General features: G+C 41.9%; 33 protein-coding genes and 1 other RNA gene. 12 read left to right on the top strand and 22 right to left on the bottom strand.

Annotated features, from left to right (window positions below; genetic code table 11):
* Nucleotides 1-217 precede the first annotated feature (217 nt).
* The 8 genes from BVH04_RS21425 to BVH04_RS21390 all read right to left on the bottom strand — a co-directional run bounded on the left by BVH04_RS21425 (nt 218) and on the right by BVH04_RS21390 (nt 11,894).
* Nucleotides 218-550 carry a hypothetical protein gene (locus tag BVH04_RS21425; protein WP_086543503.1) on the bottom strand — a complete coding sequence of 111 codons (333 nt, stop codon included), beginning with the start codon at nt 548-550 and terminating at the stop codon, nt 218-220.
* 10 nt (nt 551-560) lie between these two features.
* A complete protein-coding gene (locus BVH04_RS21420) occupies nt 561-1,376 on the bottom strand; it encodes an SDR family oxidoreductase (protein ID WP_086543502.1) in 816 nt (271 codons plus the stop codon).
* A 205-nt stretch (nt 1,377-1,581) separates the two neighbouring features.
* A complete protein-coding gene (locus BVH04_RS21415) occupies nt 1,582-3,273 on the bottom strand; it encodes a potassium channel family protein (protein ID WP_086543501.1) in 1,692 nt (563 codons plus the stop codon).
* Between the two features lie 696 nt (nt 3,274-3,969).
* The gene (locus BVH04_RS21410; RefSeq protein ID WP_086543500.1) at nt 3,970-4,410 is read right to left on the bottom strand and encodes a response regulator; all 441 of its coding nucleotides are present in this window, start codon (nt 4,408-4,410) and stop codon (nt 3,970-3,972) included.
* A gap of 1 nt (nt 4,411) precedes the next feature.
* Entirely contained in the window at nt 4,412-9,631 is a 5,220-nt protein-coding gene (locus BVH04_RS21405) for a PAS domain S-box protein (protein ID WP_086543499.1), read from the bottom strand.
* Between the two features lie 946 nt (nt 9,632-10,577).
* Complete coding sequence (locus tag BVH04_RS21400) at nt 10,578-11,030, bottom strand: RES family NAD+ phosphorylase (RefSeq protein ID WP_086543498.1); 453 nt, start codon at nt 11,028-11,030, stop codon at nt 10,578-10,580.
* A gap of 3 nt (nt 11,031-11,033) precedes the next feature.
* Entirely contained in the window at nt 11,034-11,480 is a 447-nt protein-coding gene (gene parS / locus BVH04_RS21395; protein WP_086543497.1) for a type II RES/Xre toxin-antitoxin system antitoxin, read from the bottom strand.
* A 180-nt stretch (nt 11,481-11,660) separates the two neighbouring features.
* The gene (locus tag BVH04_RS21390) at nt 11,661-11,894 is read right to left on the bottom strand and encodes a DUF2442 domain-containing protein (protein WP_086543496.1); all 234 of its coding nucleotides are present in this window, start codon (nt 11,892-11,894) and stop codon (nt 11,661-11,663) included.
* 443 nt (nt 11,895-12,337) lie between these two features.
* Here BVH04_RS21390 and BVH04_RS21385 point away from each other — a divergent pair, with 443 nt between their 5' ends.
* The gene (locus BVH04_RS21385; protein WP_086543495.1) at nt 12,338-13,213 is read left to right on the top strand and encodes a carbon-nitrogen hydrolase; all 876 of its coding nucleotides are present in this window, start codon (nt 12,338-12,340) and stop codon (nt 13,211-13,213) included.
* A 6-nt stretch (nt 13,214-13,219) separates the two neighbouring features.
* A complete protein-coding gene (locus tag BVH04_RS21380; RefSeq protein WP_086543494.1) occupies nt 13,220-14,296 on the top strand; it encodes an agmatine deiminase family protein in 1,077 nt (358 codons plus the stop codon).
* A gap of 68 nt (nt 14,297-14,364) precedes the next feature.
* On the opposite strand, the gene BVH04_RS21375 is transcribed toward BVH04_RS21380, so the two are convergent.
* The 9 genes from BVH04_RS21375 to ald all read right to left on the bottom strand — a co-directional run bounded on the left by BVH04_RS21375 (nt 14,365) and on the right by ald (nt 27,180).
* Nucleotides 14,365-14,763 (bottom strand): response regulator, encoded by a 399-nt coding sequence (locus BVH04_RS21375; RefSeq protein WP_086543493.1) that lies wholly within the window; start codon nt 14,761-14,763, stop codon nt 14,365-14,367.
* A 6-nt stretch (nt 14,764-14,769) separates the two neighbouring features.
* A complete protein-coding gene (locus tag BVH04_RS21370; protein WP_086543492.1) occupies nt 14,770-18,198 on the bottom strand; it encodes a chemotaxis protein CheB in 3,429 nt (1,142 codons plus the stop codon).
* A 584-nt stretch (nt 18,199-18,782) separates the two neighbouring features.
* The gene (locus BVH04_RS21365) at nt 18,783-19,472 is read right to left on the bottom strand and encodes an ABC transporter ATP-binding protein (RefSeq protein ID WP_086543491.1); all 690 of its coding nucleotides are present in this window, start codon (nt 19,470-19,472) and stop codon (nt 18,783-18,785) included.
* A complete protein-coding gene (locus BVH04_RS21360) occupies nt 19,469-20,725 on the bottom strand; it encodes an ABC transporter permease (RefSeq protein ID WP_086543490.1) in 1,257 nt (418 codons plus the stop codon). Before BVH04_RS21360 ends, BVH04_RS21365 begins: the two co-directional genes overlap by 4 nt.
* Nucleotides 20,722-21,837 carry an efflux RND transporter periplasmic adaptor subunit gene (locus tag BVH04_RS21355; RefSeq protein WP_240511010.1) on the bottom strand — a complete coding sequence of 372 codons (1,116 nt, stop codon included), beginning with the start codon at nt 21,835-21,837 and terminating at the stop codon, nt 20,722-20,724. Before BVH04_RS21355 ends, BVH04_RS21360 begins: the two co-directional genes overlap by 4 nt.
* Nucleotides 21,838-22,291: 454 nt before the next feature.
* Complete coding sequence (locus BVH04_RS21345; protein ID WP_086543489.1) at nt 22,292-23,533, bottom strand: glutamate-5-semialdehyde dehydrogenase; 1,242 nt, start codon at nt 23,531-23,533, stop codon at nt 22,292-22,294.
* Complete coding sequence (gene proB, locus BVH04_RS21340) at nt 23,526-24,608, bottom strand: glutamate 5-kinase (RefSeq protein WP_086543505.1); 1,083 nt, start codon at nt 24,606-24,608, stop codon at nt 23,526-23,528. Before proB ends, BVH04_RS21345 begins: the two co-directional genes overlap by 8 nt.
* A gap of 168 nt (nt 24,609-24,776) precedes the next feature.
* Nucleotides 24,777-25,649 (bottom strand): geranylgeranylglycerol-phosphate geranylgeranyltransferase, encoded by an 873-nt coding sequence (locus BVH04_RS21335; RefSeq protein ID WP_086543488.1) that lies wholly within the window; start codon nt 25,647-25,649, stop codon nt 24,777-24,779.
* Nucleotides 25,650-26,061: 412 nt separating this feature from the next.
* Nucleotides 26,062-27,180, bottom strand: coding sequence for an alanine dehydrogenase (gene ald / locus BVH04_RS21330; protein WP_086543487.1), 1,119 nt, complete (start codon nt 27,178-27,180; stop codon nt 26,062-26,064).
* Nucleotides 27,181-27,614: 434 nt separating this feature from the next.
* Here ald and BVH04_RS21325 point away from each other — a divergent pair, with 434 nt between their 5' ends.
* The gene (locus BVH04_RS21325) at nt 27,615-30,029 is read left to right on the top strand and encodes an alpha-ketoacid dehydrogenase subunit alpha/beta (RefSeq protein WP_086543486.1); all 2,415 of its coding nucleotides are present in this window, start codon (nt 27,615-27,617) and stop codon (nt 30,027-30,029) included.
* 267 nt (nt 30,030-30,296) lie between these two features.
* On the opposite strand, the gene BVH04_RS21320 is transcribed toward BVH04_RS21325, so the two are convergent.
* Nucleotides 30,297-30,968 carry a hypothetical protein gene (locus BVH04_RS21320; protein WP_086543485.1) on the bottom strand — a complete coding sequence of 224 codons (672 nt, stop codon included), beginning with the start codon at nt 30,966-30,968 and terminating at the stop codon, nt 30,297-30,299.
* A gap of 67 nt (nt 30,969-31,035) precedes the next feature.
* Between BVH04_RS21320 and BVH04_RS21315 the strand changes: the two genes are divergently transcribed.
* Complete coding sequence (locus BVH04_RS21315) at nt 31,036-32,031, top strand: long-chain-fatty-acid--protein ligase (protein WP_086543484.1); 996 nt, start codon at nt 31,036-31,038, stop codon at nt 32,029-32,031.
* 309 nt (nt 32,032-32,340) lie between these two features.
* Here the strand turns inward: BVH04_RS21315 and BVH04_RS21310 are convergent, their stop codons facing one another.
* The gene (locus BVH04_RS21310; RefSeq protein WP_086543483.1) at nt 32,341-33,498 is read right to left on the bottom strand and encodes a sigma-54-dependent transcriptional regulator; all 1,158 of its coding nucleotides are present in this window, start codon (nt 33,496-33,498) and stop codon (nt 32,341-32,343) included.
* A 17-nt stretch (nt 33,499-33,515) separates the two neighbouring features.
* An RNA gene (gene rnpB / locus BVH04_RS21305) (RNase P RNA component class A) lies at nt 33,516-33,938 on the bottom strand.
* Nucleotides 33,939-34,057: 119 nt separating this feature from the next.
* Between rnpB and BVH04_RS21300 the strand changes: the two genes are divergently transcribed.
* Together BVH04_RS21300 and BVH04_RS21295 are read left to right on the top strand one after the other, a co-directional pair.
* A complete protein-coding gene (locus BVH04_RS21300) occupies nt 34,058-34,537 on the top strand; it encodes a DUF4442 domain-containing protein (protein WP_086543504.1) in 480 nt (159 codons plus the stop codon).
* Between the two features lie 39 nt (nt 34,538-34,576).
* Complete coding sequence (locus tag BVH04_RS21295; RefSeq protein WP_086543482.1) at nt 34,577-35,140, top strand: DUF3109 family protein; 564 nt, start codon at nt 34,577-34,579, stop codon at nt 35,138-35,140.
* A 61-nt stretch (nt 35,141-35,201) separates the two neighbouring features.
* Here the strand turns inward: BVH04_RS21295 and BVH04_RS21290 are convergent, their stop codons facing one another.
* Entirely contained in the window at nt 35,202-36,374 is a 1,173-nt protein-coding gene (locus tag BVH04_RS21290) for a PQQ-dependent sugar dehydrogenase (protein ID WP_086543481.1), read from the bottom strand.
* Between the two features lie 535 nt (nt 36,375-36,909).
* A complete protein-coding gene (locus BVH04_RS25880; RefSeq protein ID WP_205635899.1) occupies nt 36,910-37,242 on the bottom strand; it encodes a glycoside hydrolase family protein in 333 nt (110 codons plus the stop codon).
* Nucleotides 37,243-38,255: 1,013 nt separating this feature from the next.
* On the opposite strand from BVH04_RS25880, the gene BVH04_RS21275 reads away from it, so the two are divergent.
* The 6 genes from BVH04_RS21275 (at nt 38,256) to BVH04_RS26710 (ending at nt 48,541) form a co-directional block, all read left to right on the top strand.
* The gene (locus BVH04_RS21275) at nt 38,256-45,842 is read left to right on the top strand and encodes a SpvB/TcaC N-terminal domain-containing protein (RefSeq protein WP_086543479.1); all 7,587 of its coding nucleotides are present in this window, start codon (nt 38,256-38,258) and stop codon (nt 45,840-45,842) included.
* Between the two features lie 451 nt (nt 45,843-46,293).
* Nucleotides 46,294-46,545, top strand: a complete 252-nt coding sequence (locus BVH04_RS21270; protein WP_086543478.1) for a hypothetical protein — start codon at nt 46,294-46,296, stop codon at nt 46,543-46,545.
* An 80-nt stretch (nt 46,546-46,625) separates the two neighbouring features.
* Nucleotides 46,626-47,123 (top strand): YcxB family protein, encoded by a 498-nt coding sequence (locus BVH04_RS21265; RefSeq protein WP_086543477.1) that lies wholly within the window; start codon nt 46,626-46,628, stop codon nt 47,121-47,123.
* Nucleotides 47,124-47,158: 35 nt separating this feature from the next.
* On the top strand, nt 47,159-47,365 hold the full coding sequence (locus tag BVH04_RS21260; RefSeq protein WP_086543476.1) for a hypothetical protein: 207 nt from the start codon (nt 47,159-47,161) through the stop codon (nt 47,363-47,365).
* A gap of 4 nt (nt 47,366-47,369) precedes the next feature.
* Nucleotides 47,370-48,329: a tyrosinase family protein gene (locus BVH04_RS21255; RefSeq protein WP_086543475.1), complete on the top strand. Its 960-nt coding sequence runs from the start codon at nt 47,370-47,372 to the stop codon at nt 48,327-48,329.
* Between the two features lie 38 nt (nt 48,330-48,367).
* Nucleotides 48,368-48,541, top strand: a complete 174-nt coding sequence (locus BVH04_RS26710) for a YcxB family protein (RefSeq protein WP_116116584.1) — start codon at nt 48,368-48,370, stop codon at nt 48,539-48,541.
* Nucleotides 48,542-48,635 lie beyond the last annotated feature (94 nt).

The following is a 48,635-nucleotide window of genomic DNA, read 5'->3' as shown; positions in this document are numbered from 1 at the left end:
CTATTTATATTCATGGCTCTTCTGCCTACTGGCAAAGTAGCGGATACACATATCATATTTTCTCTACAAGCTCTTTCAAATGTGTCAAATAAGTAGCTCCTCTTTTCTCCGCAAAGAAATCTAAGGAAAGTAAGACAGCACATTGAATAAATAGGCCTAACCCAACTCCTTTCCAAAATCCATAGCCCGATAGGGAATACATGAGCCCGATTCCTACCTAGACTAGTGCGATCTCAAAATATCGGTAATAAACGAAATTTTGGACGACGATTTCCATTCTAGGAATTTCTTCCGATTGGATTTTTTCAGGCTCCAGTTTGATCAGATTTTCTACCAAGAGGCTGTCCTTAGGACTTCGGATATAGATCGTCGTGCCGATGACGAGTTGCACGAGCGAAAAAACTATCAGGGGAATGGCGAGACCTTTCCAGAAATTATCCTTCAAGAAAAAGATCAAGTAGATCGAGAGGAGGATAGCAACTATGCCAAAGCCAATGAATAGGAGGCTTTCTGCTTTCTCGGCATTGAAATATTTAACAATGAGATTCATGGTCGGGGAGTTAAAGTCCAAATTGTGATTTAATGCCACCGATGAATGTCGCATCATCAAATTGCTTGCGGTTCGCCATCAGTACTTGAGCATCTTCTCCTGCGGTATAGCGCAGTTGGTTTTTACTATCTGTAGCCGCTTCGAATATCACTTCTGCTACCACACTTGCGGGCGATGCATTTTGAGCCAAGTTTGGCATTGTACTCATTAGCGCACCGACAATCTTTTGGTATTCCGCCATAGTTTCGTCATTGCTAAAGTCAAATGACCTGCCTGCAAATTCGGTTGCAATCATTCCTGGTTCTACTATTTTCACTTGTCCGCCAAATTGCTCGACTTCGAAACTCAAAGATTCTGAAATGCCTTCAACCGCAAATTTTGTCCCGTGATACAAGGCGCCTAAAGGGAAGGTTATTTTACCTCCAATAGAAGAAATATTAATGATGATGCCAGATTTGTTTTGGCGGAAATGAGGAAGAATAGCCTTCGTCACATCCAAAAGTCCAATCACATTGGTATTGAACTGACGTACTATTTTCTCTCTTGAAAATGACTCCAACGTGCCATAAGCTCCGTAACCTGCATTATTGAGTAATACATCAATTTGCCCAAATTTTTGAACTCCTTCATTCACTGCGTTTTGAATGGATTCCAAATCCAAAACATCAAGCTTCGTCACGAGCACGTTTTCCAAGGCGGCTAACTCTGTTTCGTTTTCTGGATTTCGCATGGTAGCGATTACATTCCAATCCTTGGACTGGAATAGTTTCGCAGTTGCTCTTCCTATTCCACTGCTTGCTCCGGTAATTAAAATTGTCTTATTCATTTTTGTTTCATTTAGATTAGAAAACAAAGTTGAGGCTAAACGTAAGTTGGCGGATAAGACAAATTCGGGTTGTTTGTATTCTTTTTACGGATTTCAGAGGAGACTATTTTCCGTCCAGCGTCAAACTGAGACCAGTTGGGGATGATCATTTTTTAAAAAATAGATTCAATACGAAGTTTTCCAATTGTTACCAAGTAATTCTTGACTAGTTTGACCCATAAATCTGGAAGAATTGATTCTCCGCTTCGACGGTACCGATCAATATAATTTCAGCACCTTCCGGCAATATCATAGATGGTTCAGGGTTGATAGTCATCTGTTCACCGGTCCGAATGGCAATAATGGTACAACCCGTTTCTTTTCGGATGGAAGTTTCTTTGATTGTTTTACCGGTAAGTTGTTTGGGGATTTTTACTTTGATCAAATCGAGGCCCTCAGCCACCATGAGGATATCACTTCTTTGCAGCAAATTCAGAATAGTATTGGCTCCCAGAGAAGCATAGGAAATCACAAAATCTGCGCCTGCCCGATGCAAATTTCCCAAGTTCCTTTCCGAAGTTGAGCGGGTGATAATTTGGATATCAGGTCGGATTAATCTGCAGTAAATTGTGAGGTACACATTGACATCATCATCATGGGTAGTGATGATCACAGAAGGCGAATCCATAATACCCGCTTGTTGCAGTATTTCGCGATCTGAAGCATCTCCAACAATCGAATTTTTCACTCCGATGACCCGTGTGGGATCTTTTTCAACGACATTGTATTTAAGGTTACGGGCTGATAATGCCCTGCCGGTAGCCCTACCAACTCTGCCTCCGCCCAAAATTATGACTGGGGCTTTTACCTCACTTTTGACGCCAAATGTCTTGTTGTATATTTCCAACTGGTATCCTGAACCAGCCAATACCAATACAGTACTTTGGGAAATGATTGTTTCCGGTCTTGCGGTTTGGAAGTTTCCCCTTTCCCAGAGTCCAACAACGCTGACCCCCACTTTTTGCCTCAATGCCGTCTCCTTTAAATTCAGCCCAACCAAAGATGATCCGGTGACCAAGACTTCTGCAATCTGTAAATCCCCAAAACGTCCTACCACATGTGCAAAGGCATCTCCTGCATTAGCCCTCCTGGAGAGTATCAGTCCCATTATTTCCCCCAACTGAAGGACGTTATTACTGCCCGCGAGCTTCAAAATATCCACTGCCGCTTCGGTATTTGCTGTGGAAATGATGGTGACATCTTTGCTGATCCCCCTTACCGTAAAAGCAACATTGGTGTTGAGTACATCGGATTCGGTGGTGGCTACCAAGGCTGCTTTTTCAACACGTGCATTCTTATAGGTCTGAGGATCCACCAAATCCCCCAGCATTACATTAATTCCCAATTCCCTTAGACGTTGTCCTTCAGCAAGATCTTTTACCAAAACGATGTATTCGTAGTTAAACCTGTCAAGCTTTTTGATCAGCGCTTCAGTAATAGGGCCATATCTGGTCATAATGACATGATTCTTCATTTCTTTTGGCAGTTCTCTTGGTACACGGGCTTGTTCCTGAGCCTTCATCCAGGGGGAATAAAAGAAATTGATAAAGGTAAATGGGAATAAAACCAACAAAAACAACATTCCCGAAAGCAAAACCACAATTGAAAATAATCTACCCAAATCACTGTGGAATGTGATATCCCCAAACCCAAGGGTGGACATCACTGTAAGGGTCCAATAGAATCCCGTCAACCAGGAAAAGGCCTGCCCCTCTCTGAGCATCAAGAGATGAAAAATCACCGAAAAAACTGTGATCATCCCAAGGAGGACTAATAGGAAATTAACCAATAACCTTAGGTTTTTTCGGTCAGGTTTATTCTGTAAAAAAAGTGTGATCTGTGCCGTAAGAAACTTCATTCCATATTCAGTTTGTATGCTTGGTAGATGCTATCCACGATGAAATTAGCAGAATAATTTAGCCTTTTAGGATTTTAGATCGAATCCTGATATACAGTCAGTTGAAGATTGGTTGATTTTTTACGGCATTATTCTAAATCCCTATCCGGAAGAAGTCGATATTCGGTTGGGACCCATAGCCGAAATTTCACAGCGAAAATGAATTTATGGATGAAATCATTCAGAGTTGAGGAGTTGGGCAAAGTACGCCTAAGCAATGTCCATTCTACATTTAATTTAGCTTTTGATGACTTCGCTTATTAAAAACAGAACTGAGGGTGGAATTTGCTTTTCAACCTTTTATAATAAAGACCGATTTGTAATTGGTTAAGTTTGAATTTCCTCAGATTGATAAAAGGCACCCTTCTTCTATCCAAAAAAAACTCTAAGAAGGGAACTGAATCTTTTCTACTCGCTATCCGTCTTGCTGATCCTTGTTTTTCAAATTACCGCAATGAGAAATTCAGGGGTTGAGGTATAGCTAAAATGCCTCATACCTCAGGTTAAAAAACCTCACTTAATTGAATTACAAATTTTGATGAATAGAAAGGGGTAGATGGGATCTACAGTAGGTCAAATGTAACCTCCGCTTAGAATGGACTAACGATTATTAGCACAGACAACTTTCATGAATCGGCATGAAATTGCCATGTCCTATTAATTTGCTAATGATGTTAGCTGCAACCAAAATTCTTCAATTTTTAAAATGGCTTTTAGAAAGTCATCGATATTGAGCGGTTTTTGCACATAGCTGTTGCAGTGATTTGCATAGGCTTTATCTATATCTTTTTGATTGGAAGAGGTGGTAAGCATAATTACCGGGATTTTTTTGAGGTCGGGATCAGCTTTGATCTGCTGCAAAACTTCATGACCGTTGAATATGGGAATGTTGATATCCAAAAGGATAAGATCTGGCCTTTTTGCATCGACAAATTCTCCTCTCTGAAATAGAAAATCAAGTGCTTCCTTACCGTTTTTTGCAACACTGATTTCGGTTTTCACTTTACTTTCTTCAAATGCATCCAGTGTAAGCATAATATCACCCTCGTTGTCTTCGACCAGAAGAATGTGGGCAAGTTCTATTTTTCGAGAATTCATACTATTTAATTTTAGGAATTGTGAAATAAAATACGGTGCCAACTCCTGATTCTGACTCCAACCAAATCCGTCCACCTAAAAATTCAACATGCCTTTTGGCAACAGAGAGACCTAATCCTGTTCCTGAATATTGGTCCTTATTGTGCAGACGTTGAAAAATAACAAATATTTTATCATAGAATTGAGGGTCCATTCCTATCCCATTGTCCTTGATAGAAAATTCCCATTCTTTTTCATTTTCTACTACGTCAATCTCTACTTTTGGTGGTATATCTGCTTTGCAATACTTGAGTGAATTATCTATCAAGCAATGAAGTATTTGAGTTATGGCTGCCTTATAGGTAAAGAGTATTGGTAGCTCACTAGATTTAATTGAAGCAGATTTTTCTGAGATGAGTTTTCTCCGCAACTGCCCAAATTCAGAAAGTACCTCGTTCAGATCGACTTCTTTTTTTCCTTCTGTTGGTCTGTTTGCTCTGGAATACTCAAGCAGATCAAGGATAATCTGCTTCATACTTTTGGCACCATCTGTTGCAAAGTGAATATACTGGTGACCCTTTTCGTCAAGTAGGTCTCCGTACTTTCGCTTCAATAGATCCATAAAGCTGGCGATCATTCTCAGTGGCTCCTGTAAGTCATGAGAGGCAACAAAAGCGAATTGCTCCAGATCTTCATTAGAGCGCTCAAGTTCAAGTGTGTACTGCTTGAGCAACTCCTCGGTTTTGATTTCCTGCGTAATGTCTGATGAAATACCGATGATACCGGATAATTTATTATTCTCATCAAAAATTGGAGAATTGGAAATCAGGGCGGGAAAATTAGTCCTATCTTTTTTACATACCTTAAATTTTCCCAACCAGGTTTCCCCTTTTTTAAGCGCATCCATGATCTGGATAGCTTGTTCTTTACTGATGTCAGGAACAGTCAGATGCATAATATTTTCTCCAATTGCTTCTTCTTGTTTCCAGCCATAAATATTTTCGGCTGCTTTGTTCCAGTAATTCACAACTCCATCCAGGTTCGTGGCTATTGCCGCCTGCCCTATCATGCTTAATAAGTTTGCTTTGAACCTGTTTGCTTCTTCTGATTTTTTTTGCTCAGTGACGTCAGTCATCGCTCCGACCATTCGGATTGCCTTTCCCTCGCTGTTCCGGATGATTACTCCCCGGTCTATTACATAAAGTGTTTTTCCGTGTTCATTAAATACCCTGTATTCCAGTTCCAATCGGTTACATAGCGGGTTTGAGATTGCTTCATTAATACTAATCTGAATTTTTTCAAAGTCTTCTGGATGAAAATTATCTTTCCAGAAATCATTCTCAGTAAATGATTTTAAAGCTTTTTTTCCAAAAAACCGTTCAATGGCTTTGGAGCGATAATAGGTTTGGTTTACCATATCCCAATCCCAGATGGCATCATTTGTTGCTTCGGTTACTTTTTCGAATCGTTCGTTTGCTTGGTGCAGTTGGATATCAGTTTCTTTTCGAGATGTAACATCTTTAAAGTACACAGATAACCCTTCTTCAGCAGGGTATGCAGATACCTCAAGCCATTTATTCATAGTGGAGGAAAACGATTCAAAGTTGACTGCTTCCCCCGTATTCATTGCTTCATGGTATTGATGGTAAAAGTCGGAATCGATTGAATACGTATTTTCTTCCCAAAGATTTTTGCCTACAATCTGTTCTTTTTTCTTACCCAAAATCAATTCGGCTTCCTTATTCCAATAGGTGACTATCCAATTGCAATCAACCGCAAAGAATGCATCCCCAATACTTTCCAAAATTTTGTTTTTTTCTTCGAAAGCTTTTTGGAGGTTTTCAGCCGCTAACTTTCGTTCATCGATATTTTTAAAATAAACAGAAAGACCTCCTGCTGATGGATATGCGCTTACTTCATACCATTTCCCATCAGCCGGATATAGGTATTCAAATGTTTCGGGAACGAGCGTTTGGGTGATTCTATGATACACTTCATACAACTTGGTGCCAACAGTGGAAGGGAACAACTCCCACTTATTTTTACCAATTGCTTCTTTTTCACTGGTTTGTAATAATCGCTCTGCCTCGCGGTTGAAGTAGGTAAAATTCCAGTCTTTATCCAGGGCATAAAATGCATCAGAAATACTTCCTAATATTTCACTTATTTTAAGTTCTAGTGATTTCGAAGCATGAATATCCTGATAACTACCATAAATTTTGGTACGCTTGTTATTCACAATTTCGCTTTTACCAATGACCCGGCTCCATCGCTCGTGTCCTTTAGCTGTAAGCAGTAATATCTCTTCATCAAACTCAGTACCGTCCTTAATTAAAAGATCCAATGCTTTCTGTATTCGTTCTTTGCTTTCCCCAATATGAAATTCTATGCCGCCAGTCAAGGTAGGATTGTAGCTATCGTCCAATTCCAATATTTCTCTTATCATAGGAGACCAGTACATGCCGTCTCCATCCTGGTTTATCAAATCCATCTCCCAACTTCCTATGCGGGCCAATTTACCAGCTTCACGATTCAACTCCCTTAGTACCTTTTCCTCCGTAACGTTCTTGGCGACCGCATACACTATACCATGTTCCGGCGCTGAAGTCGCGGTCCAGCTCAACCATACTATTTTACCCGCTTTGGTGATGTACCGGTTTTCAAAAAGTGTTTGTCTTCCACCATTATATAGTTGGGTTTGTTGTTCTTTCGTCTGCAACCTATCATCCTCATGTACAAATGATCTGATCGGTCGTGAGCGCATTTCCTCTAAGGAATAACCCAGTAATTCTAAGCCAGCCGGGTTGATCCGTTTTAGGTAACCATCAAAACCTGCTACGCAAATGATATCAGGAGTAAAGTCAAAAATCTGAGCCAATTCGATTTCCAATTTCTTTCGACTTAGCTCAGTGCCGATAGTAGACTCTAATTTTTGCAATAACTCTGAATAAAGCGCCAAGGCCGCTTTTGCTTTTCCGGTCCCCAACAACAGCACACCGATAACCACTTCATTATGTTTGAGGGGCACCCCCATTAGGACTTCAATCCCAGCCTTCTTCGCAGCTTCTTTTCTTTTGAAGAAAAGCCATTCCTTATCACCATTCCCCCAAATCTCTGTCTGCTTATTCTCCCAAACATAGCCAGGCATACCCTCTCCTAGGACTAAAGACTTTGAATTTCTTGATGCCTCATAAAAGTCATTTCCAGCCTTGTTTTTGAAGCAATTTGCTACCCGATTAATTGTATTAGCGTCAATGGCTGGCAACCAAATTTCACCGAAATCAAAATCTCCAAACTTGGTAATATGCTGGCACAGCTTTGTTAGACATGCTGTCAAGTCATGGTCAGTACTTTGATTGAAAATCCCGCTTATTTCATTTATAAGATCTTTTTCAAGTTCCTTGGTTTTTTGGTCGGTCACATCACGTTCTATGGCGATCCAGTGCGTGTACCAGCCTTTTTCATTTGCTACAGGGTTCACCGTAAAGTTTGTCCAGAATTCTTCCCCGGTTTTCTTGTAGTTGATAGTGGTTATTTCGTAAGGTTCCCAATTTCTGAGTGCGCGGCCCAGTTTTGCCAGTTCTTTTTTGTTGGAATTAGGTCCTTGAAGCATTCGGGGTGATTTGCCAATAACTTCATGCGCTTCATATCCCGTCATTTTGGAAAAAGCGGCATTGACATAGATTATCCTGGGGCCCGGTTCGTCAAACGGTTCCGCTTCGGTAATTAAAACGGCGTCATTCGTATTCGTGATGACACTTTCAAGGAGTTTTAGCCTTTGCTCTTCCTCTTTTTGTTTGGTGACATCTTGCACAGTCCCCTCAAATGCAATTGACTTTCCATCCTCATCCTTGACCAATCTTCCCAATTCATGTACCCATCTTATTTGGTGATCAGGTAAAATTATTCTGTGAATTTGATTATGAGGAGTCAAGCCTTGATACGCTAACTCTTGGTCTTTCTCGAAAAGTGGTAAATCAGCAGGATGAATTGTTTTTATAAAACTCTCATAATTCAGTTCAAAACTTTCTTTTTGTCTGCCCCAGATAGTGTATACTTCATCTGTCCAGCTAAGTGTGTTTCTGTCTAATTCAAGACGCCAATAACCAATGTTTGCAATTGCAGAAACTGATTTCAGTTTATGTTTTTCCTCAATTTTCTCTGTGATATCCCTCGAATTGCCTACAATACCTTTCACAGCAGGATTGTCTAACATATTCGTGAATACCGTTTCAAACCATCTCCATTCCTTTTGATGGTTTTGAACACGATAGGGCTCTAGCAGTAACCTGCTTTCTGTGGCTATTTTTTGCAGACTGGCTGAAGTCCGTTCTACATCATCCGGATGGATGAATTCAAGTGCATTTCTTCCGATAAATTCTTCTGGAGCGATCCCTAGAACAGACGTGCTGGTAGGACTAACATATATATAATTGCCTTCTCCATCTAGGATTCCGATCAAGTCAGAACCCTGCTGAACCAAGGCTTTAAATCGTTGCTCGCTTTGTTGAATTATTTCTTCCTCCTCAATTCTTTCTTTGGCATCTCTTGCCACGCAATACATCAGTTTGGAACCACCATCCCACCTGACAGACCATAAATTATAGGCAATGCCCCCATTTTTTTTCTTGTATCGGTTTACAAATGATTTAACCTCCCGACCACTAAGAATTGCAGAAGCTATCTCACTGGTTTTGAGCAGATCTTCTTCCAAAATTAAATCCTGATAAGCTTTTCCTACTAATTCTTCGGGTAAGTATCCCCAATGAACTTCACTAGCAGCACTCACATACACAAAATTGCCTTCGTAATCGATTGTACAAAAGACACCTAAAGAGGAATCGATCATTTGATTGGCTTCAGATTTTTGCTTTACTACGCGTGTAATGTCTCTTGAGAGGCAAGCAACGGCAAAAACTTCGTGATCATCTCCCCTTAAAGGTTCTAAGGTAATTTGACCATATCGTATTTCATTTGTTTCAGGATGAGCGTGATGCTCTTCAATTTCAAAATACTCTCCTTTAAGAGCCCTGCTATAATAGGCTTTCCATTTCTCAATTAATTCCTCACCAAAGCCTTCCACCAAAACAGACTCATTCAGCTTCTTTTCCACCCCTGTCACTTCTTTCATGAGGCTCAGGTACCTTTTATTGGCATAAATCAGTTGGAAATCAAGGTTGACTATCCAAAAAAGGTCTTTGCTTTGATCTAGGAAGGTATTCGTCAGCTGAGTTTGCTCCATGATATAAACTATTTTTTTGAAATCTTTATTAAAACAAAAATCAATGAGAAGCTAATACTAATGATTGATGGGTTATTTATCCAATAATGGCTGATTTATATTATCATACTGCGTAGATGCTGCCTTATGGACGTCAGGTATTTCAAAAGCCCTCCTATCATAATGCCTTGAACGTAAGAGATTAAGATAAAAAAGCTGAATATAGTAAGGTATACTATTCTCCATATTTAGCATTTTATTTTTTAAGTTGTACTTGTTCCTAGCTTGTTTAAAAATACTAGCTAACTAAATGGAGCCAATAGTCACAATTTTTAAAAGCATCTCTTCCTTCTTCATTCATTTCGCCAAAAAATTCCAATACAATTGACACTTATACTTTTGTGAGCCAAGTTCGATTTATTCTTCAATTTTTTTGCTTTGAAAACCTGAGATTCTGGGATTGGTGAGTCAAGAGGTATTGTTGTTTACGAATCAAAAACGAATCTAGTGTGGCAAATAAAACTGTAAGACGAATAGACATTTATTTCTTAAAAAAATCAAGACACCAACTAACTTACCAGCGAGTCTTCATCCAAGCTTTCCCAATGAATTCCTTCTCCACCGCCGATTAGTCTCCAGTTATCAGATCTTCAGTGGATGCCTCTCGCAAACTGGAACACCTTTCGAGGGGAGTGCTTGCCTCTCTGCCATCATCCAAAAAAATGATCATTTCCCTAGCCTTGAAAGAGACATAGAACGCAAGATTGGATTTGAGTTTGGGTAATATCATTATCCACTACTTTGCAAGTAGGCAGAAGAAGCAAGAATATAAATGGCGCTTACTTGATAATTGGGCGTTTCCGTCTTCCGTCTTCGGCCCCAATAAGCAAATAAAATAAGGCTATTGGCATCATACCGGATACCCATATTAGTTGACCTATTCCTAAAAGTAATTATTTCATTTTACTTACCTGATTAGCCTCTTGTCAAAATGAAAGCCTACTTGTTCAATCACTTTGACGGCGTGGTATTCTGGGTGTCGGCAATTCAGAATATAATTCCTTGAACTGTGAATGACACTGCTCGGCACTTTCAGTGCTATAGATTTATTGGAGGCTATCCATTCTTCTGCTATTTCTGCTAAAATCGACGGTGCAGGGTAGTTAGTCCAGTTATCGGGCAAATCTTTTATTTCAATTTCAAAAATTGAATCATCGGGAATGGCTATGGTCAAAAGATCCAAAGCTGGAACTATGGCTGGAGGAGTATGTACGATGAGTTCGAGGAGGGCTATTTCTTTGCTTTCACCTGTGTAGAGCACGGGCGAACCTTTTCTATTCCAGCGACCACCAAACATCGCTGCTCCAGATCCATAAATATCACTGGCATATTTTTTACCGGCAATTCTATAAACCTTCATGAGTTAACTATAAACGCCATGCTCGATTCTGCCTAAAACGTCTCTGACTTTGGATATTCCACCCGGGATTTCAATCAATTCTTGAGGTTCAATATCTCCCAAAGAAGTATTTGGAAGATGAAGCCATTTGAAAAAGTTTTCTTTACTCTCGAAAACCTCGATTCCATATAAGAACAAGTCCGCAGCCTCTAGCAATTGGACTGAACTGTTCCTTTTTAAATCCTGCCTGGATTTCTGTAATCGATAGAGTGTCGGCTCTGATAAGTTGAGCAAAGCCGCTGTGAACTTTTGGGAAAGATCGAAATAGACCTTGAAGTGTACAATTGCATTAGAATTTAAACCTTTGTTTGCAATGGTTATGAAATCGTAAGGGCTGTCAACTCTATCCTTCAAATTCTCTTTGCCCAAAACGGTATTCAATTTTTGATATCTGTCGATCGTCTTTTCCATTTTCGTTCATTTGATAATATTATTTATCATTTGAACGAATATAAAGATTTTAAGTTAGAAACTTGAAATTGAGTAGCTGAAAATCCCCTGAATTATTTGCTCCCTTCCTACAGGTATTCCGAACCCGCCCTTCCAAATTTCCTCAATTTGACATTGTTGAAAGGGGTTTTACCAAAAAAATCAAGACACCAACTCACTTACCAGCAAGTCTTCATCCAAGCTTTCCCAATGAATTCCTTCGCCGCCGCCGATTAGCCTCCAATTATTCAAATCTTCAGTGGATGCCTCTCGCAAACTGGAAAACCATTCGAGTGGAATCGATACTTCTCTGCCATCTTCCAAAAAAATAATCATTTTTTCCATCGTGAAACAGACATCTACAGCAAGATTGGATTTGAGTTTAGGTAATATCATTATCCACTAGTTTGCAAGTAGGCAGAAGAGGCAAGAATATAAATGGCGCTTACTTGATAATTGGGCGTTTCCGTCTTCCGTCTTCGGTCCCAATAAGCAAATAAAATAAGGCTATTGTCATCATTCAAGATACCCATATTAGTTGACCTGTCTTGGCAAATGGTCATTGCTGTAAAAGAAAAACCTAAAGCCGTTACTAGTTAAGGTGGTAGGCATTGCAATGTTCTTGTAGATTTCATTCCCACAACTAAATACAATATATAATCCTAATTTATCCCACCAACCAAAAATCTACCCTATCATCACTGAATCTTTTCCTTCCTCCTTCAGTTATAGCGATCCTTGTCATTCAAATTTACCTCAATGTGAATTTGAGGAACTCCATTTGGGAATGGCAAAAGGCAAAAGTATCTTTGTAAACGATTCATATAAACCGAACTATTTTGGCAAATAAAACTGTAAAAGTGGGCTTAGTCCAGTTGAGTTGCTCTCCGGATGTGGCCGAAAACATGACCAAAACTATCGCCGGTGTGCGTGAAGCTGCGGCTAAAGGCGCCCAAGTGGTAGTACTTCAGGAGCTTTTTCGCTCCCTGTATTTTTGTGATGTGGAAGACTACGAAAACTTCAAACTGGCCGAGGCTATTCCCGGTCCGTCCACAGGTACTCTTGGCGAGCTTGCAAAAGAACTTGGAGTGGTGATCGTTGCGTCACTTTTTGAGAAAAGAGCCGAAGGATTGTATCATAATACGACGGCTGTTTTGGATGCGGATGGCACCTACCTCGGCAAATACCGAAAAATGCATATTCCGGATGATCCTGGATATTTTGAGAAGTTTTACTTCACTCCTGGAGATCTGGGTTATAAAGTTTTCCCAACCAGATTCGGAAATATCGGCGTATTGATCTGCTGGGATCAGTGGTATCCGGAAGCAGCGAGAATTACGGCTTTGAAAGGAGCGGATTTTTTGGTGTATCCTACGGCAATTGGCTGGCATAAGGATCAGGATGGCCTGACTAATGATGAGCAATACGGGGCTTGGCAGACGATTCAGCGTTCACATTCGGTTGCGAATGGGATTCCAGTTGTTTCGGTCAACCGTTGTGGCATCGAAGGGGATATGAAATTCTGGGGAGGATCATTTGTATCCAATCCATTTGGAAGAGTGATCTTCCAAGCTTCTCATGAGGAAGAGCAAATCCATGTCGAAGAACTTGACTTTGCAAAATCTGATCAATACCGTACGCACTGGCCTTTCTTGAGAGATCGTCGTATTGATTCCTATCAGCCGATTACTAAGCGATTTCTGGACGAAGAATAAACATTGATGAAAGATATATTTGAATTTGCAAAATTGGGTGATAAAACGCCGGCTGAATTAGGCTACTATTTTCCGGCTGAATTTGCTCCTCATACGGCTACATGGCTGAGTTGGCCACATAAGGAAGGCTCATGGCCAGGGAAACTTGAGACTATATTTGCACCCTATTCGGAGTTCATCAAATACGTGGCTCTTGGCGAAATCGTCAATATCAACGTGGCTGATGAGGCTATGAAAGCTTTTGCTTTGTTACATTTAGAAGAAGCAGGTGTGAATTTGGCAAATATCCGTTTCCATTTTTTCCCGACTAATGATGCATGGTGTAGAGATCATGGGCCTGCATTTTTGATCAATCCTGATGCGGATGTAAAAAAGGTATTGGTGAAATGGAATTATAATGCTTGGGGAGAAAAATATCCGCCTCATGATCTAGATAATCAAATTCCTATCAAAATCGCCGAGGAATTGGGAATTCCATGTTTCAAGCCTAATATAGTCATGGAAGGAGGTGCTGTGGAGTTTAATGGAAAAGGAACACTACTGACTTCTGAGGCTTGTTTGCTCAATGAAAATAGAAACCCGCACCTTAGACGAGATCAAATCGAAAGATATTTGCAGGATTATTACGGTGTGAATCAGATTCTTTGGGTAGGAGATGGGATCGTTGGAGATGATACCGACGGACACATCGATGATATTACACGATTTGTAAGTGAGGATACAGTGCTTACTGCTGTGGAGGAAAATATAGCAGATGAGAATTATAAACTCCTTCAGGGTAACTTAGACCGTTTGCATAAAATGAGACTAACTGACGGCAAGCAACTCAATGTGGTGGAATTGCCGATGCCGTCACCTGTGATCTGGGATGACCAGCGACTTCCCGCATCCTATGCTAATTTCTACATTGCTAATCATGCGGTGGTAGTTCCTACTTTCCGTGATGACAAGGATCAAAAGGCGTTGGATATTATTTCACATTGCTTTCCAGATAGGAAAGTGGTAGGAGTAGATTCCACTGATATTATTTGGGGCTTGGGGAGTTTTCACTGTCTGAGTCAGCAGGAACCGGCGGTGCAGTAGGAAGTCTTCAGTGGGCAGTGGGCAATATGACTGCCAACTGCCCACTGGGTAATGCCCCATGCCCACTCTTACTGTCCTCCGATTACTTTAAGGATTTGCCCGGGTAGTTTTTTCATATCCGTGGGCTTATTGAGATAGCTTAATGCTCCGAGTTTGTGGAATTCATTGATGCTTTCCTCGGAAAAAGAAGTGGAATACATAATGACAGGAATATGTTTGAGTTTCTTATCGCTTTTTAATTGCTTCAAACATTCGCGTCCATCCATGCGGGGCATGTTTATATCAAGGAAAATAAAATCTGGTAATTGTGTTACTTTTCTTAATTGCTCAAACGCTTCCTGAGGACCATCTGCCTCTATACACTCTACAGAACTAAGCATTTTCGTTAACGCATCTTTGAAGAAGAACCTGTCATCTGCATCATCGTCAATAATCATAAAATTTTTTCTCTCTATTGTCTGTGGCATGGTTCTTTAGTGCGACTGTTTAAAAGGAAGTATCACATGGAACGTTGCACCTTTATTTTCTTTTCCATCTGCAAACGTTACTCCATGGTGATTTTCAGTGATTTTTTTTGTAAGTGCCAGGCCAATGCCTGTGCCGATAAAAGTGTCTCTGTTGTGCAGACGCTGGAATATGGTAAATATTTTTTCTGAATATTTTTGTTCAAAGCCGATACCGTTGTCTGTGAAAATAATTTCAACATAAGATACGGACGGATTAAAGGTGGGATATTTTTTCATTTGTTTTTCAGAAAGTGTGCGCGATGTGATGGTGATCACTGGTGGCACATCTTCCCTTGAAAATTTAAGTGCGTTGCTGATGAGGTTGTAAAAAAGCTGATTCATCTGCAAAGGGATTGCTTCAATGGCAGGGAGTTCATCAAATTTTATTTGGGCTTTCTTTTCGTCAACGAGTAATTCAAAATCGTTTAAAATATTTTTCAGTGTTTCATTCAAATCGGTTTTCACAAATAATTTTTCGTGCTCAAGCAAGCGTGAATAATTGAGCAGGTCTTTAATAAGTATCTTCATGCGGCTGGATGCGCCTTCAATTTTATTGAGATACATTTTTGCTTCTGTGTTCAATTCATCCTTGTAATCGTCCTGTAACCGCATTGAAAAGGTTAAAATTTTTCGCAATGGCTCTTGTAAATCGTGGCTGGCTACGTGGGCAAACTGGTCTAACTGCGTGTTGGTCTGCTTTAGTTCTTCGTTTGATTCTTTCAAAGCAGCAGTTCTTTCTTTTACTTTCTTTTCTAATTCTTCGGCGAACGTTTTTAGTTTTTGTTCTGCCAGTTTTCTTTCGGTAACATCTTCAATAGCTAGCAATATTAATTGCTCTGCCTTTTTTTCGTTTTTAATCTGCTGTGCGTTCATCAGCAAGGTGCGCTCACCCAGTTCAGGAAGGTTAAGAACGATTTCAAAGTTATCTATACGGTCTTTTTGAGAAACAACTTTTACGAGTAACGATCGAAGTTTAAAATCATCAAACTGACGATGCTGAATTTCATAAAACCATTTTTTTTCTGTTTCCTTTTCATCCACATTAAATTTTTTGTAAAAAGCAGCATTGGCTGTTTTTATACAAAGGTCTTTATCAAGAACAATGAGCGGATGGCGAATGGTGCTAACGATGCTGTCGGAATAAATACGGGCTACACTAAGTTGTTCCTGCTTGTCAAACAACTCCTGATTCACGATGATCAGTTCTTCGTTGGTTGACTGCAGTTCCTCTTTGGAGGTTTCTAATTCTTCGTTCAAACTTTGCATCTCCTCATTACTGCTCTGCAATTCTTCGTTGGCACTTTGAAGTTCTTCATTAGCCGCTTCCATGTCTTCGGTGATGGAGCGCATATCTTCACGATTGAGCGCCAGTTCTTTCTCTAATTGCTCGTTTCGCTTTTCCGCTTCGCCTGCTTGTGTTTTTCCTGATGAAGCTGATTTTTCGTCCTTGGCTTTCGGAACTATCATTTTCTCAAAGCGAATTAAATAATGCCGTTCAAATGTATCGGTAAGCGGAATAATCTCTATAGTGACCAAAGTTTGTTTCCCATGCCCATCCTGATCGCTATCGGAATCATTCATGGTAGCGTTTAGTTTTAAAGGAATATTTTCTTTTATAACTGCTACCTGTTCCTTGGTGGCTTTATGAATGGCGTTTCGCAATTCAAACCCCAAACCATCGCGTGCCATACTCAAAAGATTGTGAGTAGGTTTGCCCTGCGGTGACTGAAGAAAAGGAGTGAGATCTCCGTGAATGTGCACGATGTCCATTTGTTCATTCACAACAACACTCGCAGGTGATTTGGCAATCATTATTGCCTCTGCACTTTTTTTGAAATCGGTTTGCGTAGCTTCATGCTTAACCACGGTTTTAACTTTCGTTTTCAATGATTCTTGTTTTTGTTCGGTGGCAATACTCCTGAACTTGCCCGTAACTTGTTTGCGAGAATAAATTTTTTCATTCTTAGCCGCTTGTAAAAACAAATCGGAAGATGCGCCAATGGATTCGGATTTACCGAGGAGTAGAAATCCGTTTTCTTTCAATGCGTAATGAAACGTGGCGAATGCTTTCTGCTGCAAAAAAGTGTCCATGTAGATAAGCACATTGCGGCAACTGATTAAATCCATTTTTGCAAATGGAGGGTCTTTTAAAAAATTATGATGGGCAATCACGCACATATCACGAATGAGTTTGCTCACTTCATATCCGCCATTGTTTTTTGTAAAATAATTTACGAGTTGCGATGCAGAAAGCCCTTCCACATCGGCGTTTGTGTAAACTCCTGCCCGTGCTTTCTTAATTGCTTTCTCGGAAATATCGGAAGCGAAGATCTGAATTTTTGTTCGTTCCCGATAGCTATCGGGATTCGCTCCCAAAAATTCCTGCAGGCAGATGGCAATTGAATATAGTTCTTCGCCTGTGGAGCAACCGGCAATCCATATACGAATCGAATCATCCGGCTTTTTATTTTTCAGGATGGAAGCAAACACTGTTTCAGTTAAGGAGTCAAAAGTTTTCGGATCGCGGAAAAAAGACGTGACAGGAATGAGCATATCCTGAAAAAGCGCTTCCTGCTCATCTTTATCGATACGCAAAAATTTCAAATAGTTGGTGAGATTTTTCTTTTTCACAATCGCAATCCGCCGCGCGATGCGCCTGCGTAAAGTCGGATCCTTATAGTGGGTGAAATCAACGTCGCTATGCTGGCGAAGCAGCGAAAGAATTTGTCTGAAAACATCTCCTTCGTCCTTGCTCGGTGGTTTTTCTTCGGTAAAAACATGACTTGTTTTGTAAGCGCTGTTTATTTGCAAAAGCTGCTCGGGAATTTTTTCAGGCGCTAAAATAAAATCAACCACTCCTGCATTGATGGCACTTTCCGGCATACCAAAATACCCCGCCGATTCCATGTCCTGCGCAATGCTAATGCCTCCATATTCCTTGATAGCTTTCAAGCCTTTTGTTCCATCTTTACCTGTGCCTGATAATATCACACCCACTGCAAACTCTTTATGCACTTCGGCCAGTGTTGTGAAGAAAATATCAATGGAAAGATTCAGAATATTTTTATCGCGAGGGGCGAGTTGTAGCACACCATCGGTTGACGTTAAAATTTTGTTTTCAGGTATAATGTAGATATGGTTGGGTGCAAGATGAATGTCGTCAGTAATTTCATGTACGGGAATGTTTGTGACCCGTTGTAAGATCTCCGGTAACATACTTTCATGCGAAGGGTCAAGATGCTGGACTAAGACATAGGCCATTCCTGAACTTTCGGGTATCGCTGTGAGCAATCTCCTAAATGCATCAAGCCCTCCTGCACTAGCCCCAATACCTACGATGGGAAAGTTCTGCTCCGTGGCAGGCGGTTGGGTCTTATTTTTTTTTAGTGTAGCCATAGATGCCAAGAAAAATTATTGAGGATGAATGTTTTTCATTGCCTTTTCCATTTCTGCAATTATAAGTTGGGGAATTTACTTAATATCTATTGGCTTATTTAGAGATTAGGTTGCGTCAAGTTCGCCGGAGTAAGCAATATTCTTTATGATAGTTGGATGTGGAGTAAATAATCAAAGGAGTATTATTCAGTTACTCATCCTCTTTATTCTGTAATTGAAGGGGCATAAAGGTGTAAAAAAATAACAATCTATTTATCATTATTCCAGATTTTTGAATAACCGCATTTCTGCCAGTAAGACAAAAAGCATTATAACTACTAGCATCATTCTGAATAACGGATCATAAATAGACTGAATTTTAGGCGATTTGATATCCGTTAGCTCACGAAGTCAACTTTATCAAGTAGAGGGAATTGCGGATAATCATATGGCTTCAAATTCTGTCTAACGTAAAATAAACTTCCAAGGAATAGAAAGCGAATTATAAAGGCAATTGATGGGAGCTATCTTTCGATACTTTTAATTTATTGTAAGGTCTTTAACTCACCTAGTTTTATGCTGAAGTAAATGGAGCTGCATACTTTTCACTGTCGGATCACCCGTCCATCTTCCATCTCAATAATTCGATCTGTGCCTTCAGCGAACTCAGGGTCGTGGGTGACGATAAGAATGGTTTGGTGGAATTCTGTGGCCAATTCTTTAAAAATATTAAACACGATATCTGCGTTTTTCTTATCCAAATTTCCGGTAGGTTCATCGCCCATTATCAGAACAGGATCATTGATAAGCGCTCTGGCAATAGCTACGCGTTGTTTTTGTCCGCCGGAAAGCTGATTCGCTTTTTTTAAGGCATGCTCCTGCATATCGAAGATTTTCAGCTTCTCCAAGGCTCGATGCTCCAGTTCCTCTCTGGAAAACTTACCAAGTTTCAGGCCGGGAATCAATACATTTTCCAGAACTGAAAACTCATTCAGCAAGTAGTGAAACTGAAAGACGAAACCGATTTTTTCGTTTCGAAGCCTTGAAAGGTAATTGGACGATTGCCCACTGATTACTTGCTCGTCGATGAGCAGTTCGCCTTGGTAATCGGTATCCATGGTAGATAATATGTAAAGAAGCGTGGATTTGCCACAACCGCTTTTACCCACCACGGATACGAATTCTCCTTTATTGATGGTGAAGCTCACCTTTTTCAATACTTGAGTTTCGATAGGGTTATAGAAAAACTTATCAATGTTTTTCGCTTGCAAAACCGGCAGATTCGTTTTCGTCATTTCCCTCTGATTATATCCACCGGATCGACGCTGCTTGCTTTTCTTGCCGGGAAAAACCCTGCCAGATAAGTAGTCACTAAGCTGAAAATACCTCCAGTAAGGTAGTATTTGATATTGAAGTCGACCGGGTAAGTCTTGACAGTGGGCAAGGCCTCGGTTTCAAAGGGGATTCGCTCAATTCCTAAACAGGCTAGGTAGCCCATTAGAAGGCCGAATGCTCCTCCAATTATCCCGATCGAAAGCGCAATGGTGATGAAAATTCGCTTGACATCTGAACTGTTAAATCCAATGGCTTTTAAGATTGCGATGGTGTCCAGCTTTTCATAGATCATCATATTCAGAATATTATAAATCCCGAAACCAGAGACAACTAGTAGGGTAATTCCCACAGCATAGCTGATCAAAGTTCGGATGCTGGAACCGGTTTCAAATTGGGCATTGACTGTCTGAATATCATCTGCTTCAATCTCAAAAATGTCTCGATATTCTCGCGCAAAGGCAGGAGCCTGATTGAAGTCGTGGAGCTTTACTTGAATATCCGTAAGGTAGGAGGATGGTTCGCCCATCATTTTCTGCACGGTATTGATCGAGGCGAAACTATTTGTATTATCAAATTCCGCCAATCCGGATTGATAATATCCAACTACCTTTAGTTGGGCTTTATTGCCTTTAGCAGTCGTCACCTGAATGACGTCACCGATATCTGCCAGCATCCGATCAGCTGCCCCTTTACCTAAAATTATACTGTTCGTTTGGAGCAAATCGGCTGGATTGCCTACAGTGACGTAATCTTGAAACGCGAATAATTCGGTTTCCTTTTCAGGATCTATTCCATTGACCACACCTGTGAGATCGATGTTTCCGACATTGTAAAATACCTGAGAGGCTATTTTGGCGCTCACTCCTTTGACCCGGGAATCTTGAGTGAGTGTTTCCAAGATGGGGTCGGAATTATAGATCGCCAATCTTGAATTGCTGGGTTTGATAGATCGAATAACATTGATTCCAGTTCCAAATTCATCTGAGATATCTAATGGTTGGTTTGGATTGGGTTTGATCTGATTGTAAAATCTGATATGAGGTGTGCGATTGATTACCAATCCGTCTAAAAGGGTATTTAGTCCATTCATAAATCCCAATAGGGATATAAACATCGTGATACTAAATGTGACCCCAATAGCTGCAACAATGGTTTGTTTGCCGCGGGCAAACATTAAGGCTCTGGCGAGTTCTAAAATCAGCGACCACTTCATGAGCCTGGTTTGATGATTTTGGTGGAGGAAGTTATTCCCTCAAGAATTTGAGCGGATTGATAGTTTCGAATCCCAACTTTAACAGGAATAGTGTCCCCAGCCTCATTTAAGACGAATTGATCATTGATTAGATAAGCTCTTGGGATGATCAGGGTTTTTATCTGTATTTCCAAAATGATATTGGCCTCCAGAGTTAGGTTGGGATAGAGTCGGGGAGGAGCTTTGGTGAACTCGGCCTCAATCGTAAAGCTTTTGGTATCGGAATCCATGATCGGATAGATCTTGGTGACTTTTGCTTCGAAGGTTTCTCCTTTGTAGCTATCCATAGACACGATGATGGGTTGATCTATTTTTATTTTGGAGATATCGTATTCATCGACTTTCAATTCCAAGAGGAATCCTCCAGTACTTCCTAAAACTGCCAAAGGAACCTGCGGAGTGACCATTTCGCCTTTTTCCATGAGCAAAGCGTAAAGCGTCCCTTTGATCTTGCTTTTCAGAACAAATTCGCTCTCCAAGACTCGGCTAATTGCAAGATTTTTAGAAGCATTTTTCTCGTTGAATTCGATCTCTTTTTTGAGGTCTTCATAGCGAAATTCAGCGTTTTCAAAGGCCGTCTTAGAATTCTCGTAAGCCAGCTCTTTTTGCTCTAATTGCACCTCAGTTCCTATATTTTGCTTCCAAAGATGTCTTTGTCGCTCGTACAGCAAAGAATCGTTGCTCATTTTGCTTTTGGCCAGATCGATAGTGAGCTGTAGATCTCTAAGTTTACTTTGGTTGGTTTTTAGGTCTGCGTAATTACGAGCAATTTCCGCGCTTTCTCTGCTCAGTTTTTCCCGTTCGGAATAAACAGCCAAAATTGGAGTCCCGATTTCCACGCTGTCTCCTTCAGATACAAAGATCTCTTGAATTGCTCCGGAAGCGTTTGTGAAAGCTTCGTATTGATCCACGGCCAATATTTGTCCGGAGGCATAGACTGATTCCGTAATTCCGCCTAATTCGGGAAAGATTGCATTTTCATCCTCACTACTACATGAAAAAATCAATAAAAATCCAAACAACATTCCGCCGTAGCCTATGAGAATACGATGAAGTTCTGGTTTATTTTTCATGGTTAAGTTTTCACCAAATTAACCAATTCATTTTATAGGACAATTTTCATAATACGAATATCGAAGTAGATCCCTGCGACTCCCTGCCCAGCGGAAGACGGGCCTGCCTGGGAACTGACGGACGCTTAATGCCACTTCCCAATTTACTGCTTACCACTTACCACTTACAACTACTCACCAATTACAATTACTCGCCACCTACCACTTACTACTCACCACTTACAACTTACTACTCATCACTTACTACTACTCACCACCTACCACCTACCACTCACCACTCACCACTCACTACTCACCACTTACCACTCACCACTTACAACTACTCACCACTTACAACTACTCACCACTTACAACTTACAACCACTCACCACTTACTACTTACTACTTACCACTTACTACTTACCACTTACTTCTCACCAATCACCACTCACCACTCACTACTCACCACTCACTATCATTTCCTCACTTGTCCGTTTCCTCTGACGATCCACTTATAGCTACAAAGTTCTTTCAAAGCCATTGGGCCACGAGCGTGAAGTTTTTGGGTACTGATGCCGATCTCGGCTCCAAGTCCAAACTGAGCACCATCGGTGAAAGCGGTAGAAACATTTGCGTAAACAGCCGCAGCATCCACTTCGAGGAGAAAACGATCGATGATTTCCTGATTTTCTGCTACTATAGCCTCAGAATGCTTGGAGGAATATTCCGCTATATGATCCAGTGCTTCGTCAAGATTGGCGACAGTCTTGATAGCTAATTTCAGTCCGAGGAATTCTGTTCCAAAATGAGACTCATCAGCTGGTGAAATCAAATCATTTGCAGTCAAAACCGCAAAGGCATTTTCATCTGCAAAAACCTGAACCTTGCTTTCTAACAAAGGTTGAATTAAATCATTTAGGACTGCTAAATGCGATTCATGAATCACCAAACAATCCAAGGAGTTACAGACGCTAGGCCGGCGTGTTTTGGCATTGAAGACAATCTCCTTCGCTTTTTCCAAATCCGCACTTTCATCCACATAAGTATGCACTATACCCGCACCAGTTTCTATCACAGGCACTTTTGCATTTTCTCTTACGAAATTGATGAGGCCCTGAGAGCCACGCGGAATAATCACATCCACAAAACCTACTGCTTCCAAAAGTGCTTTGGTTGCAGATCTATCTGCTGGCAAAAGTTGAAATGCTAAAGTTGGCAAATCATTAATTTCCAAGACTTGATGGATCAAACTCATGATGGCTTGATTAGAGTAATCGGCATCTGAACCGCCTTTCAGCACCAAGCCGTTCCCTGATTTTAGCGCCAAGGTGAACACATCAAACGTGACATTTGGCCGAGCTTCGTAGATGATCCCGATCACACCAAGAGGCACGGTGGTTTTCTCCAGAGAAAGACCGTTTTCCAGCATTTTGCTCTCCAGTATATGATGCAAAGGACTTGCTAGCGCACTAACCTGAATGATCTCTCCGGCTATATTTTGGATGCGCTCTTCTGTAAGCAGCAATCTATCATACATGGGATTTTTCTGATCCATACGATCCAGATCCTTTTGGTTTTCTTCCAGCAGAAAGTAGGTGTTTTCCACTGCCAAAATCGCCAGGTTATGCAAGACCTGATTGACTTTCTCATTACTGAGTCCAGTCAGTTTTCTTGCTCCTTTTTTTACTCCTTCAAAAATATGTTGGTACTCAGTCATGATCGAAAATATAGAGGTAATCGTAGTGTATTAATGCTTTTTGGTTCTTTTGGCCAATTCTTTCATTAGCTATTTTGGAGGAATACTCTGCACGTCCCAGTCCGATCTTATGGCCGGACTCGCCACGGATTAGAAGGATGTCACCTTTAGAAAACTCACCTTCCAGTTTGATAATTCCTACTGGTAAGAGACTTCGGATCACCTCGGCAGTCAGGGAGTTTTTCGCTCCTTCATTGATGGTCACTTCCCCGACGTAGTAGTGCTCGCCGTGAGCCAGCCACTTTTTTGCTCCGTGTTTAGGTTTTTGAGGTTCAAACCAGGTACATCGCAAGCTTTTGTCTTCAAATTCACCCAATACATTTTCCCGCTTACCGTTGGCAATGATCACTTGAATGCCCAGATCAGCAGATTTCTTTGCCATAGCATACTTCGTGAGCATGCCACCACGGCCGAAAGATGATTTCGATGCTGAGATATAATTGGATACTTCGGGCATGCTGGAAGATACCTTTTCTATGAGTTCCGAGCTGGGATCAGAGGGATTTCCAGTGAAAATTCCATCTACATTTGTCAACAGCATCATCGTGTCTGCATTGATCATAGCAGCGGTGAGACTTGCGAGTTCGTCATTATCGGTGAACATAAGCTCTGTGATAGTGACCGTGTCATTTTCATTGATGATTGGCAAAATACCCTGTGAAAGCAACGCTTGAACGCAGTTCTTCATATTCAGAAAGTGCTTTCTATCTCGGAAATCCTCCTTCGTTACCAAGATCTGTGCAACTGGCTGACTATGCTTTTCGAAGAAGTTTTGGTATTGATTGATCAGGCGAATTTGTCCGGTGGAAGCCCAGATTTGTTTTTTGAAGACAGGGTTGAGTTTCTCAGGAAGTGGAATGGCTTGTCGCCCAAAAGCTACTGCTCCCGAACTTACTAAGGCGACTTTCTTTCCGAGTGAAATCAACTCTTGGATCTGGGACACAAGCTTTTCCATGCGTTCCAAATCGGGAAGTCCGTTTTCCTGAGTCAGGACATTCGATCCGATCTTGATTACAAGTAATTTGCTGTCTAGCATGATTGAAAAATTTGCCTGAAAATAGAGGAAATGGTGTGGAATTGCTAAGAAAAGTGCCTGAAGTACGAATGAAGCTGGAACTTCATCATTCTTCAATCAGCGTTCTACATTTATTATTAAAAGAATAATGGTGAATATCGAATGCTGAATGTTGAATAATGAAATTTGTTACAGAAAGCTCATGCTCAATGTCCCCACCAGCATCAAGATCTTGGCAAGGGTACTTAATTTAGTGAAGTGGTCTTTGCGGTCAGCCAGATAAATCCGGTGCATGAAATACATGAAAAAGATCCCCATACCTGCAAAATAATAGAAGATTATCGGACGATTCAGTTTGAAGGTTACGATGAATATTGCACAAACAAATACTGCGGCAATCAGAAAAATAACCGCTTTCGTCCTACGAAAACCAAGAACAATCGGGAGTGTGCGACAACCGTGTTTTCTGTCTCCTTGCCGATCTTCTATGTCTTTGATGATTTCGCGAATGAGATTGAGAAAGAAAGCGAAAATGGCATAGGTCAATATTAGGAGTTCTGATTTTTGGAAATAGAAACCGATCAAATAGATGGAAACGCCAGTTAATAGTGCCACGGTGAAATTACCAATAAATGGCTTTCTTTTGAGCTGATTGCTGTACAGCCAGAGTAAAAAAGCTGCGACGAAATTTATTAAAGCGATACTCGGACTCACAAGGATTCCTAGTCCAACTGCAATGAAATTTAGGAATGTGTGCAGAAAAATGACCATACGTCGCTTAATTCCTTTGCCTACCACTACATTCCCCGGGCGATTAACATAGTCGATTTTGACATCGTAATAATCGTTGATCATGTAGCCAGCTGCTGTGATCAACAGAGTAGAAATGACTAGCAAATAGAGTTTATAGTCCTGAAGTACTGGCAAACCTGAATTGTTGGTTCCGACTAAAAAATAAGCTGTCATGAACTGTGCAAATCCCACCATCAGCAGATTGATCGGTCTGCTGATCCGAAAAAGTCCCCGGATCGAAATGATTCTGTCCACAGTCATGGTGTTCATACGTCAAAAATAGATTCAATTCCGTTCACATCTAGGGAAATAGCTAGGTATGTGGAAATTAAAGGGTGTGGGGAATGAATTTGCAAATCTTCTGTTCCGTTTCCTGCCTACCGGTTAAAGTCAGGCTTCAGATCTTTTGGAACTAGAGTGATTATTTTAATAACGAACTTTTTTAGGCTGGAATATTTTATTTGCGGCTTTCAGCCCTGTTAGCTGAATATTAAAGCACTTATTCCTGAACTGCCGCAAACCACTTTGGTGGGCAATTCTGTCGCCGGACAGCCCAGTCTATCGCCGGACAGACTTATCTCCCAAAGGGATGGCTTATCGATCTACTGTATCCATGGAGGTAAAAAATAATCCCTCCAGTTTTCACCAGAGGGATTTTTTCAAGTATCGAAATTGACGGAGATTAGTCAGCCAAGTATTTGATCACTGGAGTGTAATCCATATCAAAAGCTTCAGCCACAGCCTGATAAACAATGTCTCCATGGATAATATTGAGACCTGGTACCAATTCAGGATTGTCCTGAGCAGCTTTTTTCCATCCTTTTTCAGCCAATTGCATGGCATATGGAAGAGTTGCGTTTGTCAGCGCCAAAGTAGAAGTGTAAGGAACTGCACCTGGCATGTTAGCCACGCAGTAATGTACCACTTCATCGATGACGTATGTAGGATCCTGATGAGTAGTTGGCTTACAAGTTTCAATACATCCACCTTGATCTACTGCCACGTCCACCAGTACAGTACCTGGCAGCATTTCTTTTAGCATATCACGAGTGATCAAGTGAGGAGCTTTGGCTCCAGGGATCAATACCGCACCAATAATCAAGTCATGATTTTGAATCAATTTTCTGATGTTAAACTCATTAGACATCATTGTATTCACATTTGCAGGCATTACATCAGCCAAGTAGCGCAAACGTTGTAGATTGAGATCCATGATAGTGACGTCTGCTCCCAGTCCTGCAGCCATCCAAGCAGCTTGAGTTCCTACAACACCCGCTCCTAGAATCAACACTTTCGCAGGAAGAACACCTGGTACGCCTCCGAGGAGAATACCTCTTCCGCCAAGTGGTTTTTCCAAATAATTAGCGCCTTTCTGCACAGCCATTCTTCCGGCTACTTCAGACATAGGGATCAAAAGCGGAAGGCTTCTATCAGCTCTTTCTACGGTTTCGTAAGCAAGACATACAGACTTACTCGCTACCATTGCTTTAGTCAATGGCTCGTAAGAAGCAAAGTGAAAATACGTGAACAACAATTGACCTTCTTTGATCAAGGTATATTCAGCTTCGATAGGTTCTTTCACTTTCATTATCATCTCAGCAATTTCATATACCGCTTCGATAGTAGGGAGAATGGTAGCGCCAGCTTCAGTATATACATCGTCTAAAAAGCCACTTCCATCACCAGCGGTATGCTGGACATAAACTGTATGACCTCTTTTCACCAGTTCTTTAGCACCTGCCGGGGTAAGGGCTACACGGTTTTCGTTATTTTTGATTTCCTTTGGAACACCTATAATCATGACTTCTATATTTGGATATAAATAAATTCGCGCACAAATATAGGAAGCGTATAGCTATCAACTCGCACGATAAAGAATAGTATTTGGTATGCTTTGGAAAAAATCAAGATTTCAAAATTATGTTTCGATTATTGTTTTTAACATTCGAAATATTTTATAAATTTAATTTTTAGCATTGATAATTTTGAGTTGGTTTTTATGCTAAATGCTTAATTTATTACCATTAGATTTTTTGAATCTCGAGCATCCAATATTGGATATTGCCTGATATTCGAAATTTAATTCTGTTTTGATTAAATTATTACAATACTTTCAAAATTTTTGATTGAAAATTAATAATGCTGAAATTTGGATAGAAAATGGATTTGGCTATTTTTGAATGATTCAAAAAATCAGCAAAGTAAAACCCAAATAACTTTAGTAAATTAACTTTTATGTCAGAAGTTCAATCAGTACCTAAAAACCTGAATTCTCCGAACCTTTCTAAAGACGCCGTACTCGAAGATTTTCGAGTTGCGATGATTAGTAGGCATGCTTCATTGGTAGGCCGAAAAGAGGTTTTTATGGGGAAAGCGAAGTTCGGTATTTTTGGAGATGGTAAGGAGATTGCCCAAATAGCAATGGCGAGGGCTTTCCAACTTGGGGATTTTCGTTCAGGCTATTACCGGGATCAGACCTTTATGCTAGCTATCGGTGAATTGACAGTTCAGCAATATTTCTCCCAACTATACGCTTACACCAATGTAGAGGCGGAGCCCGCAAGTGCGGGTCGTCTGATGAATGGTCACTTCGCCACTCGATCTCTCAATGAGGACGGGAGCTGGAAGGACCTGACTAAGAAATTTAATTCAGCTGCGGATATTTCTCCCACAGCTGCTCAAATGCCTAAACTTCTTGGTTTGGCCTATGCTTCAAAGCTTTTTAGAGAAAATAAAGGTTTGAAGGATATGACCAAATTTTCTGTAAATGGAAATGAAGTCGCATGGGGAACAATCGGAAATGCATCTACCTCTGAAGGGATGTTTTTTGAAACTATCAATGCTGCCGGTGTAATGCAGGTTCCTATGGTGATTTCCATTTGGGATGATGGTTACGGTATTTCTGTACCAAATGAGTTTCATACCACAAAAGGCAGTATTTCTGAAGTCTTAGCTGGTTTTGAAAGAACAGATTCACAAAAAGGAATTGAAATAATCCGAGTGAATGGTTGGGATTATGAAGCTTTGTTAAACGCATATGTTGCAGCAGGTGACTTAGCCAGAACATCTCATGTACCAGTGATGATTCACGTGCTAGAGATGACGCAGCCTCAGGGTCATTCTACTTCTGGTTCGCATGAGCGATATAAAGATGCGAAGCGTCTTCAGTGGGAAAAAGACTGGGATTGTATTTCCAAATTCAGAGAATACATCCTCAGTAATAAGATAGCCAATGCAGATGCGTTGGATAAAATAGAAGCTGAAGCCAAAGCCCAGGTAAAGCAGGAGAAAGAGGCTGCTTGGTCTACGTTCTCCAATGAAATCAAAAAAGAGCTGAATGAAGTCGTGGCGCTACTTAAAGCCGCTGCTCAGCACAGCACGAGGAAAGTAATCATCAATCAACTGGCTGAGGAACTCTCAAAGACAATCAATCCAATAAGAAAGGATGTTGTAATAGCGGTGCGAAAAGCATTGCTGACATTAAGATTGGATTCTCCAGCTAGAAAGGCAGATTTGAAAGCCTGGTATGAGAAGCAGACGGATTTGAACTTTGACAGATATAACAGTCATCTCTATAGCGAATCAGAATGGAGCGTATTGAAAGTAGAGGAAGTTCCTGCCAAGTTCAATGAGAAGTCTCCACTTGTAGATGGAAGGGAGATTCTTCAGTCTTATTTTGATCTTACACTAGCGAAAGACCCTCGTTTCTTCACGTTCGGTGAGGATGTAGGTAAAATCGGTGATGTGAATCAAGCTTTTGCTGGCTTGCAAGCCAAGCATGGAGAGCTTAGAGTTTCTGATACGGGAATTAGAGAATGTACCATTATCGGTCAGGGAATCGGAACGGCGCTGAGAGGCTTACGGCCACTGGCAGAGATTCAGTATCTTGATTATTTGCTTTATGGCCTTCAGATGCTTTCAGATGATGTTGCCTGTCTCAACTACCGTACCAAAGGAGGTCAGAAAGCTCCCATGATTGTACGTACGCGTGGACATAGATTAGAAGGCGTTTGGCATTCAGGTTCTCCTATGGGAATGATACTTTCCTCTCTTCGTGGAATGGTAATTTGTGTGCCTAGAGATATGACACAGGCTGCGGGAATGTATAATGCATTATTGAAGTCTGATGAGCCGGCAATTGTCATCGAATGCTTGAATGGCTATAGATTGAAGGAGAAAATGCCTCTGAATCTAGGAGAATATACGGTTGCTCTGGGCAAGACAGAGGTTCTTAGAGAAGGCTCTGAAGTGACCATAGTGACGTATGGTTCGATGTGTAAAATCGTGATGGAAGCGGCTAATGAGCTTGCTGAAATAGGTATTGAAATAGAAGTGCTGGACGTTCAGACCTTACTGCCATTTGATGTTCATGGCACTATTGGAGAATCAATCAAGAAGACCAATCGTGTGATTTTTGCTGATGAAGATGTGCCTGGTGCGGGATCGGCATTTATGTTGCAGCAAGTGATTGAGCGTCAAGAAGTATTTAGATACCTTGATTCTGAGCCTCAGACCATCACTGCCAAAGCTCATAGACCAGCGTATTCTTCGGATGGAGATTACTTCTCTAAGCCAAGCGTAGAAGATGTAGTGGAGAAAGTCTATGCGATGATGAATGAGGTCGATCCAAAAAAATTTCCAGCGATATAAAAAGAATGTTGATTTACTTTCAAAAGAAAAAGCCCTAGTCAAAGGGCTTTTTCTCGTTTTTAGGTCTTCTGGTGAAAAGTATATTCTATTATTTGCAGGGATAGAAGTGAAGCGGGGGTTTATCTAAACTTTTCAAGCCTTATGTCATACATCTTTTTTAGCCACTAACGACACATTGAAAGCACGAAGATTTCAGTTTATATTTTCAACTGTCTGATTACTGAGTACAGATTACTGCAAACTGCCTAATGAAACTGCACTTTCCCATCATGGTCTTGTGATTTGTCTGAGTGTCACTTCAGGACTGGACACTTCATTGCTTCTATTTAAGGCTCTGTCTTGGATGGATACATCTACTCTGATGGTATCGGTCCGGAAAATTGATTCCCAGCCTGACGATAGCATTCCGTAGCTGATATTTCCTTCTACTGCCTGTCCTTCTTCAGTAGTCAAGATTCTAGGAAAACGTCCATTGAATGTAGTAAAGAATGGAGGGTCTTGCCATTTGAACTCAGTGAATTGGCCATTTCTCTTGATAAAGAACTTCACGAAAATATTAAACTGGTTAGGGTTTTGTTTAACCCAAATGGTGTCTTTAACAGTCTGATTATTTACAATTGGATCCACTAGCCAGTCTATTGGATTGTATGACGGTGCTTCAGGAGGTCTTTTGCTGTAGGTAATTAAAGCTCCAGCGGAATTTCGCTGGAAATCTAAATCCTGAAATGGCGGATCATCATCCGTAGCCGATAATCCCAGGTCTCCCTCAGCATCTTGAAAATCAAGTCCTAATATCAAAGAATCTGCTCCAGCAGTGGGCACATATTCTATTGATTCAAAGGTGATTTTAGGGACAGATGGGAAATTATCTGGGGGATTGATACACGCGGTGGCGAGGATCAGCAAAAAGAATATTCCTAAATAGCTTTTTAAACGCATAGGGCGAAAGTAAATTTACCACCAAATTAAACCAATACTTTGGTTGGTTGATGCAAAATATAAAACGATGCAGGATTTTAAAAGTTTTTCAAGTAGGCTAAGTAATTTGAAATCGAAAGATTTTGAGAGTCTCGCGCTACAACTTTTTCAATTCCAATCCCTGGCAAATCCAATTTACAGGCAATACCTGGACGCTCGCAAGGTAAATACGCAATCGGTGAAATCCTTGGATCAAATTCCTTTTTTACCCATTCGCTTTTTTAAAGACCATAAAATTGTATCTGGTAATGCCTCTGACTATGTCGACTTTTTCTCAAGTAGCGGTACTACGGGCATGATCACTAGCCGACATTATATTTGGTCAGAGCAATGGTACTTAAGTCATGCAAAACAGATATTTGAAAGTAATTTTGGAGAGCTGAGTAATTTCCATGTGCTGGCACTTTTGCCCGCATACCTAGAGAGAAAAGGTAGTAGTCTCGTGAGTATGGCAGACCATTTTATTCTTGAAAGTAACTCTGAGCATTCTGGCTTTTACCTGTACAATCAGGATGAACTGCTGGAGAAAATGGAAAAGCTGGCTGATGACAAGCGAACTGTTTTATTGCTGGGAGTCACTTTTGCTTTGTTGGATTTGGCAGAGTCAGGGCAAAATTTCAATTCTCCTTCCAACCTTATAGTCATGGAAACTGGTGGAATGAAGGGTAGGAGAAAAGAGATGATCCGGGAGGAAGTTCATGATATTCTGAAGCCATTTTTCGGCGTTGAAACTATTCATTCTGAATATGGAATGACCGAGCTGATGTCACAGTCTTATTCAATAGGTCAGGGGAAATATACACTACCGAATACTATGCGCGTTATGCTTAGGGATGTAAACGATCCGCTATCCATTTCACCGCGATCCCAAGGTGGAATCAATGTGATTGATCTGGCAAATTTTCATTCCTGTGCATTTATAGAAACTCAGGATTTGGGCAAGGTTGATGAAAATGGAATGCTGGAGGTACTGGGGAGATTTGACAATAGTGAAGTAAGAGGATGTAACCTCTTGGTTCAATAATTGCTATCTAATAATTAATTAAAGATATTTGAGCAGTACAAAAACTAAAACATGAAATAACCATTTAACTTCGGCATATCACCTGAGATTGAAGATTTGAAGTAAAAACTTTCATTTTCCAGTTAAGTCGGATATAGGTTGTTCTATGTGACGATTAAAAAACAAATCTAGACACATGAAAAAATTAGCCACAGCAGCATTATTGATTGGGATATTAGCCTTGGGAGCTTGTGCTTCCAGTAAGCCATGTCCAGCTTACGCAAAGGCTCCTACATCTCAGGACGCAAAAAGCTAAAAAAATACGCTGACTTAATAGTCAGCATATTTTTTTATATCCTCCAGGCTAATTTCAGGTTCGCCTAAAATCACCAGTCTTTCTACCACATTTCGCAGTTCCCGGATATTTCCAGTCCATGGATATTCCTGCAATTTCGCCAGGGCAGCTTTGCTGAAACTTTTCCTTGCATCTCCATTTTCCTGCGAGAGATCATCCAAAAACTTATTAACAAGCAGTGGAATGTCATCTTTTCTTTCTTTTAAGGCTGGCACCTGAATCAGAATCACACTTAATCTGTGATACAAATCCTCACGGAATCTATTCTCTTCAATTTCTTTTTTCAGATCCTTATTTGTCGCTGCCAAGACACGAACATCCACTTTGATATCTTTGTCTGAACCCACACGATTGATCAGGTTTTCCTGAAGCGCCCGAAGTACTTTTGACTGAGCAGAAAGTGACATGTCTCCGATCTCATCCAGAAATAAGGTACCGCCCTGTGCTTGTTCGAACTTTCCTTGACGCTGTTTATGGGCAGAAGTGAATGCTCCTTTTTCGTGTCCAAAAAGCTCACTTTCTATTAGCTCAGAAGGGATTGCTGCACAGTTTACCGCCACAAAAGGCTGAGAGGATCTATTGCTTTTCGCATGTACCCAATGAGCCACCAGTTCTTTACCCGTTCCATTAGGCCCCGTGATTAGAACTCTGGCATCTGTAGGGGCTACCTTTTCAATCGTTTCTTTGACTTGATGAATAGCAGCTGATTCTCCCACCATATCCAGTTTCTTGGAAAGCTTCTTTTTGAGGACTTTGGTTTCAGTTACCAATTCCTTTTTTTCCAAAGCATTCCTAACGGTTAGCAAAAGACGGTTGAGATCCGGAGGTTTTGGGATGAAGTCGAAAGCTCCTTTCTTAGTTGCTTCTACGGCAGTTTCTATGCTCCCGTGTGCTGAGATCATGATGAATTGCGGTGATTTCTCCAGTGCCTTTGCTTTCTCCAGCACTTCAATGCCATCCATTTTAGGCATTTTCACATCGCAGAGCACTAGATCAAAATCATCTTCTTGCAATTTTGCCAGGCCTTCTTCACCATCCTGGGCTTCAGTAACAATGTATTTCTCGTATTCTAAAATTTCGCGTAATGTAGCGCGGATGACTTTTTCGTCATCGATGATCAGTATTTTCGACATAGTTTCAATATAAAATAAAAAAGTGCAAGTCTATAAGCCGGGTTCTGTTTCCTCTTCTATTTTCAGAATTGGTTTCTTGCCATTTATCTAGCCCCGACTTTGCAATCGGGGTCCATCGATCTACCCGTTCCGCATAAAAGCGAGCAACTTTTCTCGGAACTTAATCCGACGCGGAACCTATTTGATCTTTCAACCCATAAGGTTTGCCATGCCCCTGACATCACTGCCAGAGCGGTGGGCTCTTACTCCACCTTTTCACCCTTACCCTTCGACTCCCTTCGGGCTCGCCCTGAGCTTGTTGGAGGGCGGTATATTTTCTGTGGCACTGGCTGTAAACTGACCGTCACCAGTCAGCCTCCTTCCCGTTAGGAAGTATGGCGCTCTATGTTGCCCGGACTTTCCTTCCCAATAGCTATCGGGACGACAAGACGACTTGCACATTGCAAAGTACGGTAAAATCTTGCTATCAGTATAATAAATATGCCTTAGGAAGCAGGCAACAAGAAAGGTGATTTTATAAGTCGTTCTTTTTCTGTGTCTTTTGGCTTATCTTTTTCAAATGGATAAAAAGAATAACAAGAAGTTTAGGCGGCTCATTCGACTGATCAATTGGTATCCGCCGTATTTGTTTTCTGGAATCAAAGTGGTGGACTATTCAGACGATTTTTCCAGCTTCCGCACTCGCCTCAACCTCACTTGGTACAATCGAAACTTGCTAGGTACTGCGTTTGGCGGATCTCTCTATTCCATGTGCGATCCATTTTTTATGTTTATCCTCTTGATTCAGTTGGGCGAGGAATACGTCGTTTGGGACAAGACGGCAAGCATAGAATTTGTAAAACCGGGAAAGGGAACAGTTTATGCAGATTTCAAACTTTCTCCATCCCAAATTTCTGAGATAAAAACGGTTGTTAATCGAGATGGAAAAGGAGTTTTCGAATTTCCCTGCGAGGTGAAAAACGAAGAAGGGATAGTTATTGCCAAGTTGCAGAAAGGAGTATATGTGCGAAGAAAAGAGGTTGCGAAGCCGAATGACTAGCTTTCGATTGCGTAACTTTGCCCATTAACAAAGAAGACCATGATAATAGTTGGGGATACCGTGCTTTCGGATGATATAAAGGAGAATTTTTTCGTATGTGACCTTGAGGCTTGCAAAGGTGCTTGCTGTGTGGAGGGAGACGCCGGTGCTCCTTTAGAAGACGAGGAAACCAAGATCATCGAGGATATCTACCCGATTGTCAAAGATTACATCACTGAGGAAGGTCGTCAGGCTATCGCAAAGCAGGGAACTTGGGTATTTGACAAGGATGGTGACAAGGGAACTCCGACCATCGGCGACAACAGAGAATGTGCCTATGCTTTACATGACGATAGAGGCATTCTGAAATGCGGAATTGAACAGGCTTACCTCGATGGGAAGACCACATGGAAAAAGCCCATCAGCTGTCACATGTATCCGATTCGTGTCACCAAATACGATCAGTTTGACGCACTGAATTATGACCGCTGGCATATCTGTGATCCTGCTTGTCAACTAGGCTCTAGCCTCAAAGTACCCATCTACAAATTCCTAAAAGATGCCCTTACCCGTAAATACGGAGCCGCTTGGTATGAGGAACTGTTGAGAGAGATAGAGGGATAAAAGCCCCGATAGATACCGGGGGAGAGATTTGAGATCAAGACTTTGTCTTGATGACATTTATCTACTCATACCCAAGCTTATAGATTTTACCGTCAAATCCACAGATATACAATTCCTGATTTTGGTCTATTCCGAAAGAGGAGATGGGGAAATCGGCGTTCAGTAATTCTTTGTTAACTGGATTTGCCGGATCATTGCTATCCAAAGTCCAAATTCTTCCAGACACGTAATCTGCATAGATATAAAGTCCTTCCAATTCTTCCAGGCTAGAACCTCGATATACAAAACCTCCTGTGATTGATATATCGCCCTGAGTATGGTCATATTCCCAAATAGGCAATTCCAGCCCTTCCTTATTACAATCAGCGGGTTTGAAGCAGTGAAAGCCTTCCATCGTTTTCCAACCGTAATTCCCACCTTTTTTAATGATGTCTACTTCTTCATACTTGTTTTGACCTACATCACCAGTCCACAACTGACCATTGGCTGAGTCAAAGCTAAATCTCCAAGGATTGCGCAAGCCGTAAGCATAGATTTCTCCTTTGAAGCCTTCGCTGTTATTTGCAAATGGATTGTCAGCAGGGATTGAATAATTGGTTGCCCCATCTTGCTGATCTACGTCTATTCTCAGAATACTTCCCAGAAGGGTTTTTAGGTTTTGCCCATTTCCTTGTGGATCTCCACCGCTTCCTCCATCACCTACAGCTATATATAAGTAGCCATCCGGGCCAAATGAAACTTGTCCTCCATTGTGATTGGAATAGGGTTGATCATATTCTAAGAGCACGAGTTCACTACTTGCGTCTGCCTGAATGGGATTTGATGCGGAAACACTAAAACGTGAAATTACTGTTCGATCGGGATTAGAAGCGGTATAGTTCACATAGAAAAAGCCGTTGTTTTCATAATCAGGGTGGAAGGCAAGTCCCAATAATCCTTCTTCATTTCCAGAATCATCTACTTGACTTTCAATGTTAAGAAAATCACCTTTCTGAGTTGTCGCTGCATCATTTTGAAAAACTGAAATCACACCACGTTGCTCCACCACAAATATTCTATTCGAGTTGTCTCCAGCATGCTGAAAATCCACCGGTCTGGTGAATGATAGCTCAGGAAAAGCTTCTTGAACCGTGATATCACCTGTTGGGATAGGGTCAACTGTTGGGCTTTCTTGTGAACATGCTGAACTATAAGTGAAAACTAGAAATAGGAAGATATTAAGATAGGTTTTCATGGGTAAAAGATTGTGTGGTTTTTGACTAAGCTAGGATAAAAGCTAGCTATGTATTAATTAAAATTGGCTATACGAGCAACTTCTTGTCTTGTATTCACTACGTAAATCATTTGGTTTCGAACGGACTATGTTTTAAATGGACAGGTATTTCTAACTATGTTCGCTACGTATTCTCTGGAGTAAACACGCTCAGATACCACATATTGTACCAATGAATTTAAATTTCACCTTCGTCGGTGCTAGTGATCGGTAGGAATACATATTCTGATACCGGTATTCCTCTTCCGTTCTAGCGTTCACCCATGTAGAGATAGGCATCTTTGTATCCCGGAATCTTAAAAATAAAGCATAGCTGGAAGTTGAAAGTGTTGTTTCCCGCATCACATACAAATGGATTTCCGTGTTTGGTGTAAGGCCCATGATATTTCGGATGTGTAAAAGGTCGCTGGGTTGGGAGTCGAGCCCGAGTACCCGCTGGTTAGCAGGTAAAACTTACCGTTTTTTTTCAATATTCCTGGTCCTTCGCAATGAACTTCTATGTCCTCGTCATTGGTGGTAGTAGAGAGTTAGTCTTCTGATAATTCCACCATTCTGATAATTTATTGATATGATCTGCTGCATAGCCAATGTATGCTTTCTTGGTGTCTGGCTCCAAATACATACCTATGTCAAGAGACTCGTGACCATTGGGTCTGTAGTGATCTCTTACTTTGAACGGGCAGGTAGAACTGTCGCTAATAGCCACGCCTAGTTCAGCTGTCAGATATTTCAAATTGTCATAGTGAAGCCACATGACGTGTTTCATATTCACTTCATCTTGGATGACTTTTGGTCGCTCGACAACTTTTATCTCTCCTTTTTCCAGCACCACACCTTCTTTTTCCAGTTATAAAGATCCTTGGAATAATAGCAGGAAACTCTCCTTGGAGCTCCTCTTTGTTCACCATACCAATAGTAGGTTTCTTCTGATGCTACATAGGTGATATTGCCTCCACGGCTGTCTATATGTGCGCCATAATCTGCCAGCCACTAGCCTCCGGGCTTGAAAGAGGTATATTCACCATGGTTTCTTTGTCACAGTGGCGACAGTATCTTGGATTATAAAGTGTACTAAAGAAATTATATTTTTTGTCGCGTTGGAAGGTGGGAGAGCTTATTTTCTGTCATTTACACAGCTTCTCCAAAACAGGATTACCCCACGCTTAGAAGTTACACACCCTAGACTTAGTGTTTCTGTAGGAGGGGATCACAGCGTAAAAGGATCGAAAATTTTCTAGGAACTCCTTCCATAACCTTTTCGAATTCAGCCGAAAGCTCTGAAAACCAGTCTGTTTGACCTGCAAAGTATTTATTTTCTTTTATTTTGCTGGTATTGTTTCTTATTAATTCAAAAGGTGGTAATTTTTGTAGACCAAGAAGAAAAGGGCAATGATTGATACCCTAAAGTCCAACTGTTTGGGTATTATTTTTAATAGAATAGAGGGAGCTGAAATTGCTCCAAGGAATTCTTTCGGTATGAAAAGCCAGAAGAATAGTTGTTTGAGAGTGAAAGGCTAAGAAAAAATATAGCAAGGGAAGTCTCCAGGAATTTTTCAAACCATACGTAAAAAAGCAGGATTAAAAGTCGGTAACATTTCATTGGCTTGGTTATTCCTCTGCCATACATTTATTGGAACTGAGATTTGGTGAGAGATTTATTAAGGAATTACTAGGCCATTATTCAAGCCAATTCATTGTCTCGTTAACAATTAGGGAATACTCATTTTTCCATAAAATTTAACAACCCATTGCTTCTGTACAATCAAAAAGGCAGCAACTTAACTTCAAAGCCGACACAGTTGCATCACATTTGATTTTGCCCAGCGCTTAAAAGCACAAAGGATGAAAGAGCAATCACAAAACAAATCCTCTACAAACTTCCTCAAAACAGATGGGGGAAAAACCAAATCCAATGCCATTGAGATACCTTCTATTTCTTTGCCTAAAGGCGGTGGAGCAATCAAAGGCATTGATGAAAAATTTCAGGTCAATCCTGTCAATGGCACTTCTTCCTTTTCTATTCCATTAGCTTTTTCACCTAACCGGAATGGGTTTACCCCGTCTTTATCGCTTTCGTACAATTCGGGGGTTGGCAACGGCCTGTTCGGTATTGGCTGGGATTTGGATCTGCCTGCTATCCAACGACGCACAGACAGAAAACTTCCCCTTTATTTTGATGCCAATGATATAAAAAATATTCAAAGAGAAGATAGCTTTATGTTTTCGGGGGTGGAAGAACTGGTGCCATATACGGACCAGAAAAATGGGAAGTGGCCTGTCAGACAGGTAAAATCCGGGGAATTCACCATACGCCATTATCGTCCTCGGATCGAAGGGAGTTTTTCACGTATTGAACGGATCCACCATCAGGATCATGGCTTTTATTGGCGCGTTACCTCCAAAGAAAACATTACCACTTTTTTTGGGTTCAGCAAATCCTGCCGTATTGCCGATCCAAAAGATGAGTCCAGGGTTTTTCAATGGCTTCCCGAATTTTCTTTTGACGACAAAGGCTCCTGGGTCGAATATGAGTACAAAGCCGAAGATTTACTGAACGTTAAAAACGACGTTCACGAGAAAAACCGGTTCAACGGCAATGCCGCTTTTATCAACAAACATTTAAAACGCGTCAGGTACGGCAATCAAACTGCGTATTATATCGATAAATCCCGTCCGTACCAAATCCAACTGCCCGTTGATACTGCCCATTTTTTTGAGGTAGTATTTGACTATGGTGAGCATGATGAGGAAAATCCAACCCCCAATGAGAATGCTTCTTGGCTCGTCCGAAAAGACCCTTTTTCGTCTTATAGAGCTTGTTTTGAAATGCGAACTTACCGGCTGTGCCAGCGTATTTTAGTGTTTCATACTTTCCCGGAGTTAAATGGTGGGCTGCCCACTTTGGTTCGCTCCATGGATTTTGATCATGCCCCTTCCAGCAAAGAACTAACCAAAACGACCCGTCCGACGGAACTGACCTATCTGACGGGCATCACCCAAAAGGGCTATGTCCGGCGCAATGGTAGTTATGCGTCCAAAGCATTGCCCAAGATGGTTTTTGATTACCAATGGCTGCAATGGCATACAGCAGTGAAAGATGTTACAGCACAAAATCTAATCCATGCCCCTGTTGGACTTTCTGACAATTATCAATGGGTGGATTTGTTTAATGAAGGTATCAACGGCATTTTAACCGAACAGGGAAATGGCTGGTTCTACAAATCCAATTTGGGAGGAGACGATAAAGGAAATGTCCGATTTTCTTCTGCAAAACCTGTGATCCCCAAACCTTCCTTCATGGGTCTGTCCACCGGTGTTTTACAACTTCAGGATCTGGAGGCGAACGGGGAAAAACAGGTAGTGGTCAACTCCCCTGGCCTGCAGGGCTATTTTGAACTAACGGACGAAGGGGAATGGCAGCCCTTCAGAGCCTTTTTTAAAACATTGAACCTGGACTTGCGCGATCCCGATGTGCGGATGTTTGATATCAACGGTGATGGGAGACCCGATGTGGTGCTATCCGATGCAGGAGCGTTTTGGTGGTGGGAAAATGCCGGTAAAACAGGCTATGATTCCCCTCAATTGGCCCGAAAACCGTATGATGAGGAACAAGGACCTGCCATTGTCTTTTCCGATCAAGAGCAGCGCATCTTTTTGGCCGATATGTCAGGCGATGGCCTGACCGACATTGTCCGTATTAGCAATAGCGGGGTGTGTTACTGGGCAAATTTGGGTTACGGGCGTTTTAGCGCAAAAGTGACCATGGGCAATGCCCCTGTTTTTGACCGGCCCGATCAATTTAATCCTGTCTATCTCCAACTGGCAGACATAAGTGGTACGGGCGCGACCGATATCATCTACCTGGGTAAAAATAAATTCAAAGCGTATCTGAACTTCAGTGGCAACACGTGGAGCGATGCTACTGAGATAGAACCATTTTTTCCAACTGAGCAACCCAATAAAATTACAGTAACGGATTTACTGGGCAATGGTACCGCCTGTATTGTCTGGTCGTCTGAATTGCCTGCCTATCGGTCTGCTCCGATGCGCTATATAGATCTGATGGGCGGTAAAAAGCCCCATATCATGCGCTGCCACGAAAATGGGTTTGGTAAAAAAACGGAGATCGAATATAAAAGCTCGACCTGGTTTTACCTGCAGGATAAACTGAAAGGAGAGCCATGGATCACAAAACTAGCCTTTCCCGTACATTGCGTATCCAAGACGATTGTGAGTGAAGCGGTAACCAACGTGCGGTTTACAGCGAAATACACCTATCATCATGGCTATTATGATCACGCAGAAAGGGAATTCAGGGGGTTTGGCAGGGTGGAACAAACAGATACCGAATATTTTGATGTTTTTGAAAAAGCAGGCGCAGGTAATACTGTTCCTGCCGAACATCATCAGCCCCCCGTTTTGACCAAAACCTGGTTTCATTCGGGTGCATTTTTGGATAAACAACGCATCTTGACACAGTTTAAAAAAGAATACTGGCAGGAAGCATTTAAGGCAAATGGATTTACTGCTACTGCTGAATTTGAATTGCCCGATGCTGTCCTTTTAGCGGCCGATAGCCTGACTGGCTTTGACCTCAACGAATTGAGCGCAGACGAATGGCGGGAAGCGCTTCGCGCCTGTAAAGGGATGACGTTGCGGCAGGAAGTATTTGGCCTGGATGCCGAAAAACGAACCGCTGATGAAAAGCAAACCAAAGGTTATGCAGTTCATGACCCTGCCCTTTTGTTATTTAAGGCAGCAGCACTACAAACGGAACTGGTACCCTATTCCGTCGCCACCCACAATTGCGAAATTCAACTCCTGCAAGAGCGGGATAAAAACCGCTTTGCGGTGTTTATGGTCAAAGAGAGCGAGGCCATTTCCTATGTCTATGAACGTAATCCGGAGGACCCACGCATTGCGCACACGTTGACCCTCGAGACCGATGAATTGGGCAATGTGCTGGAGGCAGTATCTGTGGTTTATCCAAGATTGAAAGAAGAGGCTATTTTAAAAGCTGTGCCTACCGAAAGCCTCATTATCGGCAACGCCAAAGAAGTTGCCCGGAAAGGACAACAAAAACAATGGGTCACTTTTATCAAAAATGAAGTCACCAACGATATCATCGAGCCGGAAAGCTACTATTTGCGGAAAGGATGGGAGACAAAAACCTATGAACTGACGGGGATAAAACCCAAAAAATCATTTTTCACCATTGCTGATTTTAAGGGAAAGGTCAAAACTTTCCAGGAAATTAAATATCAGCAAAAAGCAACCACAGGCGCACAAAAACGCTTGATTGAACACATCAAGACCAAGTTTTATAATGCTGATGTAAGCGCTCCGTTACCAGATGGAAAACTGGCCATTTACGCTATTCCTTTTGAAGCCTATCAGCTGGCCTATACGCCGGATTTGTTAGCGGATATTTTTACACCTACCGCTTTGGCTGCCCCAATGAATTTAACGGATGCAGATATGCATGCAGGTAAATTTTTAAAGGATGATCAAAACTGGTGGATACAATCGGGCACGATCCACTATCGAAGGGCAGGAGAAAATTTAAGTGATGTCAAAGACCACTTTTTCGCTCCCGTTGCCTATACTGATCCGTTTGATAGCGTCACGGAAGTATTTTATGATCCGCTCCATATTATTATGCAAAAAAGCATAGATGCGCTGGGGAATGAAAGTCAGGTGCTGCGCTTCAATTACCGCACCTTGTCGCCCGATATCATGCGGGATATCAATGACAATATTTCTTCGGTGGTCGTGGATGAACTGGGTCTGGTAAAGGCAGCGGCAGTAGAAGGCAAGGCGACCGGCAATCCTGTGCAAGGCGAGGAAGGCGATCATTTAACGGGCTTCACGGAACAAACGGAAGGTACAGAGGCCCAAAACATCATTGACTTTTTCAACCATGCCCGAATCCCTGCTCCGCAGGTATGCAACTCCACTGTTTTACACCAAATTGCCCGTAAGTTACTCGGCAATGCTTCCGCACGGATGGTCTATGATTTTTCAAAACAGCCAACGGTGGTGGCCAGTATTGTTCGGGAACAGCATGCCAAGCAGAACCCCAATGACAGTCCCTTGCAAATCAGTTTTGAATACAGCGATGGTCTGGGCAAAGTGGCGATGAAAAAGGTACAGGCGGAACCCGGAAAGATTAAAGCGCCTGATGGAACATGGCTGGATTCCGGCGATCAGCTCCGTTGGGTGGGTAATGGGCGCACCGTTTTGAATAATAAGGGCAACCCCATCAGGCAGTATGAACCCTATTTTTCCACCACTCCTGCGTATGAAAATGACCCCGCCTGGGTGGAACAAGGTGTTTCGCCCACCCTTTATTACGACGGGGCAGGTCGCAATGTAAAAACGGAATTCCCGAACGGCACTTTTACCAAAGTAGTATTCGATGCCTGGAAACAGTATAGCCATGATGTGAACGACACCGTCAAAGACAGCGATTGGCATAAGCAGCGCATGGCTTTGGGCAATAGTGATCCGGAAAAGAAGGCAGCACGACAAACAGAAATCCACGACAATACGCCATCATGCCTGCTTCTTGACACTCTGGGCAGGCCGACTTTAGGCATTGATCACAACCGCTGGGAGGATGCACCTGGCAGTATAAAAGAAGTATTTAATTATACCACTTCCGAACTGGATATAGAAGGCAATTCGCTCAGCGTCACAGATGCGCGGGGTAATGTAGTGATGCGATACCGCTATGATATGCTAGGCCATCGGGTGACGCAGACGAGCATGGATGCGGGTAAACGCTGGATGCTGAATAATGCATTGGGTAATCCTGTAAAAGCGTGGGATGAACGTCGGCATTTGTTCTCGTATGAATACGATGCCTTGCACCGATCGACCAAAAACCAGGTCGAGGGCGGTGACGGCCCAACCCCTTTACATCATAGTTATGAATGGATCATCTATGGCGAAAACCAACCCAATGCCAAAGCCAGAAACCTGCGGGGTAAGGGGGCTATTTTATTTGATTCAGCTGGTAAAGTAAGCTCTGAAAAATATGATTTTAAAGGTAACCTACTGGAAAGTACCAGGCAATTGTGCCAGGATTATAAAAACCTGCCTGATTGGACCACGCCAGCATCGGTGGCAATGGAACCGGAGGTTTTTACTTCCAAAAGCGAATATGATGCGCTGAACAGGCCTGTCAAGATGTTTACCCCTCATACTGCGCAGATTCCAGCTTCTGTTATTTTCTCGGAATATAATGAAGCCAACCTGCTGAATGCATTAAGCGCAAAACTCAGAGGTAGTAATAATGATACTCCTTTTGTAAAGAATATTGATTATGATGCCAAAGGGCAGCGTATGGCTATTTTGTATGGAAATAATACAGTAACCCGATATACCTATGATCCGGCCACCTTCCGCATGAATCGTTTGCTGACAACACGGAACGCCGGCGCGGGTATGCTGCAGGATTTGAATTATACCTATGATCCGACTGGTAACATCACCTTTATCAAAGATGATGCACTGCAAAGTATATTCTTCAACAACAACCGTGTCGATCCGGATTGCGCTTATCTCTATGATAGTATTTACCGCCTGATACAAGCGACCGGAAGGGAACACATAGCCGGCAATACGGCTCCCGATGCCTATGATGCGAAGCGCACCAACTTACCGCATAAAGGGGATGGTAACCAGTTGCAGACCTATACACAACGCTACCAGTACGATGCAGCCGGTAATATGCTGCTGATGCAGAATGTAAATAGCTGGAAGCGGACATTTACCTGTAGCCCTACCAATAACCAACTGCTTACTGCCCCGGCAAATAGCGACGCCGGTACGCCATTTACATATACCTATGACCCACATGGCAATATGAGCAAGATGCCGCATCTGCCAGGGATGGACTGGAATTTTAAAGACCAGTTGCAGCATATTGACATCACTGCTTCATTAGAAAATGATGCCGCGGGTGGTGCCTATTATGTGTATGATGCTTCGGGAGAACGCATCCGTAAAGTAGTAGAAAAAAACAATGTAACCGAAGAACGGATTTATTTGGGCGGTTTTGAGATCTTTCGTAAACGTAGGAATGGAACCATTGAATTAGAAAGGGAGACCTTACACATCATGGATGATACCCGCAGGATTGCGCTGATTGACACAAAAATAAAACCGAACCATGCCGCAGAACTGCCCTTGATCCGATATCAATTCAGCAATCATTTAGGCACCGCTTCTTTAGAACTGGATGGAAGTGATCAGGCACAAATCATCAGTTACGAAGAATATTATCCTTATGGCAGCACCAGTTACCATGCCTCTGACCAGGTTCGGGAAGTACCAGCTAAGCGATATCGATATACAGGTAAGGAGCGAGATGAAGAAAGTGGGTTGGAATACCATAGTGCAAGGTATTATTTGCCTTGGCTAGCGAGATGGTCAAGCGCAGACCATACTGGAATAAAAGCTGGATTGAATTTATTCGCTTATGTAAAAAGTAACCCTATCGGGTTAATAGATCTAAAAGGGACCGAAGATAGTCCTGCGAATTCTAAAAAAGAACCTACCATATCAGACTCAATTGGCCTAGGTCTTACAGTAGCTTATCTTATGGCTTCCATGGAAGTAGATAAATTATTAAGATCACCAACTTTAGCCCCCGTAATGACTCTTTATGGCCCAAATGGAATGCTCGACAAGGCAGCGCAAAAGTTAGAAGAAGGAATTGTAGAAGGGAAGTTTGGTAAAGATTATGTTACAAAGGAAGAGCATAAAAAACAGTTAGGGGCAATAGTAGAAGTTGGCGGTTCTTTGTTTCCGGGATTAGGAGAAGTAAAAGTCGGACTGCCTGGGCCAAAATTAGCATTCGCAGAAGCTGGCAGTGGCAGCCTAGCAACCAATGTCGCGGTAGCAGTTCCTGCTATAGTATCTAGGACCCCTGCATTGTTGGTCGTTGCGGCTGCAGCAATCGAATCCAAAGGGGCTAAAATACTTTCAAATAATGAACACGCTGCTCACACTGATAAAACAAAAGCAATTCCAAAAACAATAAGAGCAACCCAAGGCGAGGCAGAAGCATACAAAGAATCCCTTCGACGAGGGGAGATTGGTTTACAGCGTCCTGGTAAAGTATCCGAAGGCGGAGTCGATTACATTACAGCGATCCAGAACCAAAGTACTGGCGAAGTCACAATCTATATTACTGATGTGAAGACGAGTACGATCGGTAAATTTCCTGCACCACAAACAACCAAAATCCCAATTGAATGGGGACGGGAGGTCGAAGCAGCCATTGCTCCCGGGCGCTTAGACTTAGGAAATGCAAATTTAGAGAACCGTGTGCGTGAGGCATTCCGGGATGGTAGAGTAGTCCCGAGGCAAATCAATGTTGACTATTCACCAAAAGGCCAGGGGAGTATCTCGGGCTTCTGACAGAAGACTAATCCGATCTAGATATGAGGCAGGAAGTCTTTATGAAAAGTTGTGATTGAATGAACTTTATATAAAATAACCGGCTATGGTAAAGCAATGAAGTTAAAGTCCTAATTACATTCTTTGTTCCTTTCAAAAGCAGTTAAAACCTTTACCATTATTTACTGAAAGAGCTTTCCTCAGTTTTAATAAAGTCACTCATTCTGGCACATGTGGTAGGTAAGGTTAAATACATCTTGCGTATAACATTAATCAAATTAATTAAAAATAATTTTACATGAAATTTATCATCCCACCACTTGCACAAAATTGAACAGGCAATGAAATTAAGAATCTGCATTACATCTTGTTTTTCCTTGTACAAAAATGAACAATCCTTCGGTAAAAAATTTCTTTAACGATTCCGATTTTCAATAAACAAGAAATATAAATTACAAAAAAACATAAAACTATGAATACCAATCAAACCACAATCGCCCATGGTACACTCGGAGTAGATACCGATACGTATTTCTTGATAACGCCGCAGCAAATGCTTCTCATAGACGCTGCATTCAATATTGAGAATGCCCTTATAGGACAACACGTGAGTGTCATTGGCAAAAAGGGTGTTCCATCCAACGCTCCAGGCATTACCAAACTTCTGGCCGACAGGATCATCGGTCATAAATCTATCGCCATCCGGGCCTTTGACATCTTCTAATCAGGGGCAGGAGGATCGCAGGACGACAACTGGTTCCGAGCCGGAAAGCGAGCTCTTAAAAACATGACCCCTAACCTTCAATGACCGCCAAAATGATAGACCTCCAATTCACCCTCCAATCCCAAGAGCTTATCGCTCTTTTTCGCAGGATGCAATTCCAAGCCACAAGGTGGCGATGGGTCTTCTTAGGAGTCATGATGATCGTGGTAGCCTGGATCTGCTCCCAGATCGTGGGCTGGGGTGGCTTGCTGATGTTTGTCGTCATCTTTTCGATGCTGCTGATTTGGCTGCTCTGGGGTTACCCCAGGTCGGTGCTCCGTACCATAAAAAAAATGCCTTCCTGGGGTAAGCCGGTTCAGTATGTGTTTGATGAAAACGGATTTACCCAACAGACTGTTGTTTCGAAAGCCACTGTACAGTGGCATGCCATCATCCGGGCGGAGGAATTGCCAGACTGGATTCTGCTGCACATTGGTTCCCCGCTGATCTTTTATTCGATCCCAAAGCGTGCCTTCACCGTTGACCAGCAAAAAGCCTTGAAAACCCTATTAACAAACAAAGGATTGTTGAAAGTATAATAAAAGGGTGTTCTGCTTTTATAAGCACTAAATCATTGGCTCAACTGATTACGCCTGAAATGCTTCCTAAGAATGTGTATAAGTCTACTTCTGAGGCCAAGAATAGGGTACTAGAGATTCTCCACGGCAGCATACGCCTGTTGGGATATGGTATAATAAAACAGGATGTGGAGAATACCATCAAACTAATTAGCATAGGTAATAGGAAAAAGAATAGATACCAAGTAAATCCCAAACCATAAAATCATGACAAACTCAAAGAAAGAAAAGAAAGAGGAGCATTCCAAACAGAACCATGGCTCGCATGAAAACAAACCCCATGCACATAGGCCGCATGACCTACCATATTACGATCCAGATTATGAGCACCCGGCCCATTATGACCACGAGCATCCTGACAATCCCCGCTACCCTGATCGCCGCATCTACGGTGATTATGCGTCGAAAAAACCACCGACCTATGTGCCACACCCCTTTGAGAACACTTGTTTCAGGCCGCGTAAAGAAGACTATAAACCGCCAGCTTTCTGTGGTGACGACAACGATGAGCTGTGCATTCGCAAAGATCACCGCATGATGACTACTGACGAGCAGAATCGATTCCTCAATGCGTTCAGCCAGATCAACGCGATGAATGCTCTGGGACCATTGGTGGATATCCACTCCAATGCAATTCATCTGATGCATGGTAACCCGCGCTTTCTGCCTTGGCACAGGATCTACCTGTTACGGATGGAGGAGTTGCTTATGATGGTTGATCCGACAGTGTGCATTCCCTACTGGAAATCGAGCGAGGAACAATCATTCCCGTCATGGCTCATCAGTTTCACGCCCACGGTGACGCTGATGAGCGGACCTCATACGGTCACGCGAAACATCGGAATGTTTGCAATCCTGCCTAACGCAGCAGCTGTGACGGCAGCACTGGCCAATGGAACGTTCAACACGTTCGCCTCTGCGCTTGAAGGGATTCACAATTCCGGACATGTCTGGGTAAGTGGTTCCATGGGAAGTGTCTCCTTTGCGCCCTGCGACCCAGTGTTTTGGATGCACCACTGTGAGATCGATCGCATCTGGGCTGAATGGCAGGCGGCAAATCCCGGCCAGAATCCCGCCCTGGCCGGCTCCACTGCGGTTATGGATCCTTGGGCCGAGACTGAGGTTGACACGCGAGACATTATCGCTTTGGGATATAACTATGTTTGATCCTGTTTTGGTAATGGAATTACCCAATAGATTGTGTTTTGACATCCACTGTAGAATGGCCGGCCATCCTCCAGGCGGAGGAATTGCCCTACTGGTTTCTGCGAAACATTGGTTCCCAGCTAATCTTTTATGCCATACCCAAGCTGGCTTTTACAGACGAGCAACAACTGACCTTGAAAAACATTTTAAAAAATAAAGGATTGCTGATATAATCCAAAAATGCTGCTTTTAATAATTAATGCGAATCAAGGGTCAGAAGAGTGCTTAAATTTTCGATTTAAACCGTTGATTTTGAGTAAATTACGC

This window comes from Algoriphagus antarcticus, from assembly GCF_002150685.1.
In the GTDB taxonomy this organism is placed as follows: domain Bacteria; phylum Bacteroidota; class Bacteroidia; order Cytophagales; family Cyclobacteriaceae; genus Algoriphagus; species Algoriphagus antarcticus.
This window is presented reverse-complemented; position numbering and strand designations above follow the sequence as displayed.

What these genes read in the sequence shown, in the direction of transcription:
- BVH04_RS21425 (WP_086543503.1), bottom strand. Translation starts at nt 550, where the DNA reads ATGAATCTCATTGTTAAATATTTCAATGCCGAGAAAGCAGAAAGCCTC.
- BVH04_RS21420 (WP_086543502.1), bottom strand. Translation starts at nt 1,376, where the DNA reads ATGAATAAGACAATTTTAATTACCGGAGCAAGCAGTGGAATAGGAAGA.
- BVH04_RS21415 (WP_086543501.1), bottom strand. Translation starts at nt 3,273, where the DNA reads ATGAAGTTTCTTACGGCACAGATCACACTTTTTTTACAGAATAAACCT.
- BVH04_RS21410 (WP_086543500.1), bottom strand. Translation starts at nt 4,410, where the DNA reads ATGAATTCTCGAAAAATAGAACTTGCCCACATTCTTCTGGTCGAAGAC.
- BVH04_RS21405 (WP_086543499.1), bottom strand. Translation starts at nt 9,631, where the DNA reads ATGGAGCAAACTCAGCTGACGAATACCTTCCTAGATCAAAGCAAAGAC.
- BVH04_RS21400 (WP_086543498.1), bottom strand. Translation starts at nt 11,030, where the DNA reads ATGAAGGTTTATAGAATTGCCGGTAAAAAATATGCCAGTGATATTTAT.
- parS (WP_086543497.1), bottom strand. Translation starts at nt 11,480, where the DNA reads ATGGAAAAGACGATCGACAGATATCAAAAATTGAATACCGTTTTGGGC.
- BVH04_RS21390 (WP_086543496.1), bottom strand. Translation starts at nt 11,894, where the DNA reads ATGATATTACCTAAACTCAAATCCAATCTTGCTGTAGATGTCTGTTTC.
- BVH04_RS21380 (WP_086543494.1), top strand. Translation starts at nt 13,220, where the DNA reads ATGAAAGATATATTTGAATTTGCAAAATTGGGTGATAAAACGCCGGCT.
- BVH04_RS21375 (WP_086543493.1), bottom strand. Translation starts at nt 14,763, where the DNA reads ATGCCACAGACAATAGAGAGAAAAAATTTTATGATTATTGACGATGAT.
- BVH04_RS21370 (WP_086543492.1), bottom strand. Translation starts at nt 18,198, where the DNA reads ATGGCTACACTAAAAAAAAATAAGACCCAACCGCCTGCCACGGAGCAG.
- BVH04_RS21365 (WP_086543491.1), bottom strand. Translation starts at nt 19,472, where the DNA reads ATGACGAAAACGAATCTGCCGGTTTTGCAAGCGAAAAACATTGATAAG.
- BVH04_RS21360 (WP_086543490.1), bottom strand. Translation starts at nt 20,725, where the DNA reads ATGAAGTGGTCGCTGATTTTAGAACTCGCCAGAGCCTTAATGTTTGCC.
- BVH04_RS21355 (WP_240511010.1), bottom strand. Translation starts at nt 21,837, where the DNA reads ATGAAAAATAAACCAGAACTTCATCGTATTCTCATAGGCTACGGCGGA.
- BVH04_RS21345 (WP_086543489.1), bottom strand. Translation starts at nt 23,533, where the DNA reads ATGACTGAGTACCAACATATTTTTGAAGGAGTAAAAAAAGGAGCAAGA.
- proB (WP_086543505.1), bottom strand. Translation starts at nt 24,608, where the DNA reads ATGCTAGACAGCAAATTACTTGTAATCAAGATCGGATCGAATGTCCTG.
- BVH04_RS21335 (WP_086543488.1), bottom strand. Translation starts at nt 25,649, where the DNA reads ATGAACACCATGACTGTGGACAGAATCATTTCGATCCGGGGACTTTTT.
- ald (WP_086543487.1), bottom strand. Translation starts at nt 27,180, where the DNA reads ATGATTATAGGTGTTCCAAAGGAAATCAAAAATAACGAAAACCGTGTA.
- BVH04_RS21325 (WP_086543486.1), top strand. Translation starts at nt 27,615, where the DNA reads ATGTCAGAAGTTCAATCAGTACCTAAAAACCTGAATTCTCCGAACCTT.
- BVH04_RS21320 (WP_086543485.1), bottom strand. Translation starts at nt 30,968, where the DNA reads ATGCGTTTAAAAAGCTATTTAGGAATATTCTTTTTGCTGATCCTCGCC.
- BVH04_RS21315 (WP_086543484.1), top strand. Translation starts at nt 31,036, where the DNA reads ATGCAGGATTTTAAAAGTTTTTCAAGTAGGCTAAGTAATTTGAAATCG.
- BVH04_RS21310 (WP_086543483.1), bottom strand. Translation starts at nt 33,498, where the DNA reads ATGTCGAAAATACTGATCATCGATGACGAAAAAGTCATCCGCGCTACA.
- BVH04_RS21300 (WP_086543504.1), top strand. Translation starts at nt 34,058, where the DNA reads ATGGATAAAAAGAATAACAAGAAGTTTAGGCGGCTCATTCGACTGATC.
- BVH04_RS21295 (WP_086543482.1), top strand. Translation starts at nt 34,577, where the DNA reads ATGATAATAGTTGGGGATACCGTGCTTTCGGATGATATAAAGGAGAAT.
- BVH04_RS21290 (WP_086543481.1), bottom strand. Translation starts at nt 36,374, where the DNA reads ATGAAAACCTATCTTAATATCTTCCTATTTCTAGTTTTCACTTATAGT.
- BVH04_RS21275 (WP_086543479.1), top strand. Translation starts at nt 38,256, where the DNA reads ATGAAAGAGCAATCACAAAACAAATCCTCTACAAACTTCCTCAAAACA.
- BVH04_RS21270 (WP_086543478.1), top strand. Translation starts at nt 46,294, where the DNA reads ATGAATACCAATCAAACCACAATCGCCCATGGTACACTCGGAGTAGAT.
- BVH04_RS21265 (WP_086543477.1), top strand. Translation starts at nt 46,626, where the DNA reads ATGACCGCCAAAATGATAGACCTCCAATTCACCCTCCAATCCCAAGAG.
- BVH04_RS21255 (WP_086543475.1), top strand. Translation starts at nt 47,370, where the DNA reads ATGACAAACTCAAAGAAAGAAAAGAAAGAGGAGCATTCCAAACAGAAC.